This is a genomic window from Oligella ureolytica DSM 18253 (assembly GCF_000373745.1).
Classification (GTDB): Bacteria; Pseudomonadota; Gammaproteobacteria; order Burkholderiales; family Burkholderiaceae_B; genus Oligella; species Oligella ureolytica.
In genome coordinates this window covers 1-50,631 of the sequence record NZ_KB892292.1, presented here as the reverse complement: position 1 = coordinate 50,631, position 50,631 = coordinate 1, and the positions used below count along the sequence as shown (strand labels likewise).

The following is a 50,631-nucleotide window of genomic DNA, read 5'->3' as shown; positions in this document are numbered from 1 at the left end:
GGCGCGATCAATGTGTTAAGGGCGGGACACGCCCGGTTAGCTTGTGCAGAGACTTCGCCTGTAGGTAAGGGCGTCGGGCCAAGAACCCACCGAAGCGAGTCAGGCGATGGTCGCCTGAACGCCGTAGGAATCCCCGTTCTTTAGGGCGGGGAGGATGTCAAAAACTGCTATTTAACTATATATGGCTGATTTTATGGTTAAAATAGCGGGTTATTATTTATATTTTCTCATTAATTTTCAGGATTAATATGGCACTTCAATGTGGTATTGTCGGTTTACCGAACGTTGGCAAATCAACTTTATTTAATGCGCTTACCAAGGCTGGTATTGCCGCTGAAAACTATCCTTTCTGTACGATTGAACCTAATGTAGGTATTGTTGAGGTACCTGATCCGCGTTTGGATAGTTTGTCTGAGATTGTTAAACCACAGCGAGTATTACCGGCGACTGTTGAGTTCGTAGATATTGCCGGACTAGTAGCGGGTGCTTCAAAGGGTGAGGGACTGGGTAACCAGTTTTTAGCTAATATCCGCGAGACGGATGCCATTACCCATGTGGTGCGTTGCTTTGAAGATGATAATGTCGTGCACGTATCAGGTCGTGTCAATCCCATTGAAGATATCGAGGTGATCAATACCGAGTTAGCGTTAGCTGACTTAGCTTCTGCCGAGAGAGCGTTAGACCGTGCCCAGCGCACTGCACGTGCCGGTGACAAGGACGCACAAAAGCTAGCGGCTGTATTAGAGCGCATCGTGCCTGTACTTAATGAGGCTAAAAGCATTCGCAGCATGGGTTTAGACAAAGATGATATGGCATTAATTAAAACCTTTAGTTTTATTACTGCAAAACCTGTACTGTATGTTGCTAACGTACGAGAAGACGGCTTTACTGATAACCCGTATCTTAAAGCAGTGGAGGATTATGCTGCACAGGAAGATTCAGAGGTTGTCGCGGTTTGCGCTGCAGTTGAAGCTGAAATTGCTGACCTTGACGATGAGGACAAACTAGTCTTCTTAGAGGATATGGGTATGGAAGAACCGGGTCTTAATCGAGTTATTCGCGCTGCTTATAAGCTATTAGGCTTACAGACATACTTTACTGCCGGTGTAAAGGAAGTGAGAGCTTGGACTATTCGTGTCGGCGATACGGCACCACAAGCTGCGGGTGTGATTCACACGGACTTTGAGCGTGGTTTCATCCGAGCTCAAACCATTGCTTATGACGATTTTATTGCCCACAAAGGTGAGCAGGGAGCCAAGGAGGCAGGTAAGATGCGCGCTGAGGGCAAGGACTATGTAGTGCATGACGGCGACGTCATCAACTTCCTTTTCAATGTTTAACCGGTTTTAAAAATTTGCAAAATCAACGGCTTTTAAAATGAACAAATGGCTTAAACGCAGTGGTTTAGCGCTCGTTATCCTACTACTGGTAGCAGTTGTAGGCGGAGCGATTTTTGTACTTAATTTTGATCCAAAGGTATATCAGGACCGCTTGGTTAAGGAAATTAAACTGCGATATGAGCGTGATTTAAAAATTAACGGAGATCTTGATTTATCTCTTTTTCCACGTATTGGTTTAAGAGTGACTGATGTTACGTTATCAAATAAAAACTCCGAAGAGGAGTTTAGTTCAATGAAGGAAATCCGTTTTGCTGTTGCCTTGTGGCCTCTGTTGTTCGATCGGTTTTTGGTTGACCATGTCAATGTCAAAGGGTTTAAAACGCATGTTGTCCGCTATCCCGATGGTAGCTTGAATATCGACGACTTCTATGCTTTGCCTTTAGATTTTGATGCGGAGCATATCGCTCATCGCCGTCAACAGGCAGAGGTTGAAGCGGGTCAAGAGGCAGAAAATCGTTTAGCTGCCAATGAGTTTAAAATCGATATTGCCGGCTTAGTGTTAGAAGAAGGCACTGTCTTGATTGAGGATTTGGACAGCAAGCGTCAGCTAGGCCTTGAGAGCATGAGTCTTCGTACCGGGCGGATTACATTTGGTGAGCCTTTTTCTTTAGTACTAAACGCCAATGTTGATACACGCTACCCCGATGATAATGCGGCGCTAAATGTCCGTGGCATGATTCGTTTAGATCCTGACGCTTCTATTTATCAAGCAGAACGTCTCGAAGCTGTGTTGCAGGGGCAGGTTCAGGGATATAAGGTTGATCAGGGTCGCCTTAGTGGCAACTTCAGTCTTGATAATTTTGCCAGTCATGTAAGAAGTACGTCAGTACAGTTTCTGCTTGGCTTGACAGCGCTGAGTCAGGATACCCGCTTAGCAAAAATCAATTATCAAATGCAGGCAGGTGAGATCGGCTTAAATCGTGTTGACACTCAGTTATTGGCACAAAATCTGGAACTTAAGGGCGAGATTGCCGACCTTGAAAAGCGTTCAGTTGCATGGCAGCTAAATAGTCCTAATCTTAATCTTTCCGGGTTTGAAGCAGCAGGAGATCCTTTAACAGGTACTGTGCAGTTCCGCGGTGAAGAAAGCATGGATTTAAATGTATCTTTAGATGGTTTCAGTGGCGTCGCATCTAACCTGAAAGTACGTGAAAATAAAATCAGTGGCCAGTATTTAACGGTAGCTAATCGCACCGTCGACGTTGATTTTTCTTCTCCGCTAGTAGTCAACTTGTTAAATGGCGAGTTTAGCTACACGGCACTAAGCGGACGAGTCAGATTAAGTGATGGTGATATGGTGCAGGAAGCGCCGGTGATTGCTTCTATCAACGGTGATTTGAAAAATGCTCTGATCGATTTTAATGCTGATGCGGTGATGGATTCAGAGCGCATGAGTTTGAGCGGTACGCTTGAGGGATTATCTAAGCCACAAATTAATTTTGATTTGCAGGCTGAGTCGCTGGCGCTGGACCAAATTTTAGGGGTTGATACCAGCTTACCACTCACTTCATTGATGCTTGATGGTGAGAGTGATGTTGTAGGCGTTCAGGCTGAGCAAGCGGCGAGGGACGAAGATGACGGCGCATTAGCGGAAGAAGTGCTCTTGACAGACAATGCTGATGAGGCGTCTGTCGAAGTGGAAACGAAAACTGACGAAGTAAAAGCTACTGAAAAATCGCAGGTCAAATCACGTGATCTGAGTTTAAAGCAAGAGTTGTTATCTCGTTTAAGTGGTGTGGGTACGTTTAATATTGGCTCGATGAGTTATAGAGGAGTAGAGTTTAAGGATTTAGGTACGACACTTATCTTTAACTCGTCTAGTGATATTAAAATCCAATCGCTCCGTGCCGAGTTATTTGGAGGCCAAATTTATGCTAACAGCAACATGTCGCTGGATAGCGGTGCGGTTAATCTTGAGCTGAAATTAAGTGATGTAGACATGCAGGCGTTGATGGAAGCGCTTAAGGCACGTGTCCTATTAAGTGGACGGGCAGATATTGATCTGAACTTAGTTTCTCAGGGACTAAGCGAAAGAGAACTATTGCAAAACCTCAATGGCCAAGTAAGCTTCAATGCGGTCGATGGCCGTTTGCAGGGCTTTGCTGTTGATCGTGTGCTGGGTGATATTGATTACCTCCTTGATACCGGTGGGCAGCAGGTAGAGTTTAATGAGCAAGAATATAGTCCATTTAAACGCTTTGATTTTGCAGCCGAAATAGATGAGGGAATGATCTATTTTAATAGTCTCAGCCTAGAGGGCGAGGATTTTTCTTTCGTTAATAAAGAGCCGAAGAGTCGCTACAATACCTTAAATGGTGACTTTGATTTCAATCTTCAGTTATCTCTAAGAAGACCGATAGATGTGCTACGCCGAGGGGTGAGAGTGGTTGTTAATGGCTTTAGTTTGCCATTGCAGATATGGAATGAAAATGGCTCAATTCAGATTAAGACAGAAATTCAGAGCATGAACTAAAAGCAATGGCTTGATAAATCACCCTTTATCAAGCCATTGTCAACACTTAGGGTTTGACGTATCTTGAAGCTAGATTTAAACTGGTAGTTTGCTGTCACCTGTGAGTTGGCGGAATTTTTCCATGAGCTGCTCTTCTGATTCCTTCCACTCAGGATCCGGATAGATACAGTCAATAGGGCAGATGACTTGGCATTGAGGTTCATCATGGTGACCAATACATTCTGTGCATTTTGCAGGGTCAATCACATAGATCTCCGGGCCCATGAAGATCGCCTCATTAGGACATTGGGGTTCACACACATCACAGTTGATGCATTCGTGATCAATATAGAGAGCCATAATTTACCTTAAAATGATCATTAAAATTAAATGAATCGCTTAAACCATTTAATTTTTCTCTAGCGCTTTATTTAGAATAGCCACCTTTTCTTTGGCTTCTGCTAGAGAGGGTTTAAGTTCTTCGGCCTTTTCTTTGAGCCAACGCTCAACAGAAGGGAAAACCAATTTGCTAACATCACCACCCATAAGAGCTACCTCACGCACAAAGGTACCTGAGATAAACTGATACTGATCAGAAGGTGTCATAAACATAGTTTCTACATCTGGTAGCAGATAGCGGTTCATGCCGGCCATTTGGAATTCATACTCAAAATCCGATACAGCACGTAAACCGCGGATAATTACACGGCCGTTATTTTCGCGAACAAAGTCTTTAAGTAAACCGCTAAATCCTTTTACTGTCACGTTAGGATAGTGGTCAAGCACTTCATGAGCAATTTCCAAGCGCTCCTCTAAGGTAAAACAGGGGTTTTTACCTGCACTGCGAGCTACGCCAACAATGACGTGATCAAAAAGACCGGCGGCACGGCGAACAAGGTCTTCGTGTCCACGAGTCAATGGGTCGAAGGTCCCCGGATAAATGGCAATTTTCATTAGATTTGTCCCTGATTATTATGAACCTGACATTATAAGAGATTTAAACTCTGCTTTCAGAATTATAACAATACAAATAGAAGTGACTGGCGCCGGCTTTATCCTGCCTCAGTAATTCAAACTGCTCCGGCAGCTCGACAGCGGCTGCACTCTCAACATAAACTAATGTACCATGCTTGCAAATACTAGGAAGCGCCGCGCTCGTGGTGCTAAGTAATTGCTCGTCGGCAAACGGCGGATCAATCAGTATCAGATCAAATCGACTATGATCCATGCGCTTTAGGGCAAGTTTGGCATCATGGTCATTAATACGGACCTGGCTTAACTTGTGCTTATCACGAAATTGTCGTAATGCAGCCACAGCTTTTGGGTGCTTTTCAACCATCTGCACATGCTGTGCGCCACGTGAAGCGGCTTCAAATCCTAAGGCGCCACTGCCGGCAAACAAATCCAACACAGACTTATCTGAAAAGTCGCCATCCCAGAAATAAGTTAACCAGTTAAAAAGTGTCTCACGCACTCGGTCTGGCGTAGGACGTAAACCGTCTAAGTCTATAACCGGTAGTATGCTGCGCTTAAGAGAGCCACTAATAATGCGAATTTGCTGTGGTTTCGAGCGCGTTTTAGACAGTGATTTGCTCATTTATCGAATCGTATCCTAATTTCGACTCATAGCGGTCGAATTTATATTAATCTAGTTACTAAGTATAAACCAGTATAATATGAGCTTGAATAAGGTTATTGCAAAGTTCTTTCAATGCGTCCATGACCATTAAGTGAGATAGTATGTTTAGATTTTTTCGACGAAAAAAGTCAAAAGAAGAAAATAAAGTTAATCAGGAGCCTGAATCCACGCTAGTGCCGGAGCAGGTGGAAGAGAGCGAGTCGGAAGTAGCAGGTGTTGAGCCTGAGGAGGCTACACTGACACCTAGCGCGCCGGCAGCGCCTAGTGAACCAGAGACTGTTCCAGCTCCAGCATCAAGTCCTAGTCCAGTCACTGAGTCTGGGTCAGTGGAGCCTAAAGTAACTGATGAAGCAATTGAGTCTGAGCCGATGGTCGAGGCTCGCGTAGAAGAGGTCGGAGCAGTCAGTGAAACTGGCCCAGTGGCAACACCCGAAGCAGCTGAGGAAGCAAAATTAGTCGTTCCTGCTACTGAAGCGGTGCAAGAGCAGCCTGTACAAGAGGCTGAGCCAGCTCCCAAGGCGTCTTGGATGCAGCGCTTACGACAGGGATTGTCTCGAACCGGCTCAAATATTGGATCCTTATTTGTTGGTGTGAAGGTTGATGAGGAGCTTTTTGAGGAGCTAGAGACCGCCTTGTTGATGGCTGATGCCGGTATTGAGGCAACAGAGTCTTTGCTTACTAAGTTACGAGCCAAGGTTAAGCAGCAACGAATTGAAGAGGGTGAGCAGGTTAAAGAGGCGCTGAAAGAGTTGCTAACAGAGCATCTGAAGCCTTTAGAAAAGTCATTTATGTTGCCGTTAGACGGTACGTCTGTGGTCATGATTGCAGGGGTAAACGGCGCCGGTAAAACAACATCAATTGGTAAGTTAGCTCATCATTTTCAAGCGTCCGGTGCCAGCGTCTTATTGGCAGCGGGTGATACCTTCCGGGCCGCTGCACGCGAACAGCTTGTTGAATGGGGCAAGCGGAATAATGTCGCGGTTATTTCTCAAGATGGTGGAGATCCAGCAGCGGTTGCCTTTGATGCAGTAAATGCCGGCAAGGCGCGTCAGGCCAATGTTGTGATGATTGATACGGCTGGTCGCCTACCGACGCAGTTACACCTGATGGAAGAGCTTAAGAAAATTAAGCGAGTGATTAACAAAGCGGATAATGAAGCGCCTCACGAAGTATTACTGGTGGTCGATGGTAATACCGGTCAAAACGTGATTACACAGATTAAAACCTTTGATGCGGCACTTGGATTGACCGGTTTGGTCGTGACCAAGCTTGATGGCACCGCCAAAGGCGGTACCCTTGCCGCCGTTGCTGCCGGTAGTCAGGGAGTCAGGCCTGTGCCTGTCTATTGGATTGGCGTGGGTGAGTCGTTGCATGATCTGCAACCCTTCAGTGCTGCTGAGTTTGCCAGTGCATTGCTTGGTTGATTAATCAATTAATGCTAAGTCACCGCCTATTAATACGCTAGGCTTTGACAATGGTCCAAGTTAATATCTCTAATAAGCAAGCTTGGAAATCAATACTACCTGCTAATTCCTTGGCCTCAGTAGACGAAGCCTGCGAGAATTTGTCGTGGTAGTGTTGGAGTGCGGTTAGTAGAACATTGGACGGTTTGTCGCTCTCGGCGTATAGTTGCCGTAAGCTCTGCAGCGCAGAGCATAGCTGATTAATATGCTGAATGATCCCCAGGCTGAGATCACCTTTTATGTCAACGCGGTCAATGCCGGCAATGATGGCGGCATTTCTGGCAACTTGCTCTAGGTATAACTGCACCGCTTGCTTGATGCTGAGGGCTGAGAGCTCTGCATTATCCATGTCAATGTGCCATGGCTGCCATAGCTTAAAGTCTGTATCGATACGTTTCGAATCTATGGCTGCGGAGGCCAGAGCATCCCCGCGTTCGGCCTTGCTTCGAAAGTCCAGCATAAATTGATGCTGCCGCTGCCACGTATTAGCCATAGTGAAAATAGCGGCGGATGAGCCCTCTTTGAGCTCTAGTTCCAGTTCACACACAGGAATCTCTAGCTGGGCTGAGCGAATATAGCCATTGTCATACGCTAGCTCTATCACTCCATAAGGAGTTTCTTCCAGTCTTAGGGTGCGATAAATATCCGTTTCAAAGCGAGCGACCAGCTCATTTTTTAATTGGCTAAAAGCTTGCTTAGCAGGTGTGCTTTGGTAAACACTCAAGTCGAGCGTAGCATCTGGTCGAGGATGGTTATATTCGATCTTGCTCAGAGCATCATCACCGGGTAATTTGATGGTTTGTATCCAAATGCCATCTTCTTTGCGCAAGCGAAGTGCAATGCCTGCTTGTGCGAGTTCTCGAGTACAGGTGTCAAAGTAAAAGGCGCGTAGATGGATAGTCTTGGCAGTTGCCGTATCAATAATTTCTTTGACTGCTTGACGAGATGCTGCTTGCACATGAAGTTTTAGTTCTTGCTCGACGCTCATATTGGCTATTTGGTTTAACCTCTAATTTTCGTTGTTGGTGAGTAAGGTGGCAGAAACCGCTTGTTTACCCTCGTCAAGGCGTTGGTATAGCTGCTCTTTGGATTGCTTAGATAATTGATTTAGTAACTCTTCAACCCATTGGTTATAGGCCACCTCCATCTTGGCAAAGATCTTTTTGCCCTTGGCAGTCATTTTGATAAAGGTGCTGCGACGATCCTGACGGTTTGTTGCGCGACTGATCAATCCGGCTTTTTCCAGTTGTAAACTAATCGCGGTGATATTGCCATTACTAACCATTAAGCGATCAGAAAGTTCGCCCATTTTAAGTCCTTGGGTTTCAGTCGATAATTGAGCTAATAGTTCATAGCGGGGAGCGGTCATATCAAATTGAAGTCGTAAGCGATTGCGAAGTTCATTTTGAATTAAGTTGTTAAAAGCGGCCAGGCGAAGTACAAGTCGTAAGTCTTCGCTACTGGAATCATTAATCCTGGTCTCTAAGTCGATGTTCATAGGGATTCCTTTGTGGCTAACTTGGTCAAAAAATTAATTGTCCGAGAAATGTTTGTTTTGGGTCGTAATAATAAACTGACCCTTTAGTTGAATTTTTGCATAAAAATAATATTATTGCGATAGCTTAAATGTAAACTATTTTTACATTGCGTCGGAAATTTTTTGAAACTATAAAGCGTAGGAGATAGTTAATATTTGAATGATATATTTAGACTATTTAAAATTTTAAATGTTCCGGGTGATTAAAAATTTTTCTCGGCTTTTCCTTAATGCCTTAAAAATAAATCGCACTTTCACACCAGAGAGGGCGCTTAGGGGTACAATAACAGCATATTTTTTAATTGATGGATAAGTGATTGATTATGAGTTCTGAGCAAGGTCAGACCAGTGAGTTGGTCGAAACTGGCAGCATGGCGACAGCGATTTCTTCAGTGACTGAAATTGTTGAGGAGTTACGTCAAGGTCGCATGGTGATTTTGGTTGATGAAGAGGACCGCGAAAATGAAGGCGATCTTTTGATGGCAGCAGACTTTGTGACACCTGAAGCAATTAATTTTATGGTCACCCATGCTCGCGGATTGGTCTGCTTGACGATTACCGGAGATCGTGCAGAGCAGCTTGGTTTGGATTTAATGACCAGTAACAACCAGAGTGGTTTTGAGACAAACTTTACCATTTCAATTGAAGCCGCCGAGGGCGTAACCACCGGTATTTCTGCTGCAGATCGCGCGACTACAATTAAAGCCGCTGTGGCGGCTGATGCCAACCCTGAAGATATCGTTTCTCCGGGGCATATATTTCCGGTTCGCGCTGTACCGGGTGGGGTATTGATTCGTGCCGGACATACCGAGGCCGGCTGTGACTTAACAGCGATGGCAGGATTGACACCAGCAGCGGTTATTTGCGAAATTCTAAAGCCGGATGGCGAAATGGCGCGTTTACCTGATTTAATTGAGTTTTCGAAGCAGTTCGGCATAAAGATCGGTACGATCACTGACTTGATCCAGTATCGTAGTGAGCACGAATCGATGATTACTCGCTTGGGCAGCAAGCAAATGCTTACGCCGTGGGGCACGTTTGACGCTGTTTCATATCAGGATAAAACGTCTAACGCCACGCACATGGCGCTGGTCTATGGTGAAATGAGTCCAGGGCGTGAGGCTTTGGTCCGTGTGCATGAGCCAGTAACTATGTTGGATATATTAGATTGTGAGGATAAGTCTCACAGTTGGGGAGTGTCTGTGGCGTTAGAGGCTATTAGAGACTCAGGCTGTGGCGTGATGGTAATGCTTAATTGTGATGTCGAGTATAGCAAGGCCGAAGTGGCAAAGCAGATGGCTTCGTGGGGCGTAGAGCCCAAGGTAGATGCACCAAAAGGTCGCAAGCACGATGGCTATAACTTACGAACCTATGGTGTCGGGGCACAGATTTTGAAGGATTTAAATGTCTCTCAAATGCGTTTAATGGCTACACCGGTTAAAATACCGAGCATGGCAGGTTATGGTTTAACTGTCACTGGATTTTATCAAGATCAAAACGATGCTCATGATGCAAAATAGCGCATCGAGTTTAATTAAACTTTTACTCTAATCAAGAGGACTTTACTATGAAACCCTACACTTTAGCGCCCGATTTAAATGGTGAAGATCTGCACATTGGCATTGTTTGTGCTCGATTTACAGAAGAAATTACCTATATGGAGTTAGACGCGTGTTTAGCTCAATTGGGTGAGTTAGGAGTTGATGAAGAAAATATCATGGTAGTGACGGTACCCGGCGCTTTAGAGGCAGGTTTCGCATTGCATGAAATGGCTCAAACCGATGAGTTTGATGCACTCATTGCGTTAGGTGCAGTGATTCGCGGTGAGACTTATCACTTTGAAATTGTTAGTAATGAATCTGCCGCTGCGATTACTCGCGTAAGTTTAGAGACCGGAGTGCCGATTGCTAATGGTATTTTGACCACTGAAAATGAAGAGCAGGCCAAGGAACGAGCCGAAGAGAAAGGCATTGATTGTGCTATCGTGGCGGTTGAAATGGCCAATCTTGTGAGCTATCTGACACCGGAATATGAAATCGGTGATGATGATTTTGATGACGAAGACGACGTTGACGAAGATGATATCGACGAAGACGACGAGAAGTAGAAGGGAATAAGTTGAGTATTAAAAAAAGTGCACGTCGACGTGCCCGCGAATTGGCTTTGCAGGGCCTTTATGGTTGGTTTATTGCTCCGAGTGGTGCTGAGATCGGTTTGATTGAAGCAAATCTAAGAGAGCTTGAAGACTATGATCTAGCAGATCAGAGCCTATTACAAAAAATCTTACATGGCGTACTTCGCGAGCATGCTTCTTTACAAACTGAGATAGAGCCTTATCTTGATCGTCCGGTTAATGAGCTTTCACCGGTAGAGTATAGCGCGCTAATGATCGCTGCTTTTGAACTAAAAAACAGTTTAGATGTACCTTATCGCGTGGTGATTAATGAAGCGGTTGAGATGACCAAGGAGTTTGGCGCTACAGATGGCTTTAAGTTTGTCAATGGCGTGTTAGATAAGTTAGCAGCTGAGTTACGTGCAGTCGAGGTAAAGGGTGGTCGCTAAGTGGATGAGTTTGCCCTAATCCGCCAGTATTTTACAAGCAGTGTCGCCTCTATAACAGAGTCGGCCGGTTTTGTAGGGATTGGAGATGATTGTGCTGTTTTAAATGTGCGGCAGGGCGACTTAGTCATTTGTAAGGACGTACTTATTGAGGGGAGGCATTTTTTTTCGGATGCCGACCCTTTTTTATTGGGGCATAAGGCGCTCGCTGTCAACCTTTCTGATCTCGCTGCAATGGGAGCCAAGCCTGTTGCTTGTTTGCTTGGGGTCGGTTTACCCAAGGTTGATTCGCAGTGGTTAGCATCGTTTAGCAGGGGTTTCAAGGAGCTTGCCGAGCGCTATGATTGTGCTCTTGTAGGTGGTGATACGACACGTAGTGAGCAGGGGATATTTATTAGTGTGACCGCACTTGGTTTGGCGGATCAACCGCACGCCTTGCGCTCAAGTGCTTGTGTCGGTGATGATATTTGGGTGAGCGGCCAATTAGGTGCGCCTAAAATAGCATTGGATTTGTTAATCAAACAAAGGCTGGCTCCGCTAAGTAGTGATGAAGTAAATTTACTTCAAGCGACTCGCCCACGGTTAGAGCAGCCCGAACCTGAGGTTAAGCTGGGTTTATTACTCAAACCCTACGTACATGCCATGATTGACGTCTCTGATGGCTTATTACAAGACCTTTCACACATTCTTAAAGCGAGTGAGGTGGGGGCGGTGGTCCATAGCAATAAGGTGCCATTATATCCGGCACTTAGTGTGCTGACTGCTGAGCAATCTTGGGATGCGATGCTGGCAGGAGGTGATGAGTATGTACTCTGTTTTACTGCACCGGCAAAATACCGTAGCGAGATAGAGCAATGTGCAGTAAACTCAACGGCAAAGGTAAGTCGTATTGGTCAGATAACTGCTGATCGTGAGCTTGTGTTGCTTGACTCAAGGCAGCAAGTTGTAGAAAAATTGCCTCAAGGTTTTAATCATTTTGCCTAGATTAGGTTAGTCGCTGTCATGAAAGAAGATAGTCAAATCATAATAAATCCGCTTCAACTGAGTTTTTCATGGATTCTTAAGAGTCCACATCGTTTTTTAGCCTTTGGCTTCGGTTCAGGGTTGCTGCGTCCTGCTCCGGGCACTTGGGGTACTCTATTAGCCTTGTTGCTGTGGTTTCCTCTTAGCTTTTTATTGCCAAATGACTGGTTAATGGGCGGCTTTTTAATCATATGCTTTTTGTATGGCAGCTATTGTAGTCAAAAGGTGTGTAATGAGCTGGGGGTCAATGATCACGGTGGCATTGTTTGGGATGAGTGGATTGCCTTTTGGCTTGTCTTGTTCGTGACGACACCTGCAGCTTCGGGGCCTTTTTGGTACCTTACTTATTTTGTTTTATTTAGGATTTTTGATATTATTAAACCTTGGCCAATCAAGTATTTTGAAAAGCAATTTCAAAATGGTTTTGGGGTGATGTTTGATGATATTGTCGCTGCCCTTTATGTGCTGTTTACGGTCGCGGTTGCGATTCGATTGATAGAAGTGTTCTTAGTCTGATGAAAGATATTTTTGAAGAGTTTTCCGAGCAATCGGCTGCGTTGGGTAGGCGTTTAGAGCATCACGGTGTTTTGTTAAGTACCGCAGAGTCATGTACCGGTGGCTTAGTGAGTGGCATTATTACTGCGACTCCGGGTTCCAGCCAGTGGTTTGACCGAGGTTTTGTGACCTACAGCAACGATGCCAAGATGGCGATGCTGGATGTCAGTGCCACGACCCTGGAAAAGCACGGTGCGGTGAGCGAAGAGGTGGCCATTCAGATGGCGGAGGGCGTGTTGTTTAAGGTGTCTACCTCAGATATCGCTGTCAGTGTGACGGGTGTGGCAGGACCGGGTGGTGGTACTGAGGCTAAGCCGGTTGGTATGGTTTGTTTTGCTTTAGCCAAAAGAGCGCCTGAAGGTATCGTGACCTTGCCATTTACTCGGTACTTTGAAGGCGATCGTGCAGAGGTGCGCTTACAAAGTTGCTACTTTATTATCGATCAACTGATTCAAGTCCTAGGACCACTAAATGCGGAATAACACTTAGTGGCTTGAGCTTTTCAGTTGTATTTAATTGACCGAAGAGATGTTAGATTTCTTCGGTTTCTTTTTTGGTTGCTAGGAATTTCTCTCTGGCTTCGTTGATGCTGTCACGAGTTTTACGAGCTTCTGCAGCGGCCGCTTCTTGCCAATCTGTACCGGAACTAGCGTATAAAATAGCTCGTGCTGAATTAATCATCAGGCCTTGCCCCTTGCTGTTAGCACCAGCCATGACGGTGGCTTCGATGTCGCCGCCTTGTGCGCCGATACCGGGCACAAGTAGTGCCATGTCGTCGCCAACGCAAGCGCGAACCTTTGCCAGTTCCTCAGGAAATGTTGCGCCAACGACTAATGAGCATTGCTCAGAAAGATTCCATTTTTCAGCGACGGTTTTGGCAACTTCAAGATAAAGTGGAGTGCCATCAGCCGACTCAAAGAATTGAAAGTCTGAGCCACCTTGGTTTGATGTGCGGCATAAAATAATGACGCCTTTATTTTCCCAAGCCAGATAAGGCTCAATCGAATCAAAACCCATATAGGGGTTGACCGTGATGGCATCAGCGCAATAGCGTTCGAAGGCTTCTTTGGCGTAGTGGTCTGCAGTGGTGCCAATATCTCCACGCTTGGAGTCAAGTAAAATAGGCAACTCAGGGTAGGTGTTGCTAATGTAATGGCAGAGCTGTGTCAGTGCCATTTCGGCGCCCTGTGAAGCGAAATAAGCAATTTGGGGCTTAAATGCGCAAGCGTATTCGGCAGTGGCGTCAATGATTCCTTTGCAGAAATCAAAGATGGGTGTTTTGCTTTGTAATATAGACTCAGGCATGCGCTGCTGATCTGGGTCTAGGCCGACAACCAGTAAAGAGTTTTGTTTATCCCAAGCGTTTTGTAGTTTTTCAATAAATTTAGACATACGATTTATATCAGAGTAAAGCAGTGATGATTCAAATCAGCAGACTCTATTGTAGGTCTAACCGCAGCGCTTAATCCTGCTTAACCCATAAAATCAAAATAAAAGAGCAAAAAAAATGGTGCCTCACTATAAGGCACCATTTTGTGTTATAAGCAGCTTTTAACTGCTTATAGCGGTTGATGTGAGCTAGATTAGAAGCCCATGCCACCCATACCGCCCATGCCACCCATATCAGGCATTGCAGGAGCAGGGTTTTCTTCAGGGATGTCAGCAACAGCTGCTTCTGAAGTTAATAGTAAGCTAGCAACTGATGCAGCGTTTTGTAGTGCTGAACGAGTTACTTTAGTTGGGTCTAGTACACCTTGCTCAACTAAGTTACCGTACTCACCGGTTGAAGCATTGTAGCCGTAGTTACCTTCACCTTTAATTACTTCGTTAACAACAACGCTTTCTTCTTCGCCAGCGTTAGAAACGATTGTGCGTAGAGGTGCTTCGATAGCACGGAGAACTAAACGGATACCGGCGTCTTGGTCAGCGTTATCGCCTTTGAGTTCAGCTACAGCAGCTTTAGTGCGGATTAGAGCAACACCACCACCAGGAACAATGCCTTCTTCAACCGCAGCACGAGTAGCGTGTAGAGCATCTTCTACGCGCGCTTTTTTCTCTTTCATCTCTACTTCAGTTGCAGCACCAACACGGATTACAGCAACACCGCCTGCTAATTTAGCAACGCGCTCTTGTAGTTTTTCGCGGTCGTAATCAGAAGTAGACTCTTCGATTTGAGCACGGATTTGCTTAACGCGAGCTTCGATGTTTGCGCTTTCGCCAGCACCGTCAATAACGGTGGTGCTTTCTTTGGCTACTTCAATGCGCTTAGCTTGACCAAGCATTTCGATAGTAGCAGTTTCTAAAGACATACCGGTTTCTTCAGAAATAACGGTACCACCAGTTAGGATAGCGATGTCTTCAAGCATTGCTTTACGACGATCACCAAAACCAGGTGCTTTAACAGCTGTGGTTTTTAGGATGCCGCGGATGTTGTTAACTACTAATGTAGCTAATGCTTCGCCTTCAACGTCTTCAGCGATGATTAGTAGAGGACGGCTGGATTTAGCAACTTGCTCTAGGATAGGTAGTAAGTCACGGATGTTGCTGATTTTTTTGTCATAAATAAGAACAAAAGGATCTTCTAAGGCAGCAACTTGCTTTTCAGGTGCAGTGATGAAGTACGGAGAAAGGTAACCGCGGTCAAACTGCATACCCTCAACAACGTCTAATTCGTTTTCTAAAGACTTGCCGTCTTCAACAGTGATAACGCCTTCTTTACCTACTTTTTCCATTGCGTTAGCAATGATTTCACCGATAGAGCTATCGCTGTTAGCAGAGATAGAACCAACTTGAGCGATTTCTTTAGTGGTAGTGCAAGGCTTAGATAGTTTTCTTAATTCTTCAACAGCAACAACAACTGCTTTGTCGATACCGCGCTTAAGATCCATTGGGTTGATACCGGCAGCAACGTACTTAATACCCTCTTGAACGATTGCTTGGGCTAATACAGTTGCAGTGGTGGTACCGTCACCAGCGCTATCAGAAGTTTTAGAGGCTACTTCTTTAACTAATTGAGCACCGATGTTTTCGAAACGGTCTTTTAATTCGATTTCTTTAGCAACAGAAACACCGTCTTTAGTAACAGTAGGCGCACCGAAAGAGCGCTCTAGTACAACGTTACGGCCTTTAGGGCCTAAGGTAGTTTTAACAGCGTCAGCTAGGACGTTTACACCACGGATAATGCGAGTGCGGGCATCATCACCAAATAATACTTGCTTTGCAGCCATGTTTATTTTCCTTTGATTGATCAAACCTGAGTGAATCAGGATGGATTAAAAATTCTTTATACAAAAATAGTCGCGACGATTAAATGTAGCGAGTTGTCATCTATGGATGAGCGATTACTCAACAACCGCTAAGATGTCGTCTTCGTTGATGACCAATAACTCTTCACCATCAACTTTTACAGCTTGGCCAGCATATTTGCCGAATAGTACTTTATCGCCAACCTTAACTTCTAAAGCAATAAGCGTACCATTGTCAGTTTTTTTGCCCGGACCAACAGCAACTACTTCACCTTGATCTGGCTTCTCAGCAGCGCTTTCAGGGATAACAATACCTGAGGCAGTCGTGCGCTCATTGTCTAAACGCTTAATGATTACGCGGTCTTGTAAAGGACGCAATGCCATAGGAAACTCCTTAAAGAATAAGAAAAATTAAAAACAACTTAGTAAAAACGGGTGTGCTTTAGCACTCTACCCTTATGAGTGCTAATTATATGGGCGATTCTTCAGCTTTCAAGGGGTGGTTACATGTTTGTTACAATTTACTTTGAGCGTGTTTAGAGTGGAATAGGAAAGCCATAAAAGTGATCCCAGAGAGCCAGCACAAGGCTTAAGCTGATAAATGAGGACAATGTCATCACAATCAAGTTGCCTGATGTCGCTGTGCCTTCACCATATTGAATTCCGATTAAGGCATAGAGCGTTGCCGCCGGTGTTGAGGCCAGTAATACGCCTGACATAACGGTTATCGGATCGTCTACACCAAAGAGCGTGAAACCTAGAAACACTAAACTTGGAAAGAGAACGATTTTGCCGAGGGTGATTGGTATGGCGCTCTTAATACTTGAACGGAAATGAATGCCGTTGAGATTTGCACCGATCGCAAAAAGAGCGACGGGCGCTGCAGCAATACTCAGCATGGTGAGCGTTTTGTGAATCGGTTCAGCAACACCAAGGCCAAGGAGAGAGAAAATCAGACCGCTAATGATGGCAACAATTGGTGGGCTGGTAAAGATTTTTTGCAAGGCAGTAAGAAACAGTTTGAAAAGGTTTTTCTTTTTACCTGCAGATAATTCACACAATAAAATAGTGGGTAGTACACCAAGTAAATTCTCAAATAGTAAATTCATACTTAAAAAAATAGCTGCCTTTTCATAACCAATAACTTGCGCAAGTACCGGATAACCCAAAAATGCGGTGTTACAGAAAATAAGCCCAAGTCCGTTAAGTGCAGAGTGCACTGTTTTTTTTCTGAGGACTTTGAGGCTGATTAAAAAGCCGGCCCAATACAGCGCTACGGTGATACCACCATAGATCAACACATACTCATAGATAAACTCACTGCGCATGTCTAATCTGGAAATGGCATTAAACACCAAGGCAGGGAAGGCGAAGTTTAGGACAAAACTGCCAAGACCGCGATTGTGCTCTAAACTTAAAAAGCCTAACTTAGTGGCACTGTAGCCGACACCGATTAAGAGAAAGAGCGGTAAAGTGATGTTGAGAATGGCCAACATGAATTTAGATCCTAGTTATATAAAAAAGAAGTATGTTTTTTAAAGATGCAAATAGCTGTTAGTTATATCTAAAGTAGTAAATATTCGTTTAATGAATGAATTTCATTATGTTAGTATTTGAATATTGAGTCGACTTATTGCATAAGTGGCTAATGCCCTACGCATAGCAATGTACCATGTTGCAGGAAATAATTTTATTTTTTAATTAAAAGTTTAAGGAGAGCTTATGTCGTTACGTATTAATGATATCGCACCGGATTTTACCGCTAACACCACTGAGGGTGAAATTAGTTTCCATGATTGGATTGGTGATGACTACGCCATCATCTTTTCACATCCCAAAGACTTCACGCCGGTGTGTACTACAGAATTCGGCGCAGTAGCTCGCTTATCTCCGGAATTTGAAAAGCGCAACACGAAAGTGATTGGTGTTTCGGTTGATGGGGTTGATGACCACACTAAGTGGAAGGCTGATATCAGCAAGTTTGCAGAGACACCTGCTAATTTCCCGATTATTGATGATACGTCATTGACTGTGGCCAAGCTGTACGACATGTTCCCGGCAGAGGCTTACTTACCTGATGGTAGAACGCCAGCGGATAGCGCGACTGTACGTACTGTATTTATTATTGGTCCTGACAAGAAGATTCGCCTAACACTAACCTATCCAATGTCAGTTGGCCGTAATTTTGCTGAGATTCTACGTGCGCTGGACGCGATTCAATTAACAGATGGTGTTGCTCTGGCGACACCGGCGGATTGGCAGCCTGGCGAGGATGTTATCGTTGCATTGAGCTTAAATGATGAGCAGGCAACAGAGAAATACGGTGAATTGACCAAGGCACTACCTTATTTACGTTTTGCTAAGTGCCCGGAATAATTAATCCGTTCATATACTAGTTCAGTGACTAAAGGCTTAGATTGCATAGGATCTAAGCCTTTTTTATGCAAAAGGAAGAGCATAAAAGGGGGCCACATTCAAACAAGCTGTCTAAATATGTACAAGCAATCGACACATTTTGAAAATATGTCGATTTTTTTCGATTTTTTAAACAGATTGTTTAGTGTGATCAGTTAATCACATATACCGATTTAAAATATAAATAGGTGAATACAAGGCTCTGGATCGCAGAAAAGCGATACGATGAACTTCCTTTATTGGCACCATCACAAGAATTAGAAACTAAAAGTATATTAAAAGCGTGTATTACAGCGCGTGCCGCTTTGGCTGCACTAAACCAGGCGGGGAGGCTGCTGCCTAGTCAGGGATTGTTGATTAATCTACTGCTGGTATTGGAGGCTCAGAGTAGTTCTGAAATAGAAAATATAGTCACCACGACTGATAAATTATTCCAATACGCGCAAGAAGAAGACAATGCCGATCCAATGACTAAAGACGCGCTGAATTATCGTCGAGCGCTTTTTAATGGGTTTGAATCATTAAAGAAATTGCCATTATCGACTCGGACAGCAGTTGATTTAAGTCGTTTTATTGTGATGAATAAAAGTGATTATTATCGCTTGTTGCTAGCAGTAACAACGGAGGGAGATTGGGAATCTTGGATTTTATTTATGCTTAAGGCGATTGAAGAGACTTCTTTATGGACTAAAAATAAAATTGCAGCCATCACCGATCTGATTGAACAAACTACATCGTATGTTAAAGAGCATGAACCTAAAATTTATAGCCATGAGTTGATTGAGTTATTGTTTGAACAGCCATATTGTCGAATTTCAAATTTAGTAGACAAAGGGATTGCTAAGCGCCAATGATGCGTATGACGCGGATAAGGCGCTTGCGGCTTTGCTCTGCCTATGGGTTATGTACTAATCCAGTAAAAATGGTCGGCCCGTGACCGGTGTGCTGGGTGTGGCCATGTCCTGTTTAGGCATGATACCGGCTTCATAAGCTAGGCGGCCGGAGCGAATGGCTAATTTAAAGGCTTCGGCCATTTTGACTGAGTCATGTGCTTTGGCAACCGCAGAGTTTAATAAAACACCATCAAAGCCCATTTGCATTGCTAAGGCAGCATCGGCGGGTGAGCCGATGCCGGCATCTACAATCAGAGGCACATCAGGTAAGCGTGCGCGCAAAATGCGTAAGGCATGAGGGTTTGTAAGGCCTTGGCCTGAACCAATGGGTGCTCCCCATGGCATTAAGACGTTACAACCGACATCCAGTAAGCGTCGGCAAGTAACCAAGTCATCGGTGCAATAAGGGAAGACCTCAAAACCATCTTTTACTAATTGCTCAGCAGCTTCAATCAGATTAATAGGGTCGGGCTGTAGGGTATAGTCATCGCCGATAACCTCTAATTTAATCCAGTTTGTTTCAAAAATTTCACGCGCCATATAGGCAAGGGTGATGGCTTCTTTTGCCGTTTTGCAGCCGGCAGTATTGGGTAATAAATACTTACCACTTTGCTTTAAGATCTGAAAAAACGGATTGTCGACACCCTCTGTCGTGCTTTGAGTAAGAGGGTTAGCGCCGGCTGGTAATTGGCGCTTTAGCCCGACGGTAATGACCTCTGTCTCTGCTGCGTCAATCGCATCTGCCAGTACTTTTGGAGAGGAGTAGAGTGCAGTGCCTAAGAAAAAACGACTGTTGAGAGTGACACCGCCGACATTAAATTTATCTGACATATATGCTTAGCCTCCGGTAATAGGTGAAAAGGTAAAGACCTCATCGTTTTCTTTTAAAAAATACTCTGCGCGCTGTTGGCGAGGTATAAAAACCTCATTAACAGCGGTGGCTAAGAGTGCCGGGTCAGGCTCTTGGCCAGCTTCTTGCAGTAAGATGTCGATGAGCTGGGCTAATTGGGTACCTGTGGGAAGCTGTTTGTCTTCACCATTAACTTTGACAGTAATCATGTTAAATCTCGCTATGGGATTGAGCAAGCATAGGCGCTTTAAATGCTGTCTCAAGTGCTTCTTCGATCATGGCCGGAGCAATCATCCAACCGTGTCTAAAAAGACCGTTGATTCTGCTCAGGCCTTGTTCTGTTTCGATGCGCGGAAAATTATCGACTAAGGCCGGACGCAGATTGGTTTCAGTATGAACAATTCTGCCCTCAGACAGACCGGGTAAGACGCTATGAGCTGCCGCTAAAAGCTCGACAGTTGTGCGCACGCTAACGGGTGACCTGTCTTCACTTTCGATGGAGCTTGCGCCAATCACAAAGAGATTGTTTTGGCGCGGTACGATATAGACATGGTAGCGTGGGTGCAATAAGCGTAACGGTCTGTTTAGAGTAATCTCAGGTGCCTGTACCCAGAAAACCTCACCGCGTACACCACGTACATTTTGACATGAAAGCTCGGTCGGGTGAGGGTGTTTAAGACGACGTGCGCCAACTCCCCGCGTATCGAAAACCCAATCAAATTGACGCTTTTCGTCGCCAATGACTAGCTCGCCGGGAGTTAGCTCCTTAACTGACGTACCCCAGTGCCAAGTGACACCCTTTGCATCGGCGCATAAGGTTTGCATGGCTAAGGTCGTATCAACTTGCCCTTCAAATGGCAAGTACCAAGCATGAGAAGGACCTTGGACTGAGGGCTCTAATTCTTGCAGTTCCCGCATCGAGGTTACTCTGGGTTGGTCGTCGGGGTTGGGTGATTTACGCTGCAGCAGTGAAATCATCTGCTCGGCAGCACCTTCGTCGCCTTTGTGCGCAAGCATAAGACTACCCTTGAGTCTTAAGTCGATCTTGTTGTCGGTGAGCTTAGCGATATCAGCCCATAGCTGAAGTGAGCGTTGTCCAAGCTTATAGACGTAGTCATCGCCCGTGTCCATTTCGGCTAAAGGACATAACATACCGGCTGCGGTCCAGCCTGCTGCGATGCGGGCATGAGCGTCAGGGGCAGGATCAAAAACTTCTACTTGATGGCCGTGAGTAGATAGAGCATAGGCCAATAAACGTCCGGCTAAGCCGGCACCCGCGATTCCTATTTGCATATATAAGTCGATTCAAATTAACGTGTAACTAAACGCTTGATTATATCGTATGGGGTGGGCAATGGTACACTAATACCTTTTATCTTGATGTAGGTTAACGTGTTATCAGCAAAGGAAGTTCTGCGGCATGTTTTTGGCTATGAGGAGTTTCGTAGTGGCCAGGAAGCGATTGTCGAGCATCTGATTAGTGGCGAGGATGCTCTGATTTTGATGCCAACGGGTGCTGGTAAATCACTTTGTTACCAAATTCCCGGTCTGGTCAGATCGGGTGTTGCCGTCGTCGTCTCCCCCTTAGTTGCCCTGATGCATGATCAGGTCGATGCGTTGCGCGCGCTAGGTGTGAGTGCGGTCAGTTTGCACTCAGGCATGGTGTGGGATGAGATTAAAGCGGCTGAACATACTTTATTGCGTGGAGAGATCAAGTTCTTATATGTCTCGCCCGAACGTTTTGAAAATCCTCGCTTTCTACGGTTATTAGATAATCTTCAAATTGGCTTATTTGCGATTGATGAAGCGCATTGTGTTTCACAGTGGGGTCACGACTTCAGACCGGCCTATTTGGATTTGTCTATTTTGCCTGAGCGTTGGCCTGAGGTGCCACGTGTCGCCCTCACTGCGACTGCGACTGAGTTGACACGTGCAGAAATTGTTGAGCGTTTACACCTTGAAGAAGCTCAGCAATTTATCAGCAGCTTTGATCGACCTAATATTCGCTATGAGGTTGTTGAAAAAGACAAAGAAAGGCAGCAACTACTGAGTTTTATTAATAGGCAGCATGCGGGCGATTCCGGTATTGTGTATTGTTTGTCCCGACAAAAAACCGAAGGCGTAGCGGCTTTTTTACAAAAATCAGGTGTTCGTGCCTTGGCTTATCATGCCGGATTGAGTGCAGAAGAGCGCTATGACAATCAACGCATTTTCCAACAAGAAGATGGGGTGGTGATTGTTTCTACAATTGCCTTTGGGATGGGTATTAATAAACCGGATGTGCGTTTTGTTGCGCACATTGATATCCCCCGTTCCATTGAGGCATATTATCAAGAAACCGGTCGTGCCGGACGTGATGGTTTGCCGGCTACCGCTTGGCTGGCTTATGGTTTGCAGGATTTGATGCAGCAGCGTAAGTTGATCGAAGGCTCTAATGGTGATGATGCCTTTAAGGAGCGTTCGGCTGATGCGCTTAATGCCATGCTGGCTTTTTGTGAGGCGTCATCTTGCCGTCGCCAGCGTGTATTGAGGTATTTTGGTGAGCAAAGTGAGCCCTGCGGTAATTGTGATATTTGCGCAGATCCTCCGCGCTTGTGGGATGCCACAGTTGCTGCTCAAAAGCTTTTATCGACCATTTACCGACTCCGAAAGGAATATGGTGAGTTTAGCGGCGCAAAGCATTTAATTGATATTTTGCACGGCAAAAGGACTGAGCGCGTTATTCAGCAAAAGCATCATCAGCTGACGGTCTTTGGAATTGGGCGTGAGTTAGATGAGAGTCAATGGCGCGGTTTAATCCGCCAGCTTTTAGCAGCAGAGTATTTGGAAATGCAGTCAGAGGGGTTTAGAACGACTTATTATCTGGCTAAAAAAAGCCATGATATTTTATTGGGTAAGAAAAAACTCCGGCTAAGACAAATAGAGCCGCTCAGTAAGTTACGATCCAATAATCAAATGCCGTCGCAAAATAGAGCGGTTTTTGAGTTGTCGGCAGAAGACACCTTATTATTTGAAAAGCTGCGAGAATGGCGCCTTGAAGAAGCTAAAGCCAGCAGTGTGCCGGCTTATATTGTCTTTAGAGATATCACCCTATATCAGTTGGCACTCAAGAAGCCGCAAAGTCTCGAGGACTTAGCGCAGGTTGAGGGGATGGGCGATAAGAAAATCGCCACCTACGGTGAAGCTATTTTGAACTTGTTAAAATAAAGTTGGGGCGCTGCTGTCATCATCCGCACTCAACGTACTTGGAGCCCTAAGTCCTAGGTGTTGCCAAGCAATCGCAGTGGCAATGCGGCCACGAGCGGTGCGTTGTAAGTAGCCATTTTGAATCAGATAAGGTTCAATGACATCTTCAATGGTGTCGCGCTCTTCACCAATGGCGGCAGCCAGGTTATCGACTCCGACGGGTCCGCCATTAAACTTATGAATAATCGTTTCTAAAAGCTTTCTGTCCATCAGGTCCAGACCCTCAGGGTCGACTTCCAGCATGCTTAATGCGGCCTTAGCTGTCGCTGCGTCAATGAGGCCGTTATTACGTACATCGGCAAAGTCACGAACTCGTCGCAATAAACGGTTAGCTATTCGTGGTGTGCCGCGAGAACGTTTGGCAATCTCTAAGCTGCCACTTGAGGCAATCTCTACATTGAGTAAATTGGCACTGCGGTTGATGATTTGCTGCAATTCTTCGCTCGTATAAAACTCCAGGCGTTGGATAATCCCAAAACGATCGCGTAGTGGGTTGGTCAGCATGCCGGCGCGTGTGGTTGCACCTACTAGGGTAAATGGCTGTAGATCAATCTTGACACTGCGAGCAGCCGGACCTTCACCAATCAGAATATCAATCTGAAAGTCTTCTAGCGCCGGGTAGAGGATTTCTTCTACGACGGGTGATAAGCGATGAATTTCATCGATAAAAAGGACATCGTTTTTTTCCAGGTTGGTGAGTAAGGCAGCTAAGTCCCCGGCGCGTTCCAGCACGGGGCCGGAGGTTTGGTGCATGTGTGAACCCATTTCATTGGCAATAATATGGGCCAGGGTTGTTTTACCTAATCCCGGTGGGCCAAAAAGCAGCACGTGGTCCAAGGCTTCGCCGCGACGGGTTGTTGCTTCAATGAAAATTTCTAACTGCTCGCGGGCGCGGCTTTGGCCGGTATAGTTAACCAGGCGTTTGGGGCGTAAGGCGCGTTCTACCGATTCTTCAGCGTGAGACGCTGATTGAGCGGAGACGATACGTCCATCAGTCTCAGATTGGGTACTTAAGTTATCAGAGAAAATCGCCATAAAGCCTTCTGGTTTAGTTAATTATTTGGATAAGAGTTTTAATGCTTGTTTAATCCCTTCGGTCACATCGATTGCCGGATCTAATTCTTTGAGAACTCGTTGTAACTCTCGCTCAGAATAACCTAAAGCCATCAATGCGTTAGTAATGTCTTGACGTTGCATTGCAGGGCTTGGGGAGGCTGATGTGGCAGCAGGGACAATAGCACCTAATTTACCACGTAATTCTAAAATAATGCGCTCTGCCGTTTTTTTGCCAATACCCGGTATTTTGCACAGTAAATTCAAATCCTCTTCTTCAACTGCGCTAGCGAGCTGTTCGGCACTGATGCCGGAGAGGATTGCGAGACCGGTGCGCGGACCGATACCGGTGATTTTAATGAGTGTTCTAAAGGTTTGGCGTTCTGTATCATTTAAAAAGCCATAGAGCTGCTGAACATCCTCGCGCACCACAAAATGGGTATATAGCGTGACTTCCTCACCCAGTGCAGGCAAGTCATAAAGATCATTCATTGGTACGTGTACATCGTAGCCAATGCCATTGACGTCAACACAGATGAGAGGGGGGGATTTTTCAATGAGTTTGCCGCGAATACGACCAATCATGTATTGCTCCAAAAAAGAGTATTAACCAATTAGACGCCCACCACGAATACGGTGCTTGACTGTTAAGGTGCTTTTTTGGTGTGCTTGTAATCGTAGGGAAAGGGGAGCGGCATGGGCATGGCAAATGGCACATGCTAAAGCATCGGCCGGGTCCGGGGCGGGTTGGGCATTAAGCTTCAAAATATATTGAACCATCGCTTGTACCTGCTCTTTTTGAGCATGACCACGACCGACAACAGCCTTTTTGATTTGTAATGCAGTGTACTCGGAAACGGCCAGGCCCTTTTGTGCCAAGCTCAGCATGGCAGCGCCACGGGCGTGACCGAGTAACAAGGTAGATTGAGGATTTGTGTTGAGGAAAACTTTTTCGATGACTGCAACGTCCGGTTGGTACGTATCGATGACCTCATAGAGGTGGCTACTGATTTCCTTTAGCCGCAGATAGAGCTCTTGCTCCGGCGGCACCACAATGGTGCCACTAGCGACATAGCTTAGCTTGTTAGTATCCTGATCGATAATACCAAAACCGGTGTTACGAAGTCCGGGGTCGATACCCAAAATCCTCATTAATTCTCACTTATCCTCAGAGGTGCACTTAGTGACGGAAGTGGCGCATTTTAGTGAAGACCATGGCAATGTCATGCTCGTCAGCTGCTGCAATTACTTCATCATCACGGATACTGCCACCTGGCTGTATAACGCAGTTAGCACCGGCTTCTACAACCACATCTAATCCATCGCGGAAGGGGAAGAAGGCATCTGATGCAACGGCTGTGTCTTTTAAGCTTAAGCCATTTGCTTCGGCCTTGATAGAAGCAATGCGTGCCGAGTCTAAACGGCTCATTTGACCTGCACCAACGCCCATCGTCATGCCGTCGGCACAAAATACAATGGCGTTAGACTTCACATAGTGAGCAACTTGCCAAGCAAATAATAAGTCTTTCATTTGCTGCTCTGACGGTTGCTTCTTGGTGACGACTTCAATTTGGGTTGGATCAAGTGGCGTCAAGTCAGGATCCTGAATTAGCCAACCACCGCCAACGCGTTTAGCATCAAAGGCGTTACGACCATCGCCAGAAGGAATGCTTAGGACGCGTACGTTTTTCTTATTGGCTAAGAAGGCTAACGCGTCTTTGCTATAAGAAGGCGCTAATAATACTTCCAGAAACTGCTCACTCACCGCTTGAGCTGTCGCTAAATCTACCTCGCGGTTAAAGGCGATAATACCGCCAAACGCAGAGGTAGGGTCTGTTTTAAATGCTTTTTGATAGGCTTGTAATGGGCCTTCTGCCATAGCGACACCACATGGGTTGGCATGCTTAACAATCACACACGCAGGCACTTTAAATGAGCGAGCACACTCCCAAGCAGCATCTGCATCAGCGATGTTGTTATAAGAAAGTTCTTTGCCCTGTAGTTGCTTGTAGGTGCCTAATAAGCCGACGTCCTGCTTGCTATCCACGTAGAAAGCAGCTCGTTGGTGTGGGTTTTCACCATAGCGCATGGCCTGGTGCTGCTGCATTTGTATCGTGATAATACCCGGCCATTCTTTTTGAGAAGGGGTTTTGTTCTGTGCCGGTTCAGCGTCTTCCAAACTGCTTAGGTAAGAAGCAATGGCACCGTCATAGGCTGAAGTGTGAGCATAGACCTTGGTCGCTAAGCGTAAACGTAAGCCGTAGGAGGTCTGGCCTTTTTCATCCAGCTCTTTTAGGACTTCATCGTAGTCTTTGGGATCGATGATAACCGTGACGCCGCCTTTGTCTGTGCCGTGGTTTTTAGCAGCGGCGCGCAGCATAGCAGGACCGCCGATATCAATGTTTTCTATGGTATCAGCGAAAGAGCAGTCAGGCTTATCAATTGTCTGTTGAAAAGGATAAAGATTAACCACGAGCAAATCAATGGTATCGATGCCGTGTTCGGCAATCGTGCTTAAGTGATTTTCATCGTCGCGTCGAGCCAGCAAACCGCCATGTACTTTGGGGTGAAGGGTTTTAACGCGACCATCTAAAATCTCTGGTGAGCCGGTGTATTCGGCAACTTCGGTTACTTTGAGGCCCTCTTCTTTGAGAAGCTTGGCGGTACCACCAGTAGATAAGATTTTTACACCACGACTGACGAGTGCCTTGGCAAAATCTACAATGCCTGTTTTATCGGATACCGAGAGAAGTGCTGTGATTTGTTTCATAGTTTCTTCTTAGTTAATGATTTGATAGGAAATAAGTTTTTTGCGTAAGGTGTTGCGTGTAATGCCCAACATCTCCGCGGCTTTGGATTGGTTAAACTGGCTTTTTTCCATCACCTTTTCGAGGGTGGCTTTTTCGACGCATTGCATGACCATACTCCAGATCTGACTAGCATCAGCCTCGTCACCTAAAGTGTCGAAATACGCCTCCAAATGAGCTTGCACGCAATCGTGCAATGGTGGGGTCTGTGACTGCTTACTCATGATGAAAATCTTTAATTATCAGCTGATTAATTTGTTATAGGTTGTGTATTGATCGAGAACCTAAGCAAAGGCGCTTAACTCTAGTTCGATTTGTTGGTCAAACCACTCGGCTAAGGCTTGACTTTGCTGTTTGCAGGACTCGATTGTATTTAAGTGTCGACGCAAGGTGTCACTATGTTGGAAACGGCTAAGATACCAGCCAATATGCTTACGTGCCGTGCGTACTCCCGTATGAGTGCCGTAAAATTGATAATGCTCCTCCAAATGCTCTAAAAGTACTTCTTTCATTTCTGAAAGCGTAGGAGGTGCAATCAACTCACCGGTATTGAGGTAGTGATTAATCTCGTTAAAAATCCAAGGGTTACCTTGGGAAGCGCGACCAATCATAATAGCATCTGCACCTGTATAGTCTAGCACCTGCTTGGCTTTTTGAGGGCTATCAATATCGCCATTAGCAATTATAGGTATTTTGACAATTTTTTGCACAGTGGCAATGGTGTCATATTCAGCCTCGCCTTGATAAAAATCACATCGTGTACGTCCATGGATAGTCAGTGCACTGATGCCGGTATCTTCGGCAAGCTTAGCAATTTCTGGTGCATTAATGCTGTCTCTGTCCCAGCCGGTGCGGATTTTAAGTGTCACCGGAGCGTCATAGGGACGACATGCACTAACGACAGCATCTAAAATTCGTGCAACTAATTCTTTGTCACGCAAAAGAGCGGAGCCGGTGGCTACCTTGCAGACTTTTTTGGCTGGGCAGCCCATATTGATATCGATGATTTTGGCACCTTTTTCAATATTAAAAATCGCTGCTTGAGCCATGATGTCAGGGTCAGAACCGACAATCTGCACGGCAATCGGATCGACTTCGCCTTCATGGTTTAGGCGGCGAGCCGTTTTAACGCTATCCCAAAGCTGTGGATTGCTGGCAGCCATTTCCGATACGGCATAGCCTGCACCCAAGCGCTTACACAGACGCCTAAAGGGTCTGTCTGTCACACCGGCCATCGGGGCGACAAAGACATTATTGGGTAACTGCCAAGAGCCAATCTGCATAACTAGTTAATAATATTACGAAATTTTATAATCTGTTGTAAAATTGAGCGAGTATTATAACGCCCATTTGCCTTATAGGTAGTTTAGTAAAAGCTTTTTTCTTAATATGAACTTATCATTTGCCCAATGGTTACGGCCATGGGAGTTTTCTCCAACCCTGATTGTTTGTTTTTTATTGTCAGCCTTTTTGTTTGTTAGGGGGTGTCGCAATAAGCGTATCAATGTGTCCAGACAGCTGTTGTTCTGGTCGGGTTGGTTATTGCTGTATCTTTCCATGCATACGCATGTCGATTACTATGCCGAGCGGGTGTTTTTTATTCATCGTGCGCAGCATTTGGTGCTGCATCATTTGGCACCGTTATTGATTATGTTGTCGTATCCCGGTCAGGTCATGCGAGCGGGTATGACTCGCGGTATGCGCTTAGGGCTTCAGCGGTTTAATCAGACAGCATTTGGTCAGGCCTTGATTTATTGGCTTACGCATAAACTGTTTATTCCGTTTTTATTTGTTTTCCTAGTGATTGTTTGGCTTTTCCCTACGATTCAGTTTTATTCGATGTTAAATGTCAATATCTATCGTTTTATGAACTGGTCAGTCGTGGTGAGCGGTTTGCTTTATTGGAACCTGATTTTAGATAGGCGTCCATATCATCCACCACAGCTTACTGCTAAAACTAATTTGGGTCGTTGGTGGCAAAAGCGCACCCTGTCCGGTGGGGGGGCAGTGATGTCTCCTCTAGAAAGAGTGTTGTCGCCGGTCTTCACCATGGCACCGCAAATTGTTGCCGGCGCGATCATCGCTTTTTCTTCTACTGACTTATACCCGCTTTTTGAAATATGTGGGCGTGCATTGCCGATCACGGCAGCGCAGGATCAGGGTTGGGGCGGGTTAATTATGTGGGTGCCTGCCGGAGCGGTTGAAACCTTTGGTATCTTAGTCGCCGCTATGACGTGGTGGCGCCTTCAGGCACAGGGCAGGATCTACCACAAGCGTGATTTGCAACCTTATCAGTTAGCGCAAGCCAAACTCGTTTAGCTTGGTCTGTGCTGGATCAAAAAACGCCATCTCGATGATGGCGTTTGCGCTTAATTAGTCAATAGAATATTAAGCAGAAGCTTCAGATTCATTGGCTACTGTGGGGGCAGAACCTTCTGTGCCTTCAAGTTGGTAGTGAGCACCACAATAAGGACAGGCTGCTTCGCCGGTTTTGGTCACATCTAAGAAAACACGTGGGTGCATACTCCAGCGTGGTGCTTTGGGACCGGGGCAGTAAATGGGCAGGTCTTTGCTATCTACCTTGATAGTATCCACTTGATTTTTTGCAGGCATGATTTTCTCCATAATTTCTATGTGCAAATATTGTACTCTTAAGGTGGTAAATATGTGCATTTTTACTTTAAATGCAGTGTTTTATATAAATTAATTCAGCTTTTTGCTTATACAGAGCGGTCTGTGTTGCTTGTAGTAAAATAGTCGATTACATCAAAAAAATATAGAGAAATAGGTATTACATATCAATATGCAGAGTCATTTAAGCAATAACAATAATAATTCAACCATTTCCGATGCCGAGCAATCTACGGTCAGCCCGGAATTAACTTTTAATGAATTCGGCTTACACCCTGATCTATTAAAGGCCATTGCTCAGAGTGGCTACACGACACCAACGCCTATTCAGGCACAATCTATTCCTGCTGTATTAGCGGGCCGTGATGTGATGGGGGCGGCCCAAACCGGTACGGGCAAGACAGCAGCTTTTACCCTGCCTGTGTTACACCGTATCATGCCGTTTGCCAGTCACAGTACGTCGCCGGCCCGACATCCGGTGAGGGCGCTAATTCTCACGCCGACTCGCGAGTTGGCAGATCAGGTGGCAGAAAATGTCGAGCGTTATTGCAGTACCTCATCGTTACGCTCAACTGCTGTTTATGGCGGGATTGATATCCGCCCTCAAAAAGAGATGCTCCGTCAGGGTTGCGAGTTATTGATTGCCACACCCGGTCGCTTATTAGATCACTTAGAGCAAAAAAACGTCAATCTCAGTCAGGTAGGCGTGCTGGTGCTTGATGAAGCAGATCGCATGCTTGATATGGGCTTTATGCCGGATTTAGAGCGTATCGTAAATTATTTGCCAAAGCAGCGTCAAAACTTGCTCTTCTCGGCAACTTTCAGTCCGGAAATTCGTAAATTAGCGCGTACCATTTTGGTTAATCCGGTAGAAATTACGGTGGCCAGTAATAACCAAACGGCGGATACGGTCACCCAGTTGGTGTATCAGGTAGGCGAAAGAGATAAAAAAGCCGCCTTACTTTATCTTCTAATGACGCAGTACACCAAGCAGGTCATTGTGTTTGCTAATACGAAATTAGAAGTCAATCGCTTAAGTCGCTTTCTAACACAAGAGGGGGTGTCAGCGGAAGCAATTCACGGCGATCGTTCTCAGTATGAGCGTACGCGTACGCTTGAGGACTTTAAAGCGGGTAAGGTGCAGGTGCTGGTCGCCACCGATGTGGCAGCGCGCGGCCTGGATGTCGCCGGCTTACCTTGTGTCATTAACTATGACTTGCCATTTAACCCCGAGGATTATGTGCACCGTATTGGGCGGACCGGTCGTGCAGGGGCCAAGGGTAAGGCCATTGCCTTTTATAACAAAGAAGAGGATGAGCAGCTATTAGCTAATGTCCAGCAGCTCATTAACATCGACTTCAAAGTAGAGCGCCTAGACATTCCTGAGCTCTTTAAAAATAGAGCAGTAGAGCAGCCTCGACGCTCATATTATCAGCAAAGTAAGCGTGAGACGATCGATGCTTTTTTCTATAAACCTTATGAACCTGATGCGAGTGACTCGGTTGCTGAGTCAGTTCCTAAAACTCCGCAGAGAGTTCATGAGAGACAGGAAGAACCCATGTTAGCCGTGTTGCTCGGCGGTGGTCGTAAAACCAAAACGTCAGATAAATAGAAAAATAAACCGGCGATTGCTGTTAGAGATTGTCAGAGACTTTCAGAGGCTTGCTCTAATAATTCAGTGATAGGGCTAGGTCCCTCATCACTGCCGACCACGTGGCCATCTTGCGTGTTTAGTATCATGCGATCGAGGTGACCGATATAAGGCAGCATGGTACCGAAGAAAAGGTTTTTTCCTGCTTCCTGGATTAGGATAGTGGGGAAGTTTTCTACATCGAGGTCATCCAGTAAGTACTCTTCGTCCTCGATATCTACCCATAAAAATACCTGCTCAGGAAACTTTTCGCTCAAATCCTTAAAGGCGTCTAAGTAGCTGTCGCAGGTACGGCACCAAGCGGCACAATAGCAGACAACAGTGCGTTGATTGTTGGCTGCTAATGCCAATAGTATTTCTTTGCGGTGCTCAAAAGGTTTTATAAAAAAAGACATAGATAAACCCGTAGGATAGAGGCGATTTGATAAACTTCTATTAATATTTTGCCATTGAAGTTATACATCAATAAGCAGGTGCAGTCTATTATTAAGTACAAATAATAAGCGCCATTTTAATTGAAATCAAAAACTCATGAGGAAGCCTTTATGCTTAAGTCCAGAAAATTCGGTTTGATTATTGTAGGTGATGAGATTTTATCAGGTCGTCGGCAGGATAAGCATTTGAGCAAAGTCATTGAATTACTTAATGACCGAGGCATGGAGCTGTCGTGGGCCCGTCTGGTGGGTGACGACCTCGATGAGTTGGTGCGCATTTACAAAGAGAGTTTTGCCAGTGGCGATATCGTTTTCTCAACCGGTGGTATTGGTGCTACGCCGGATGACAAAACCAGAGAAGCCGCAGCGAAAGCCTTGGGCGTGCCGATGGTTTTACATCCTGAGGCCGAGGCGTTAATCCTCGAGTACGTAATTAATCGAGCGGCGATTGGCAAAATTGATCAAGATATCGGTGCACCGGAAAATCAACGTCGCTTAGCGATGGGGGTCTTTCCGGAAGGGGCAGAGATTGTGCCCAATGCCTTTAATCGTATTCCGGGCTTTTTTATTCGTGATCATACCTTTGTGCCGGGTTTCCCGGAGATGGCTTGGTCTATGTTTGAATGGGTGCTTGATAATAAGTATCTGGCGTTACAAAATAATCCAACCAAAACATTGGCGGTAAATGTCTATCATTTACCGGAGTCTCGTATTACGCCGTCACTAGAAGAAATTGAAAGTCGTTGGTCTGATGTCACCACCTTTAGCTTACCTAAGATGGCAACGGCTGATGCACCGGGATTTATTGATCTTGGTGTGCGCGGTAAAAACGAGGAATCTGTCAAGGCGGCCTATGATTTTCTGCGTGGGGAGGTTTTGCGCGTAGGTGGTCGTTTTAATTATTAATATAAATCGCTGAGCGGGTAGCTTCGCTGCGATGGTTAAATCTATGTCTGACGAATCTCCTAATTATTCAGTTCAAGTCCTCGAAAGAACCGTCTTATTGATGGATATACTGGCTCAGTCTTCCGGTCCCTTGAGTTTAAAGGACCTGACGGCGAGAAGTAAGTTAAATATTTCTACATGTCATCGGATTTTAAATGACCTAGTGATTGCACAATTCGTGGAGCATTTGCCCGGAGGTCGCTATCAATTAGGCTTACGCTTATTGGAATTAGGCAATTTAGTTAAAAATCGCCTAAATATCCAAGAATTAGCCTATCCGCAAATGCAAGAGCTGCACCGAAAAACGGGTGAAACCATTAACTTATCGATTAAGCAGGGCAATGACATTGTTTATATTGAACGATGTTGGAGCGGTCAGTCGGGGGTGCATGTTGTGCGTCCTATTGGCGGTCGCGCGCCTTTACACCTAACGGCTGTCGGCAAGTTGTTTTTAGCTGATTTAGACGCGGTTGAGCTATTAGAGTATGTGAATAAGACAGGTATCCCGGCCAGTACATCGAAAAGCGTGAGTGAATTTGAACGACTCAAAAATGAATTGGCTGCCATACATCAGCAAGGTTTTGCGATTGATAATGAGGAATTAGAAGAAGGGGTACGCTGTTTAGCCGCGGCAATCTTCAATGAGCAGGGTAGAGTGGTGGCAGGGATTTCTCTTTCTGCCCCTGCGCAACGCATTCAATATGCTTGGAGCCAGGACTTGAAGCGAGCGGCCAAAGACATCTCGCGTGAACTGGGTTGTTTCCTATAGATTAATCTAAATGACTGATATTTAAGACGTTTCTTTTGTGCAACTGGTTTTGTGCATCGCAACAAAAGTGTTGACATAGTGAAGAATATTTGGAATAATAACAATTGTTGCGTTGCAACATAACGTGTAAACGTTGTGCTGCAACAGCCATTGAAGATGTTAAATTCAAGTTTTATTATCTCTGTTACGTACACTTAAGGAAAATGTCATGAATACCCAAGTTCAACAGCAATTATTAGAGCGTCAAAAAGAAGCTATCGATACCTTTATCTCTGTTCAAGGTTCTTTATTCAGCGGTTTCGAAAAATTAGTTGATTTAAACCTAAAAGCGATCAAAAGCACAATCGCTGAAGCTGCAGATCAAACTCAACAAGTTGCTGAGTTAAAAGATCCACAAGAAGCAACTAGTTTTGTTGCTGCTATCGCTCAGCCTAATGCTGAAAAAGCTGTTGCTTACTCTCAAGACGTTTACGCTATCATGAATGACGTAAGCAAAGAGTTAATCAAATTAACTGAAGAGCAAGTTGCTGAGTCTCAAAAGAAAATGGAAGAAGCATTAGAGCAATTCGCTAAAAATGCACCTACCGGTTCTGAAAGTGCTATCGCATTATTAAAATCTAGCTTCGCTACTGCTAGCAACGCTTATGATTCTATTAACAAAGCTGCTAAGCAAGCTGCTGAAGTTGCCCAAAATAACTTAGCTGCTGCGACTAACGCTACGTTAAAAGCAACTGAAAATGCGACTAAAGTTGCTAAAACTGCTGCTAAAACTGCTACTACCGCTGCTGCTAAGTAATTAGTTGCTTCGTCTGACTTAAAGTGTGTCTTTAAGTCGTAGCTAAAAGATAAAATGCCGTTGGTATATTTGATGTTATCAACGGCATTTTTGCGTTTGCCAGTGTCGATAGAGCGATAGGTGTGAGCTTTGTTTAAAGGTTGTGTGCCTTGATCGCATTAACACAGTCTTTTACTAAGTGCGGTCCTTGATAAATCAGCCCGGTGTAAATTTGCACTAAGTCGGCTCCCGCTTTAATCTTCTCCACCGCATGGCGACCTTGGTTAATGCCGCCAACACCGATAATGGCGATGTCAGGTCCTAAATGGCGACGCAATGTTTTGATGATTTCCAACGACATCGCATGAACAGGAGGGCCGGATAAACCACCGGCTTCATCCGCATGCTCAAGCCCTCTGACATAGTCTCTGCTGAGAGTGGTATTAGTGGCAATGACGCCGTCTAGTTGATGTTCACGAATAATATTGGCGATTGCAACGCATTGCTCTTCACTGATATCCGGCGCAATTTTTAAGAGGATAGGTACCTTAGTAGGCTGTGCTTGTGCCAATATTTCGCGCTCTTGAACTAATGCGCTCAGTAGGCGATTAAGCTCGTCCTCACCTTGCAGAGAGCGCAGATTTTCAGTATTGGGCGAGGAGATATTGATCGTAATGTAATCAGCATGTGCATAGACACCACGTAAGCCAATCAGGTAGTCATCGACTGCATTTTCAATGGGGGTTGTTGCATTTTTACCGATGTTTAAGCCTAAGATACCACCACGTTCTCTGTAGCGATGCTTTTGTACATTGGCTAAAAAAGTGTCAAGGCCTTGATTATTGAAACCCATACGATTGATAATGCACTGTTTTTCGGGAATACGGAAAAGGCGTGGCTTGGGGTTGCCGTCTTGCGCTTTGGGTGTGACGGTGCCCACTTCAATAAAGCCAAAGCCAAACGAGCCTAAAGCGTCAATATACTCACCATTTTTATCTAATCCCGCTGCTAAGCCGACAGGATTTAAGAAGGTCAATCCCATGACTTTTTTAGGCGTTTGCGGTACATCCATGGCGATACAGTTTTTTAACAAACTGCTTTTGGACACTTTACTTAAACCGTCCAGTGTTTTGTGGTGGGCATCTTCTGCGTCTAAGCGAAATAGCAGGGGACGGACTAAGGGAAAAAGGTTGATTTTTGAAAGCATAAAAATGCACCCTAATAATGATTAAAATTTAATCTTGATGACAAGGAATCCATTGGTCGCGGTGGAAGACTTCAGCCGGTTGATAGTCCATTTTATAATTAAGTTTATGGCAGCCTTCAACCCAATAGCCCAGATATAACCATGGTTTGGAAAGTGCATGGCAGAGCTTGATTTGACATAAGATACCATAATGGCCCAAGCTATTTTTATTATCTGTGTCATAAAAGGTATAAACCGCAGAAATACCATCGTCACTGATATCGATTAAAGAGACCATCACGACCAGATTATTACTATCACGGTACTCAAGTAATCTGCTGTTAACATTAGAATTCAGCACAAATTCTTTATAGTCAGCGCGTGTATGGTCTTCATCTTGCTTTTCTTGATGGCGCTGTGCTTGGTAGCGCATATAGAGTTGAAAATGCTCTTCTTCCCAGCCTAATGGCAACTCTCGGCATGTCAGGTTTTTGTTTTTATTAAGGACACGCCGAAAGCGCTTAGATGGTACAAACTTAGCAACATCAACGCGCAGTGACATACAGGCTTGACAGTGCTGACAATGCGGCCGATAAACAAAAATACCACTGCGTCTAAAGCCCTGTCGTAGCATATCTGCATAATCAACTGCCGTAATATCCTCGGGTGGCACGACCACTTGTGAGCTTGAGCGATTGGATTCCAAGTAGCTGCACTGGTTGGACGCTGACAGGTGAAGATAAAAGGACTTTGTCATGGCTAAGGACGCTTAAATATAGTGGCCGTGATAGGCAATGCGCCCAGCGAGCCAAGGTGTGGCAGTGGTTGCTCTATCGCTTAACGTGTGTATGTAAAATTCATACTCACCCCGAGGAATCAGTGTCGCACCTAAGCTTCTCAAATAGTCCGAATCCTGCTGGCAGTCGATTAACATAATACCTTGGTTGGCTAAAAAATTAACCGCATGGCTAAAAGCAATCCGAGAGGCTTGTGATTGCTTACTGAACATTGACTCACCGCAAAAAATACGACCGATCCTGACTCCGTAAAGACCGCCTATGAGTTCGCCATCTTGCCATGCTTCAAAACTATGTGCCCGACCTTGTCGATGTAATGCGGTGTATGCTGCAATGACATCTTCTGAGATCCAGTTGCCATCAAATGCTTGATTGCGCTGCACGGTGGCGCAGGATCGAATGACTTCCTCAAAGCAATAATTGGTGGTGACTCGTAAGCGGGCATCGGGGTTACTTTCGTCAGCGATAATTCGCTTTAGAAGTTTTTTAAAGTTCTTTGAAATATGCAGGTTCTGTGGAAATAAGACCATGCGTTCTGAGGGTGCCCACCACAGAGTAAACTCTTCATCTACCGGGCTACAAGGGTAGTAGCCGTGATGATAAGCGCGCCAAACCAGATTGGCAGTCACCGTATTACTGACAGCGATTAAACCGTCGGGTTCCTCCAATGCGTGATGACTTGGGGGTAATGCGCTTTCATCGTCAATTAGATAAAGTGGTGTCATTATTACTCGATGATGTAATTAAATGGTCCAAAGTCGCCCGTTTTTAGGGCACGCACATAATGCTCCAATGTGGTGCTGATACTTCTAAAGGCTAGGTTGTCCCAAGGAATGTCCTCTATATCAAAATAGGCCGCTTCAAGACTCTCGATGCCGGGGTCGAGGTGATCGTCAGCTGCTTTGGCTAAATAATAAATATGCACTTGGTTAGTCTGCGGCAGATCAATTACGGTAAATAAATCACCAACTTCAACGATGGCTCCGGCCTCCTCAAGAGTTTCTCGTTTGGCGCCTTCGACAGTACTTTCTGATAGCTCCATAAAGCCCGAAGGGAAAGTCCAGGTATTGCTGCGAGGCTCAATCGCGCGTTTACAAAGCAGGATTTTATTCTCATAAACCGGAATAGTACCCACCACAATCAAGGGGTTGCGATAATGCACGGCACCACATGCTAAGCAGGTATCGCGCAGTTGGTTGTCTTCAGGTGGCACAATTTGGCTGAGCTCTGTGCCGCATTGGGTGCAAAACTTTTGTTGGGTGGGGGCAGGGAAGAAAAAGGGTAGGTCGTGTTTATTCATGGGTTTATCTTTATCGATTTTTTGTAAGTGATAGCCTAATCATACTTTCTGCAGCCATTTAGTTCAATTTTAAGGTCGTTGCTTCCTGGTTGAGGACTTGCGAGGCTTTGTACATTTGCTTGATAGGAAAGCGCATACTTACGTATTCCTGACCTGACTCAATGGGCGGCGGATTATCCTGGCCTTCAAAAGGCTTTAAAGTGAGCATGTTATAGACGTAGTCAATGTTTTTCTCTAAGCCCTCCGGAATGTCATCAAACTGAATCATTAAAGGCACCATTGAGTTAATTTGACTAGCCAGTGCATCAGCTTCCAGCAAAATACGGTTTAAGCGAATAATATCTAATTGCCGCTTATCCGGCTCGCTCATCATGCGGTTTAAGCTATCTGCAAAAAGGGCATAGGCATCTTGCATTTTCTTATGAGATAGCTGCATTTGTAATAGCGCGGGTTCTGTGTGAATGATTCTACGATCTTCTTTTGGCTGTTCTTGCAATACCCGTACATAGGCGATGGTGTCGTGCAGGTAATGATAGAGCGCGTCAATGGTGTTGCTAACATGCATCGGTAGTCGATCTTTTTCCCATTGGGGAAGTAAGAAACTAAACACAAAGGTAATTGCCGATGCAATTAAGGTGTCTAATGCACGCTCACCAACCAGCCAGTAGAAGCCGGGCGTTAGGAAGTGGAAACCGATTAAAATATAAACCGTAATAAAGATTGAACCGACGCGGAAGTTTTCTTTAATGTAGGTATTGCCCAAAATCATTGCAATAAACATTGCCGTCATAATGACAACGTTGTTTTTGGTGATGGCAAACAGAGCAATGGTGATGAGGCAGCCCACGAGGGTGCCAATGAGTCGCCAGCTGGTTCTTTGTTGGGTTAGCGTAAATCCGGGACGCATAATTAGGAGGACCGTCACTAAAATCCAGTTGGTGTGGTTGCTCAGGTTTTGATAGACATTGCTTTCAAGCGGTAATAAAAACAGTAACGCCGTCCCTAGCTGCACAAAGAGTACAGCCGCCGTTACGCGTGTGGCATAGCGTACGATCGCTGACTTCAGTCCGGCCCTTAATTGATTGATGAGCCTTGAGAGAGAGTAGTCATTACTCGAACGAAATTGCAGCAATGAGGGACTGATTTTGATCGCCTCATTGGCGCTGGCAGGCACTTCCTGTCCAATCTGTTTGGGATCGGGCGGACCTTGGAAGTTTTTGACGTAGCGAAGGTTATTGCTGATTTCTTCAACATTAAAGTACGTGTTTCTGAGGCGACGATAAATTTGAATAATTAAGCCGTAGATTTCCGGATCTTCTTGCGGCATGTTTTGCTGACGAAACTTTTCGATTTCAAACTCTAAAGCGCGTAGCTCTGCTTTGACGCTGCTGCGATAGGAAAGTGGCTCGTGACGAATAAGATCGGTGGCGGCGTGATTAAGTGTTGTACTTAAAATCACGAGGGTGTCACGCATAAAGAGAAGTACATCATGATTGCCCATTTTCTCTCGTAGGTACTGATAATCGGTGTGCGTGGCAACCATGTTGTCCATAATGGCAGCCATACGATTGAAAATATTCCATAGCCGAGAGCGCTGTTCGTAGGTTTTAGGATCATTGCTATCTGGCAAATGGCGCAGAATCATGTCGCGAGCCATTTGCTGTGTTTCGATCATTGTCGATGCTTGATTGATCAGCTGATAAAAGCTTTTGTCCAAATCCCTTTCTACGTCGTATAACCTTGCTCTTGCTAAAACGTAGTTGGACGTCGCATACAAAGCCGTGGCAATAATGAGGCGCTGCTCATACTTTCTGAAAAGATAGCTGATACTGACGCTAAAAAACCAATAGGACGCACACCCTAAAAAAGTGAGGGCACTATGTACCATGGCCTCGTCAAATGGTTTGATAAAGTTATAGTTCATCAAAATGGCGAGTAACGCCGAAAACCCGATAAGAGTCGCTGATTTGCCGTAAAAAGCTAGTAGCGTATAGAAAAACACTAAGATGGTGAGGACCAACCACGCAATCTGGGGGTAGGGACCGACGAGATTAATCAAAAAGGTACCTACGCTGCATAGAGCCAAAGTGGCGATAAGCTCATTGCTACGCACTCGTAAGCTATAGGCCGATGCCGGATCGACAATTGACATGCATAGCACACCGCTGACAAAGGCGACCCCGTATTCATAATTTCCTAAAAAGCCGAAGAACACTAAAATAGCGATAAATAAGCCTAAGGCCTTACGCACACCAAAATATAGCTCGGGACTATGGAAAAACTTATGGATGGAGTCGGTTCCAATTTGCACGTTATGAACACCTAAAAAGTAGCACTTTCAAAGAAGTTATTATTATAAACTTTTGTATGTTGCTCTATAGAGTTTGAGCATGTGACTTAGCTTGTTCCTTAGTTTCTCGTATTGATGTCTAATACAAATGCATTTTGTGGTGTTTTGTCTAATAAAAAAGTGATTTTGTCCTGCTGCATTGATTTTTTGTTTGCAATGGGCTAATGTCTTGTATTGTGTCTTTTTTATCGTAAAAGGCATTGATTCTATAGGCAGTAAGTAGTCAGTTATCCACTGGTGATTGATGGCAAGTTACACGCTATGCCATTGCGCTATATATAGGTCTAAGTTTAGAAAAGCTCTGTCGGATATCGCCACAAGCGGATTCGCAGACTCCGTTTCTGACTTTTATGCATGTTTTATGCGGTGTACAAGCCACTGGTGGCCTTGTTCAGTGCGGTTTAGTTGTTGTGGGTGGCAATCCTCTGTGAGGGTTAAAGCGCTACGATGGCTTAGCAGTACGATGAGTGCCAGTTAATCAGTTGTGTCCTGTACTAGTTATGAAAGGATTAAAAATGGAACAATTAACAGGCGCAGAGATTACTGTGCGCTGCCTAGCTGAGCAGGGTGTTGAGCATATTTTCGGCTACCCCGGCGGTGCAGTGTTATATATCTATGACGCTATTTACAAGCAAGAAAAATTCGAGCACATTCTAGTGCGTCACGAGCAGGCGGCGATTCATGCTGCTGATGCTTATTCCCGATCGTCTAACAAGGTAGGAGTTGCTTTAGTAACAAGTGGCCCCGGCCTAACTAATGCAGTCACCGGTCTTGCTACAGCCTATATGGATTCTATTCCGATGGTTGTGATTAGTGGGCAGGTCGGTACCTCAATGATTGGTGAGGATGCTTTCCAAGAGTGTGATGCCGTGGGTATTACACGACCTTGCGTTAAGCATAACTTCCTCGTACGTGATGTCAAGGATCTTGCCGACACGATGCGCAAGGCTTTCCACATCGCGACAACCGGTCGCCCCGGACCGGTCTTAATTGATATCCCCAAAGATATTACTGTTAGTACCGCACGCTACGCACCTGCGAAGGGCGAGGTTAAGATGCGTTCGTACAATCCGGTGCTTAAGGGACATCAGGGTCAAATTAAAAAAGCGGTGATGGCGCTACGATCAGCTTCCCGTCCAATGGTTTATGCCGGCGGGGGCGTGATTTTATCTGATGCTGCAGAGGAATTACGTGAGTTAGTTGATTTGCTGGGAGCACCATGTACTACCACGTTGATGGCCTTAGGCGGCCTCAATGCGAGTCATCCTAATTATGTAGGTATGCCGGGTATGCACGGGACGTACGAAGCGAATATGTCCATGCAAAACAGCGATGTGTTGATTTGTGTGGGTGCACGGTTTGATGACCGAGTGATCGCTAATCCTAAGCACTTTAGTCAGGTGCAGCGCAAAATCATTCACATTGATGTGGATCCCTCGTCTATTTCTAAGCGTGTCAGAGCGGATTTGCCTATTGTCGGCAATGTCAAAGACGTACTGCAGGAGATGAATGCTCAGTTACGAGAGCTCAAGGCCGACACACAAAAACCGGTTAAAAATATTGATGCATGGTGGGATCAAATCAATCAGTGGCGTGGGCGTAACTGCTTGGCTTATACGCAAAATGATGTGATCAAGCCTCAGTTCGTCGTAGAAAAGCTTTGGGAAGTGACTGAAGGCAAGGCATTTGTCAGTTCTGACGTCGGTCAGCACCAGATGTTTGCTGCGCAATACTATGGTTTTGAAGAGCCGCGTCGTTGGTTGAATTCCGGCGGTTTAGGGACGATGGGCGTAGGCTTGCCTTATGCTATGGGTGCCCAGATGGCCAATCCAGATCCGGATGCTATGTTTGCCTGTATTACGGGCGAGGGCTCTATCCAGATGAATATTCAGGAATTAGCCACCTGCAAGCAGTACGGATTTACTCCCAAAATTATTTGTTTAAATAACGGCTACCTCGGTATGGTCAGACAGTGGCAGGAGCTAGATTATGAGTCTCGTTACTCCGAGTCCTATATGAGCTCAATTCCTGACTTTGTGAAGTTGGCTGAGAGCTATGGTCATGTGGGTATCCAAGTCAGTAAAGTGGCTGATGTAGAGCCGGCGTTACGTGAGGCTTTCCTTGGTGAGCACAAGAAGCGCTTAGTCTTCCTTGATTTCCTAACAGACCGCGAAACCAATGTTTGGCCGATGGTTAAGGCGGGCAAGGGATTGACCGAGATGTTAATCGACGGCGCTGACGCATAGGGGGAGCAGATGAAACACGTTATTTCGATTCTATTAGAAAACGAACCGGGTGCTTTATCCCGTGTTGTCGGGTTGTTTTCTGCTCGAGGCTACAATATTGAAACTCTGACGGTAGCACCGACAGAGGATCCGAGCTTATCTCGTTTGACCATTATGACCAATGGTTCAGAAGAGGTCATTGAGCAAATTACCAAGCATTTAAACCGTCTGGTCGACGTGGTTAAGGTGGTTGATTTGACCGAAGCCCCTATGGTTGAGCGTGAGCTGATGCTGATCAAGGTGCGTGCAGTGGGTAAGGAGCGCGAAGAGGTGACTCGCCTCAATGATATTTTCCGTGGTCGTATTGTCGATGTCACTGACAAAACCTTTACCATCGAGCTAACTGGTGTTCAGGAAAAAATCGATGCCTTTATCGAGGCGATCGAGCCTGGCGCAATTTTAGAAACCGTCCGCAGTGGCGTGACCGGTATCGGTCGCGGTAATCGTATATTAAAAGTTTAGTTTTTTATTTTTTACATAGTAAGCAGTACTACGAATTTATTTTTCAGAGGAAGTTATGAAAGTTTTTTACGATAAAGATTGTGATTTAAGTTTAATCAAAGGCAAGCAAGTAGCGATTATCGGTTACGGTTCTCAAGGTCATGCCCACGCTTTAAACCTGCATGAGTCAGGTGTTAACGTAACTGTTGGTTTACGTAAGGATGGCGCTTCTTGGTCAAAAGCTGAAAATGCCGGTTTAAAAGTTGCTGAGGTAGCTGAAGCCGTTAAAAATGCAGATGTGGTCATGATTCTTTTACCGGACGAGAGCATCGCAGAAGTTTATAAAAACCAAGTTGAGCCTAATATCAAAGCGGGTGCTGCATTAGCTTTTGCACATGGTTTTAACGTTCACTACGGTCAAGTTGTGCCTCGTAAAGATGTTGACGTGATCATGGTGGCTCCTAAGGCACCGGGTCATACTGTTCGTGGTACCTATCAGCAAGGTGGCGGTGTGCCTCACCTAGTGGCTGTTTATCAAGACGTGTCAGGTGCTGCACGTGATGTTGCGCTTTCTTACGCAAGCGCCAATGGCGGCGGCCGTGCCGGTATTATTGAAACTAATTTCCGTGAAGAAACTGAGACCGACTTATTCGGTGAGCAGGCTGTTCTTTGCGGTGGTGCAGTTGAATTAATTAAAGCAGGTTTCGAGACCTTGGTTGAAGCTGGCTACGCGCCGGAAATGGCTTATTTCGAGTGCTTACATGAGTTAAAGCTAATCGTAGATCTAATCTACGAGGGCGGTATCGCTAACATGAACTACTCGATTTCTAACAACGCCGAGTACGGTGAGTACGTTACAGGTCCTCGCATCGTAACTGAAGAAACAAAACAGGCAATGCGCGAGTGCTTACACGATATTCAAACCGGTGAATACGCGAAGAGCTTCATTCTTGAGAACCAAGCCGGTGCGCCTACCTTGATTTCTCGTCGTCGTATCAATGCAGAGTCTCAAATTGAGCAAGTTGGTGCGCAATTACGTGCGATGATGCCTTGGATCGCTGCTAATAAATTAGTGGATCAAAGCAAAAACTAATTATCACGAGAGCGCTGTCAGTGCTCGACTTGTGAACGAGTACTGATACGTAATTGTGAATTAATTAAAGCAATTAAAACGTCCCACCAGAGCATTGCGCAAACTGGTGGGACGTCTATTTATTTGTCTTAACTGAGTCTTTGGTGCTGATATAGCAGTTTATGCACTAAACACACGATAGCGAGTTTCTTCGTCAAGGTAGTTTTTCTCGCTGGCAGGGCTTTCGATACTGCCAAAAGGCATTTGTGCACGTAGTACCCAATTGCTCGGAATATCCCAACGCGTAGCAACATCAGCATCAATGATTGGGTTGTAATGCTGTAAAGACGCACCGATATCTACTTCGGCAAGAGCCAACCAAACTGCGTATTGAGTTAGGCCGGTGGAGTGCTCAGACCAAATAGGGAAGTTGTCGGCGTAGAGTGGGAATTGCTTTTGTAAGCCGCTCACAACGTCTTTGTCTTCGTAAAACAATACGGTACCTTTTGCGGCTTTAAAGCTGTTGATTTTCTGGTCAGTGCCTTCAAAATTTTCTTCACCAACAATGGCGCGCAGCTTCTCGCGAGTAATTTCCCATAGTGCATCATGCTCTTCGCCAAGCAAGATAACAACGCGAGATGTTTGAGAGTGGAAAGAAGATGGCGTTTGATCAACGATGTCTTTGATTAACTTTACAAGTTTATCGTTTGAAAGCTCAATGTTTTTGCCTAAGTGATAAATAGAACGGCGCTTTTTTGCTAATTCATAAAAACTCATGGTATCTCCAAATAAAAAGGTGCTGATTGATGACAAGCAGTTTAGAATAAGTGTCTTGTGTCGCGCGCTTTTGCTGTGTCTTGTCAGCAGGTAGGCAGGGCTCGTCAATTCTCTCAATGTATGTATTTTAAGGTGTCGTTGTATCTTTTTAAAGTATCAAACAGTTAATACTATATTGCCAAATTGGAAATAATAAATATAAAAGATGTTATTTAATAAATAAATCCCGAACAATTGACGGTTAGCGAGTCATTGATTCGGGACGGTGTGTTGAGCTTTAGCTGTACGCTTGTCTGAATAGCGCACGAGCTCACGGAATTTTAAGTGCTCAGCATATTGTATAAGGTATGGTGATGGGTGCGTGCATGTTACCATTAAAGCTTCTATTTTTAATAAGAAATATATCAATTTAATAGGTACATTAAGTGAGTAATCAATTATCAAATAGTAATCAAAAGCGGCCTATCTTGGCAAAAGAGGGCTGGCCATTTATAGCGCTTGCCGTTGTTGTGGCATTGGTGACAGGTGCGATCAGCTTTTGGTTGGGCTTGGTTTTTTGGCTAGTGGCCATTTTTGTCATTCAGTTTTTCCGTGATCCGACTCGTCAAGCGCCACAAGGTGAAGCGCTGGTATTGTCCCCGGCGGATGGTCGCATCGTGGCAGTTGAGGAGGTTGACGATCCCTATGCCGGCAGACGAGCTCTCAAAATTAGTGTCTTTATGAATGTTTTTAATGTACATTCAAATCAAATGCCGGTTAGCGGTCGCATTACTAAGGTTGAGTATTTTAAGGGTAAGTTTGTCAATGCTGATTTAGACAAGGCATCAATAGAAAATGAGCGTAACGCCATTGTTATTGAGCGCGCTGACGGTCAGATAGTGACCTCTGTGCAAGTGGCGGGGTTAGTCGCTCGACGAATTTTATGCTATGCCAAGGTGGGTCAAGAGTTGGGTGCGGCGCAGCGCTATGGCTTTATTCGCTTTGGTTCACGTGTTGATGTTTATTTACCATTAAATGCAAAACCGCTGGTGGCGATTGGTGACAAGGTTTCTCATACACTGACCGTATTAGCGGAATTGGAGTAATTAAATGAGCCCAGATGAGCAAAAAGAAGTTGGCAACGAGGTAGAGCATCCTTCTGCCAATGAAAGTAAGGATGCACAAAGTCATGCTGTCGATAATATCCTTAAAGAGCCCGTCATGGTGCACACTTCTAATGTGCCCAAGCGTGGTATTTATCTTTTACCTAATGCGATTACGACAGCCAACTTATTTGCCGGTTTTTTTGCCATCATGCAGGCTATGAACCATCGTTTCGAATGGGCAGCGTTAGCGATTTTTGCAGCGATGGTCATGGATGGTATGGATGGTCGTATTGCGCGCCTGACAAATACTCAATCCTCCTTCGGTGAGCAGTATGACTCAATGGCTGATATGGTGTCTTTCGGTATTGCGCCGGCCTTGGTTATGTATACCTACACGCTCAATGACTTAGGTCGTTGGGGGTGGTTGGCGGCTTTTGTTTATGTGGCGGGTGCGGCACTCCGCCTCGCGCGATTTAACAGCAATATCAATATTGTAGATAGTCGCTTTTTTCAGGGCTTACCAAGTCCTGCAGCCGCTGCGTTAACGGCAGGTTTTGTCTGGCTATCAGTGGATAATCGTTTGCCTATTTCTGATCCGCACGCTTGGGTGGCGTTTACAATTACTGTGTATGCAGGCCTGACGATGATTTCAAATGCGCCATTTTTTAGCGGAAAATCGGGGTTTATTCAAGAAAAGAGATCGCCGGCTTTGATAATGACCGCCTTGGTTCTGCTCTTTGCGTTGCTAATGTTAAATGCGCCTTTAGTTATTACCTTGGTGTTTTTATCTTATACCGTCTCAGGTTGGGTAGTGATGTTTTTACGTTGGCGTAAGATCAAGCGTTTAAAAAACAAAAGGCAACAGCAGTCATTCTGATGTTACCTTTTTAGTGCGGCATATTTAAATATACCCGCAAGGCTTAGCAGGCCCAAAAGAAGCAGTTATCTTCATATAGAGGGTCAGGGCCCGTATGCCAGCGAGTGACTTGCTGGCCGTCTCTTCCCAAGTAAATATGTAGCAAGCGGTGCCAGTGGTTATTTTGTTTGAAGCGGTAACTCCAAGTCTCTTCGCGCTTCTCGCCGAGACCCAGGGTTTCTGTTTCGGCAGGCACGCCAAACTCACACAAGACATCTTGGCGACTCCAAACGCCGGTATCTAAGCGCTTAAAGTTTTGCTCGGTCATGGCCGAGTAAACTGAACCGATAAGGCGGCCATCTGCACCGACATCGGCACCGTAGATGTACTGTCCCATTGGTTGGTAGCTCCAGACTAAGTGCTTGCCTCCGTCGGCCCGGTCACAGCTGTAGTTTGGCTGCCCCATGATGCGGGTAGCTTCAGCAAGCGGTGCGTTAGGCGCTACGTCTCGGTATGTTGCGCAAGCAGTGAGGCTTGTAATTAGTCCGGCTAAAATAATGGCTCGAGAAAAGCCCTTGGACGAGTTGCTTGATTTGGAATTTGGCATTTTAATCACAGATTTCATTATTATCTCCTCAGAAGAGGAATAAAATAGGGCATAAGCAATAAAAACAGCGTATAATGATTGACTCATCTAGTTACTCACAAATAAAAGTAATGTGGGTTAGTGTGATTTAAGCACTACTTAAGCACTACTTAAGCACTGTGAGTTTTTTGCTGTTACTGTAGTGTAGCAGAACTTCCCCGGTTTTTATGTGGCTTTTTATCTAGTTTATTAGTGTCAAAGTGATGTAAAAGCTAGTGGCAAGCAGTGACTAGAGTTTAAGTTGTTATTGTAAAATTATTTTTAGTAAAAGTATTTTTACGTTTTCATGTTTATTTCACGTTGACGGCCTGTCCGTGTCAACGCTTGTATATAAGGATATTATTATGTCAACTATTGATAAAGCAAAAATTGTTTCTGAATTCGCTCGCCAAGAGGGTGATACCGGTTCTCCAGAAGTTCAGATCGCTTTACTTACTTCTCGTATTAACGAGTTAGGCGCTCACTTTAAAGAGCACGCTAAAGATCACCACTCACGTCGTGGTTTATTGCGTATGGTGAGCCGTCGTCGTAAGCTATTAGATTACTTAAAAAGAACTAACCCTAACACTTACCGTGATTTAATTGGTAAATTAGGCTTACGTAAGTAATTGACTAGGTCTTTAGAGAATTAGATTCAAAGCCGTGCACATGATATGAACTGTGCACGGCTTTTTATTGTTAGTCCGACAAGCGATATAGAACCGTGATATGGCTTGAGGTTTCGGATAATTTTGTAGATTAAGGAATCCACATGTTTAATAAATTTACACAATCCTTTCAGTATGGTGATCATACTGTCACCTTAGAAACGGGTGAAATTGCTCGTCAAGCGACAGGTGCAGTTGTTGCTTCCATGGGTGATACAGTTGTTTTAGCGACCGTTGTTGCTGCTAAAGAGGCTAAACCCGGTCAGGATTTCTTTCCACTGACTGTGGATTATATTGAAAAGGCATATGCCGCCGGTAAGATCCCGGGTGGCTTTTTTAAGCGCGAAGCTAAACCTTCCGAAAAAGAAACGCTGACTTCTCGTTTAATTGACCGTCCTTTACGTCCTTTATTCCCTGAGGGTTTCTACAACGAAGTACAAGTTGTTGTTCATGTTTTATCCGTCGATCCGGAAATCGATCCTGATATCGTTGCGATGATTGGTAGCTCTGCTGCGATGGCAATTTCAGGCGTGCCTTTTGATGGTCCTATCGGTGCTGCTCGCGTTGGTTATTTAAATGGTAACTACGTCTTAAACCCTAGCGCCAGTCAGTTAGTCGACTCTCAAATGGATTTAGTCGTTGCGGGTACTGAGAGCGCCGTTTTAATGGTTGAATCTGAAGCGAAGCAATTAACTGAAGATGTGATGTTGGGTGGTGTGGTTTTTGGTCACGAGCAAATGCAAGTAGCGATCAATGCCATTAACGAATTAGTTGAAAAAGCCGGTAAACCAGCTTGGCATTGGGAAGCTGCTCCTAAAAATGAAGAGTTGGTTGCTTTAGTCAAAGAAAATGCGATTGAGGGTTTACAAGCCGCATATAAAATTCGTGAAAAACAAGCTCGTAGTAGCCAAATCAAGCAGGTGTATGCTGCAGTACAAGAGAAATTAGAAGCTATCGCTGAAGGAAAAGAGCAAGCCATCAACTCTGTTGAAGTAGAAGATATTTTATTTTCTTTAGAGTCTGATATTGTTCGCAGCCAGATTTTAAATGGCGAGCCACGTATTGACGGTCGTGATACCCGTACGGTGCGCCCCATTGCTATTCGTTTAGGTGTTTTACCACGCACACACGGTAGCGTGTTATTTACTCGCGGTGAAACTCAAGCGATTGTGGTGGCTACCTTAGGCACTAAGCAAGACGAGCAAATTATTGATTCTGTGATGGGTGATGCACGTGATCACTTCATGTTGCACTATAACTTCCCGCCATTTTCTACCGGTGAAACAGGTCGTGTAGGTAGCCCTAAGCGTCGTGAAATCGGTCACGGTCGTTTAGCAAAGCGTGCGCTAGTTGCAACCTTACCTAATCACGATGATTTCCAGTACACCATTCGCTTAGTGTCTGAAATTACCGAGTCTAATGGTTCATCTTCAATGGCTTCTGTGTGTGGTGGCAGCTTGGCCTTGATGGACGCCGGTGTGCCGGTTCAGGATCACGTTGCCGGTGTGGCGATGGGTCTTATCAAGGATGGTAATAAGTTTGCCGTACTCACTGACATTCTTGGGGATGAGGATCACTTAGGTGATATGGACTTTAAAGTGGCCGGTACCAAAGATGGTATTACCGCTTTACAGATGGATATTAAAATCCAAGGGATTACCAAAGAAATTATGCAGGCTGCTTTGGCTCAAGCTAAAGAGGGTCGTTTGCATATTCTTGGCAAGATGGAAGAGGCAATCACAGGTTCTCGTCAGGAACTATCAAGCTTTGCCCCTCGTATGCTGACAGTTAAAATCAATCCTGAGAAAATCCGTGATGTAATTGGTAAGGGCGGTGCGACTATCCGTGCGCTTACTGAGGAAACCGGTAGCCAGATTGATATTAGCGACGAAGGTCTAGTCACGATCTCAAGTGCTGACTTAGACAAGGCCAAAGAGGCTGAGCGTCGTATCCTTGAAATCACGGCAGAAGTAGAAGTTAATCAAGTCTATGAGGGTACTGTTCAGCGCATGTTAGATTTTGGTGCGATTGTTCAGATTTTACCCGGCAAAGATGGCTTATTGCATATTTCTGAGATTGCTAATTACCGCATTAATGACATCAATGATGTCTTGTCTGTTGGCCAGAAGCTACGCGTTAAAGTCATCGAAGCTGATGACCGCGGTCGTATTCGCTTATCAGTTAAGGCCTTAGGCGGAATCGAAAATGAAGAAAATCTTTTGAGTCCTGCAAATACGCCAAATACAGATTCAGCAGAATAAGCATCTAAGCTAATTGTGAGTGTGATTAAAACCCCACACTTTTCATAGAAATGTGGGGTTTTGTGCAAAAAGAGATATTTGACTAGTAATCTGCTTGCATTAATTCATAACTTCTGTATAATTAATAGCTTAACAAGTCGGGGCATAGCGCAGCCTGGTAGCGCATCTGGTTTGGGACCAGAGGGTCGTAGGTTCGAATCCTACTGTCCCGACCACTATCTCTTATTGAGTTAGTGATACAAATTTAGCCGTAATCATTTTTTGATTAGCGGCTATTTTTTTGCCTATATTTTTTGTCTTTTACCGCCTGTCAATCTTGGGTAGGATCAAAATGAGCTTTAAGCAAGCATTACGCCTTTTACCAAAATGCGCGGAAAGCCTCGTTGTTTAGGGCGAGGATGAATAGCGCGGACGGCAACGCCGTCCTTTGAGTCTATGGTGGCGTTTGCTGTTGCTCGATATACTGTCGAATGATTTCAATCGGCGCGCCGCCACAGCTTCCAGCAAAATAACTTGGCGACCATAAAGCCCCTTTCCACAGTTTCTTTTTAATGTTGGGGTAGTTCTTTTTTCGGATAAGAAGACT

General features: G+C 45.1%; 51 protein-coding genes, 1 tRNA gene and 1 pseudogene. 25 read left to right on the top strand and 28 right to left on the bottom strand.

Features of this window, described 5'->3' with window-relative positions:
- The first annotated feature begins 248 nt into the window (after positions 1-248).
- On the top strand, positions 249-1,340 hold the full coding sequence (gene ychF, locus B092_RS0105030; RefSeq protein ID WP_018574158.1) for a redox-regulated ATPase YchF: 1,092 nt from the start codon (positions 249-251) through the stop codon (positions 1,338-1,340).
- Between the two features lie 34 nt (positions 1,341-1,374).
- Positions 1,375-3,873: pseudogene (locus tag B092_RS0105025) on the top strand (AsmA family protein); the annotation flags it as partial.
- Positions 3,874-3,948: 75 nt separating this feature from the next.
- On the opposite strand, the gene B092_RS0105020 reads toward B092_RS0105025, so the two are convergent.
- Genes B092_RS0105020 through rsmD form a run of 3 tightly spaced genes read right to left on the bottom strand, consistent with a single transcriptional unit; the run spans position 3,949 to position 5,449 of the window.
- A complete protein-coding gene (locus B092_RS0105020) occupies positions 3,949-4,212 on the bottom strand; it encodes a YfhL family 4Fe-4S dicluster ferredoxin (RefSeq protein ID WP_026253612.1) in 264 nt (87 codons plus the stop codon).
- Positions 4,213-4,260: 48 nt separating this feature from the next.
- Entirely contained in the window at positions 4,261-4,806 is a 546-nt protein-coding gene (gene coaD / locus B092_RS0105015) for a pantetheine-phosphate adenylyltransferase (RefSeq protein WP_018574155.1), read from the bottom strand.
- Positions 4,807-4,849: 43 nt separating this feature from the next.
- Positions 4,850-5,449 (bottom strand): 16S rRNA (guanine(966)-N(2))-methyltransferase RsmD, encoded by a 600-nt coding sequence (rsmD, locus tag B092_RS0105010; protein ID WP_018574154.1) that lies wholly within the window; start codon positions 5,447-5,449, stop codon positions 4,850-4,852.
- Between the two features lie 143 nt (positions 5,450-5,592).
- Here rsmD and ftsY point away from each other — a divergent pair, with 143 nt between their 5' ends.
- Positions 5,593-6,915 carry a signal recognition particle-docking protein FtsY gene (gene ftsY / locus B092_RS0105005; protein WP_018574153.1) on the top strand — a complete coding sequence of 441 codons (1,323 nt, stop codon included), beginning with the start codon at positions 5,593-5,595 and terminating at the stop codon, positions 6,913-6,915.
- A gap of 37 nt (positions 6,916-6,952) precedes the next feature.
- Here the strand turns inward: ftsY and B092_RS13740 are convergent, their stop codons facing one another.
- On the bottom strand, positions 6,953-7,942 hold the full coding sequence (locus B092_RS13740; protein ID WP_018574152.1) for a CYTH domain-containing protein: 990 nt from the start codon (positions 7,940-7,942) through the stop codon (positions 6,953-6,955).
- 21 nt (positions 7,943-7,963) lie between these two features.
- Positions 7,964-8,452 carry a MarR family winged helix-turn-helix transcriptional regulator gene (locus tag B092_RS13735; protein ID WP_018574151.1) on the bottom strand — a complete coding sequence of 163 codons (489 nt, stop codon included), beginning with the start codon at positions 8,450-8,452 and terminating at the stop codon, positions 7,964-7,966.
- Between the two features lie 362 nt (positions 8,453-8,814).
- Between B092_RS13735 and ribBA the strand changes: the two genes are divergently transcribed.
- The 6 genes from ribBA to B092_RS0104965 are packed head-to-tail and all read left to right on the top strand — an operon-like array spanning position 8,815 to position 13,110.
- Entirely contained in the window at positions 8,815-10,011 is a 1,197-nt protein-coding gene (ribBA, locus tag B092_RS0104990) for a bifunctional 3,4-dihydroxy-2-butanone-4-phosphate synthase/GTP cyclohydrolase II (RefSeq protein WP_018574150.1), read from the top strand.
- 47 nt (positions 10,012-10,058) lie between these two features.
- Positions 10,059-10,598 carry a 6,7-dimethyl-8-ribityllumazine synthase gene (gene ribH, locus B092_RS0104985; RefSeq protein WP_018574149.1) on the top strand — a complete coding sequence of 180 codons (540 nt, stop codon included), beginning with the start codon at positions 10,059-10,061 and terminating at the stop codon, positions 10,596-10,598.
- A gap of 17 nt (positions 10,599-10,615) precedes the next feature.
- Entirely contained in the window at positions 10,616-11,053 is a 438-nt protein-coding gene (nusB, locus tag B092_RS0104980; RefSeq protein WP_026253609.1) for a transcription antitermination factor NusB, read from the top strand.
- On the top strand, positions 11,054-12,034 hold the full coding sequence (gene thiL, locus B092_RS0104975; protein ID WP_018574147.1) for a thiamine-phosphate kinase: 981 nt from the start codon (positions 11,054-11,056) through the stop codon (positions 12,032-12,034).
- 18 nt (positions 12,035-12,052) lie between these two features.
- Positions 12,053-12,589: a phosphatidylglycerophosphatase A family protein gene (locus B092_RS0104970; RefSeq protein WP_018574146.1), complete on the top strand. Its 537-nt coding sequence runs from the start codon at positions 12,053-12,055 to the stop codon at positions 12,587-12,589.
- Positions 12,589-13,110, top strand: a complete 522-nt coding sequence (locus B092_RS0104965) for a CinA family protein (protein ID WP_018574145.1) — start codon at positions 12,589-12,591, stop codon at positions 13,108-13,110. The genes B092_RS0104970 and B092_RS0104965 overlap by 1 nt, the downstream gene beginning before the upstream one ends.
- A 49-nt stretch (positions 13,111-13,159) precedes the next feature.
- Here B092_RS0104965 and pyrF read toward each other — a convergent pair whose 3' ends face one another.
- The 4 genes from pyrF to B092_RS0104945 form a co-directional block, all read right to left on the bottom strand.
- A complete protein-coding gene (gene pyrF / locus B092_RS0104960) occupies positions 13,160-14,020 on the bottom strand; it encodes an orotidine-5'-phosphate decarboxylase (protein WP_018574144.1) in 861 nt (286 codons plus the stop codon).
- A gap of 191 nt (positions 14,021-14,211) precedes the next feature.
- Complete coding sequence (gene groL, locus B092_RS0104955) at positions 14,212-15,855, bottom strand: chaperonin GroEL (RefSeq protein WP_018574143.1); 1,644 nt, start codon at positions 15,853-15,855, stop codon at positions 14,212-14,214.
- Positions 15,856-15,969: 114 nt separating this feature from the next.
- Positions 15,970-16,257, bottom strand: a complete 288-nt coding sequence (gene groES, locus B092_RS0104950) for a co-chaperone GroES (protein WP_018574142.1) — start codon at positions 16,255-16,257, stop codon at positions 15,970-15,972.
- Between the two features lie 152 nt (positions 16,258-16,409).
- Entirely contained in the window at positions 16,410-17,369 is a 960-nt protein-coding gene (locus B092_RS0104945) for an AEC family transporter (protein ID WP_018574141.1), read from the bottom strand.
- A gap of 226 nt (positions 17,370-17,595) precedes the next feature.
- Here B092_RS0104945 and B092_RS0104940 point away from each other — a divergent pair, with 226 nt between their 5' ends.
- Both B092_RS0104940 and B092_RS13730 read left to right on the top strand, forming a co-directional pair.
- Complete coding sequence (locus B092_RS0104940; protein WP_018574140.1) at positions 17,596-18,249, top strand: peroxiredoxin; 654 nt, start codon at positions 17,596-17,598, stop codon at positions 18,247-18,249.
- Positions 18,250-18,476: 227 nt separating this feature from the next.
- Entirely contained in the window at positions 18,477-19,142 is a 666-nt protein-coding gene (locus B092_RS13730) for a Fic family protein (protein ID WP_040608173.1), read from the top strand.
- A gap of 54 nt (positions 19,143-19,196) precedes the next feature.
- On the opposite strand, the gene B092_RS0104930 is transcribed toward B092_RS13730, so the two are convergent.
- The 3 genes from B092_RS0104930 to B092_RS0104920 are packed head-to-tail and all read right to left on the bottom strand — an operon-like array spanning position 19,197 to position 21,324.
- A complete protein-coding gene (locus B092_RS0104930) occupies positions 19,197-20,012 on the bottom strand; it encodes a thiazole synthase (RefSeq protein ID WP_018574138.1) in 816 nt (271 codons plus the stop codon).
- Between the two features lie 6 nt (positions 20,013-20,018).
- Positions 20,019-20,240, bottom strand: coding sequence for a sulfur carrier protein ThiS (thiS, locus tag B092_RS0104925; RefSeq protein WP_018574137.1), 222 nt, complete (start codon positions 20,238-20,240; stop codon positions 20,019-20,021).
- A gap of 1 nt (position 20,241) precedes the next feature.
- Positions 20,242-21,324, bottom strand: coding sequence for an FAD-dependent oxidoreductase (locus B092_RS0104920; RefSeq protein WP_018574136.1), 1,083 nt, complete (start codon positions 21,322-21,324; stop codon positions 20,242-20,244).
- Positions 21,325-21,423: 99 nt separating this feature from the next.
- Here B092_RS0104920 and recQ point away from each other — a divergent pair, with 99 nt between their 5' ends.
- The gene (gene recQ / locus B092_RS0104915; protein WP_018574135.1) at positions 21,424-23,238 is read left to right on the top strand and encodes a DNA helicase RecQ; all 1,815 of its coding nucleotides are present in this window, start codon (positions 21,424-21,426) and stop codon (positions 23,236-23,238) included.
- On the opposite strand, the gene ruvB is transcribed toward recQ, so the two are convergent.
- From ruvB to dusB, 6 genes are read right to left on the bottom strand one after another with little or no spacing between them, the layout of a single operon-like run.
- Positions 23,230-24,312 carry a Holliday junction branch migration DNA helicase RuvB gene (ruvB, locus tag B092_RS0104910; RefSeq protein WP_018574134.1) on the bottom strand — a complete coding sequence of 361 codons (1,083 nt, stop codon included), beginning with the start codon at positions 24,310-24,312 and terminating at the stop codon, positions 23,230-23,232. The two genes, recQ and ruvB, sit on opposite strands and share 9 nt — an antisense overlap.
- Before the next feature lie 21 nt (positions 24,313-24,333).
- Positions 24,334-24,915: a Holliday junction branch migration protein RuvA gene (ruvA, locus tag B092_RS0104905; protein WP_018574133.1), complete on the bottom strand. Its 582-nt coding sequence runs from the start codon at positions 24,913-24,915 to the stop codon at positions 24,334-24,336.
- Between the two features lie 21 nt (positions 24,916-24,936).
- Positions 24,937-25,482: a crossover junction endodeoxyribonuclease RuvC gene (gene ruvC, locus B092_RS0104900; RefSeq protein WP_018574132.1), complete on the bottom strand. Its 546-nt coding sequence runs from the start codon at positions 25,480-25,482 to the stop codon at positions 24,937-24,939.
- Between the two features lie 28 nt (positions 25,483-25,510).
- Positions 25,511-27,100, bottom strand: coding sequence for a bifunctional phosphoribosylaminoimidazolecarboxamide formyltransferase/IMP cyclohydrolase (gene purH, locus B092_RS0104895; RefSeq protein WP_018574131.1), 1,590 nt, complete (start codon positions 27,098-27,100; stop codon positions 25,511-25,513).
- A 9-nt stretch (positions 27,101-27,109) separates the two neighbouring features.
- On the bottom strand, positions 27,110-27,361 hold the full coding sequence (locus B092_RS0104890) for a helix-turn-helix domain-containing protein (RefSeq protein ID WP_018574130.1): 252 nt from the start codon (positions 27,359-27,361) through the stop codon (positions 27,110-27,112).
- Between the two features lie 60 nt (positions 27,362-27,421).
- Positions 27,422-28,420 carry a tRNA dihydrouridine synthase DusB gene (gene dusB, locus B092_RS13725; protein ID WP_018574129.1) on the bottom strand — a complete coding sequence of 333 codons (999 nt, stop codon included), beginning with the start codon at positions 28,418-28,420 and terminating at the stop codon, positions 27,422-27,424.
- 106 nt (positions 28,421-28,526) lie between these two features.
- On the opposite strand from dusB, the gene B092_RS0104880 reads away from it, so the two are divergent.
- Positions 28,527-29,456 carry a cytochrome c oxidase assembly protein gene (locus tag B092_RS0104880; RefSeq protein WP_018574128.1) on the top strand — a complete coding sequence of 310 codons (930 nt, stop codon included), beginning with the start codon at positions 28,527-28,529 and terminating at the stop codon, positions 29,454-29,456.
- 69 nt (positions 29,457-29,525) lie between these two features.
- Here B092_RS0104880 and B092_RS13720 read toward each other — a convergent pair whose 3' ends face one another.
- Positions 29,526-29,750: a zinc-finger domain-containing protein gene (locus B092_RS13720; RefSeq protein ID WP_018574127.1), complete on the bottom strand. Its 225-nt coding sequence runs from the start codon at positions 29,748-29,750 to the stop codon at positions 29,526-29,528.
- Between the two features lie 190 nt (positions 29,751-29,940).
- Here B092_RS13720 and B092_RS0104870 point away from each other — a divergent pair, with 190 nt between their 5' ends.
- Positions 29,941-31,380 carry a DEAD/DEAH box helicase gene (locus B092_RS0104870; protein WP_018574126.1) on the top strand — a complete coding sequence of 480 codons (1,440 nt, stop codon included), beginning with the start codon at positions 29,941-29,943 and terminating at the stop codon, positions 31,378-31,380.
- Between the two features lie 32 nt (positions 31,381-31,412).
- On the opposite strand, the gene B092_RS0104865 is transcribed toward B092_RS0104870, so the two are convergent.
- Complete coding sequence (locus tag B092_RS0104865) at positions 31,413-31,814, bottom strand: thioredoxin family protein (RefSeq protein ID WP_018574125.1); 402 nt, start codon at positions 31,812-31,814, stop codon at positions 31,413-31,415.
- A 150-nt stretch (positions 31,815-31,964) separates the two neighbouring features.
- On the opposite strand from B092_RS0104865, the gene B092_RS0104860 reads away from it, so the two are divergent.
- The 3 genes from B092_RS0104860 to phaP all read left to right on the top strand — a co-directional run bounded on the left by B092_RS0104860 (position 31,965) and on the right by phaP (position 34,363).
- On the top strand, positions 31,965-32,759 hold the full coding sequence (locus B092_RS0104860; protein WP_018574124.1) for a competence/damage-inducible protein A: 795 nt from the start codon (positions 31,965-31,967) through the stop codon (positions 32,757-32,759).
- Positions 32,760-32,802: 43 nt separating this feature from the next.
- Complete coding sequence (locus B092_RS0104855; RefSeq protein ID WP_018574123.1) at positions 32,803-33,567, top strand: IclR family transcriptional regulator; 765 nt, start codon at positions 32,803-32,805, stop codon at positions 33,565-33,567.
- A gap of 208 nt (positions 33,568-33,775) precedes the next feature.
- Entirely contained in the window at positions 33,776-34,363 is a 588-nt protein-coding gene (gene phaP, locus B092_RS0104850; RefSeq protein ID WP_018574122.1) for a TIGR01841 family phasin, read from the top strand.
- Positions 34,364-34,496: 133 nt separating this feature from the next.
- Here phaP and B092_RS0104845 read toward each other — a convergent pair whose 3' ends face one another.
- From B092_RS0104845 to B092_RS0104825, 5 genes are read right to left on the bottom strand one after another with little or no spacing between them, the layout of a single operon-like run.
- On the bottom strand, positions 34,497-35,549 hold the full coding sequence (locus tag B092_RS0104845; RefSeq protein WP_018574121.1) for a quinone-dependent dihydroorotate dehydrogenase: 1,053 nt from the start codon (positions 35,547-35,549) through the stop codon (positions 34,497-34,499).
- A 28-nt stretch (positions 35,550-35,577) separates the two neighbouring features.
- The gene (locus B092_RS0104840; protein WP_018574120.1) at positions 35,578-36,285 is read right to left on the bottom strand and encodes an arginyltransferase; all 708 of its coding nucleotides are present in this window, start codon (positions 36,283-36,285) and stop codon (positions 35,578-35,580) included.
- 12 nt (positions 36,286-36,297) lie between these two features.
- A complete protein-coding gene (aat, locus tag B092_RS13715; RefSeq protein ID WP_018574119.1) occupies positions 36,298-37,050 on the bottom strand; it encodes a leucyl/phenylalanyl-tRNA--protein transferase in 753 nt (250 codons plus the stop codon).
- A 2-nt stretch (positions 37,051-37,052) separates the two neighbouring features.
- The gene (locus B092_RS0104830; RefSeq protein WP_018574118.1) at positions 37,053-37,625 is read right to left on the bottom strand and encodes an NUDIX hydrolase; all 573 of its coding nucleotides are present in this window, start codon (positions 37,623-37,625) and stop codon (positions 37,053-37,055) included.
- Positions 37,626-37,683: 58 nt separating this feature from the next.
- Positions 37,684-39,936: an FUSC family protein gene (locus B092_RS0104825; RefSeq protein WP_018574117.1), complete on the bottom strand. Its 2,253-nt coding sequence runs from the start codon at positions 39,934-39,936 to the stop codon at positions 37,684-37,686.
- A gap of 554 nt (positions 39,937-40,490) precedes the next feature.
- Between B092_RS0104825 and ilvB the strand changes: the two genes are divergently transcribed.
- From ilvB to ilvC, 3 genes are read left to right on the top strand one after another with little or no spacing between them, the layout of a single operon-like run.
- Positions 40,491-42,221, top strand: a complete 1,731-nt coding sequence (gene ilvB / locus B092_RS0104820; protein ID WP_018574116.1) for a biosynthetic-type acetolactate synthase large subunit — start codon at positions 40,491-40,493, stop codon at positions 42,219-42,221.
- A 9-nt stretch (positions 42,222-42,230) separates the two neighbouring features.
- Entirely contained in the window at positions 42,231-42,722 is a 492-nt protein-coding gene (ilvN, locus tag B092_RS0104815) for an acetolactate synthase small subunit (protein ID WP_018574115.1), read from the top strand.
- A 55-nt stretch (positions 42,723-42,777) separates the two neighbouring features.
- Entirely contained in the window at positions 42,778-43,794 is a 1,017-nt protein-coding gene (gene ilvC, locus B092_RS0104810; protein ID WP_018574114.1) for a ketol-acid reductoisomerase, read from the top strand.
- 159 nt (positions 43,795-43,953) lie between these two features.
- Here ilvC and B092_RS0104805 read toward each other — a convergent pair whose 3' ends face one another.
- Positions 43,954-44,550, bottom strand: coding sequence for a nitroreductase family protein (locus B092_RS0104805; RefSeq protein WP_018574113.1), 597 nt, complete (start codon positions 44,548-44,550; stop codon positions 43,954-43,956).
- A gap of 425 nt (positions 44,551-44,975) precedes the next feature.
- Between B092_RS0104805 and B092_RS0104800 the strand changes: the two genes are divergently transcribed.
- The gene (locus tag B092_RS0104800; RefSeq protein ID WP_018574112.1) at positions 44,976-45,635 is read left to right on the top strand and encodes a phosphatidylserine decarboxylase; all 660 of its coding nucleotides are present in this window, start codon (positions 44,976-44,978) and stop codon (positions 45,633-45,635) included.
- Between the two features lie 115 nt (positions 45,636-45,750).
- A complete protein-coding gene (gene pssA / locus B092_RS0104795) occupies positions 45,751-46,512 on the top strand; it encodes a CDP-diacylglycerol--serine O-phosphatidyltransferase (protein WP_026253604.1) in 762 nt (253 codons plus the stop codon).
- Between the two features lie 43 nt (positions 46,513-46,555).
- Here the strand turns inward: pssA and B092_RS0104790 are convergent, their stop codons facing one another.
- On the bottom strand, positions 46,556-47,116 hold the full coding sequence (locus B092_RS0104790) for a hypothetical protein (RefSeq protein WP_018574110.1): 561 nt from the start codon (positions 47,114-47,116) through the stop codon (positions 46,556-46,558).
- Between the two features lie 365 nt (positions 47,117-47,481).
- Here B092_RS0104790 and rpsO point away from each other — a divergent pair, with 365 nt between their 5' ends.
- The 3 genes from rpsO (at position 47,482) to B092_RS0104775 (ending at position 50,260) form a co-directional block, all read left to right on the top strand.
- Complete coding sequence (gene rpsO / locus B092_RS0104785) at positions 47,482-47,745, top strand: 30S ribosomal protein S15 (RefSeq protein ID WP_018574109.1); 264 nt, start codon at positions 47,482-47,484, stop codon at positions 47,743-47,745.
- A 143-nt stretch (positions 47,746-47,888) separates the two neighbouring features.
- A complete protein-coding gene (gene pnp, locus B092_RS0104780; protein ID WP_018574108.1) occupies positions 47,889-50,045 on the top strand; it encodes a polyribonucleotide nucleotidyltransferase in 2,157 nt (718 codons plus the stop codon).
- Between the two features lie 138 nt (positions 50,046-50,183).
- Positions 50,184-50,260 (top strand) — tRNA-Pro (locus B092_RS0104775).
- A gap of 218 nt (positions 50,261-50,478) precedes the next feature.
- Here B092_RS0104775 and B092_RS0104770 read toward each other — a convergent pair.
- The coding region (locus B092_RS0104770; RefSeq protein ID WP_018574107.1) for a transposase at positions 50,479-50,631 on the bottom strand (153 nt) is incomplete at its 5' end.

Excerpts from the sequence above, each read along its gene's own strand:
- ilvC (WP_018574114.1), top strand. The coding sequence starts at position 42,778 with ATGAAAGTTTTTTACGATAAAGATTGTGATTTAAGTTTAATCAAAGGC.
- B092_RS0104920 (WP_018574136.1), bottom strand. The coding sequence starts at position 21,324 with ATGCAAATAGGAATCGCGGGTGCCGGCTTAGCCGGACGTTTATTGGCC.
- thiS (WP_018574137.1), bottom strand. The coding sequence starts at position 20,240 with ATGATTACTGTCAAAGTTAATGGTGAAGACAAACAGCTTCCCACAGGT.
- B092_RS0105020 (WP_026253612.1), bottom strand. The coding sequence starts at position 4,212 with ATGGCTCTCTATATTGATCACGAATGCATCAACTGTGATGTGTGTGAA.
- ribH (WP_018574149.1), top strand. The coding sequence starts at position 10,059 with ATGAAACCCTACACTTTAGCGCCCGATTTAAATGGTGAAGATCTGCAC.
- coaD (WP_018574155.1), bottom strand. The coding sequence starts at position 4,806 with ATGAAAATTGCCATTTATCCGGGGACCTTCGACCCATTGACTCGTGGA.
- B092_RS0104870 (WP_018574126.1), top strand. The coding sequence starts at position 29,941 with ATGCAGAGTCATTTAAGCAATAACAATAATAATTCAACCATTTCCGAT.
- rpsO (WP_018574109.1), top strand. The coding sequence starts at position 47,482 with ATGTCAACTATTGATAAAGCAAAAATTGTTTCTGAATTCGCTCGCCAA.
- groES (WP_018574142.1), bottom strand. The coding sequence starts at position 16,257 with ATGGCATTGCGTCCTTTACAAGACCGCGTAATCATTAAGCGTTTAGAC.
- ftsY (WP_018574153.1), top strand. The coding sequence starts at position 5,593 with ATGTTTAGATTTTTTCGACGAAAAAAGTCAAAAGAAGAAAATAAAGTT.
- ruvA (WP_018574133.1), bottom strand. The coding sequence starts at position 24,915 with ATGATTGGTCGTATTCGCGGCAAACTCATTGAAAAATCCCCCCCTCTC.
- pnp (WP_018574108.1), top strand. The coding sequence starts at position 47,889 with ATGTTTAATAAATTTACACAATCCTTTCAGTATGGTGATCATACTGTC.
- purH (WP_018574131.1), bottom strand. The coding sequence starts at position 27,100 with ATGAAACAAATCACAGCACTTCTCTCGGTATCCGATAAAACAGGCATT.
- ruvB (WP_018574134.1), bottom strand. The coding sequence starts at position 24,312 with ATGGCGATTTTCTCTGATAACTTAAGTACCCAATCTGAGACTGATGGA.
- B092_RS0104930 (WP_018574138.1), bottom strand. The coding sequence starts at position 20,012 with ATGTCAGATAAATTTAATGTCGGCGGTGTCACTCTCAACAGTCGTTTT.
- B092_RS0104970 (WP_018574146.1), top strand. The coding sequence starts at position 12,053 with ATGAAAGAAGATAGTCAAATCATAATAAATCCGCTTCAACTGAGTTTT.
- B092_RS13735 (WP_018574151.1), bottom strand. The coding sequence starts at position 8,452 with ATGAACATCGACTTAGAGACCAGGATTAATGATTCCAGTAGCGAAGAC.
- pssA (WP_026253604.1), top strand. The coding sequence starts at position 45,751 with ATGGTGCACACTTCTAATGTGCCCAAGCGTGGTATTTATCTTTTACCT.
- B092_RS13720 (WP_018574127.1), bottom strand. The coding sequence starts at position 29,750 with ATGCCTGCAAAAAATCAAGTGGATACTATCAAGGTAGATAGCAAAGAC.
- B092_RS0104965 (WP_018574145.1), top strand. The coding sequence starts at position 12,589 with ATGAAAGATATTTTTGAAGAGTTTTCCGAGCAATCGGCTGCGTTGGGT.
- ribBA (WP_018574150.1), top strand. The coding sequence starts at position 8,815 with ATGAGTTCTGAGCAAGGTCAGACCAGTGAGTTGGTCGAAACTGGCAGC.
- B092_RS0104790 (WP_018574110.1), bottom strand. The coding sequence starts at position 47,116 with ATGAAATCTGTGATTAAAATGCCAAATTCCAAATCAAGCAACTCGTCC.
- B092_RS0104865 (WP_018574125.1), bottom strand. The coding sequence starts at position 31,814 with ATGTCTTTTTTTATAAAACCTTTTGAGCACCGCAAAGAAATACTATTG.
- B092_RS0104855 (WP_018574123.1), top strand. The coding sequence starts at position 32,803 with ATGTCTGACGAATCTCCTAATTATTCAGTTCAAGTCCTCGAAAGAACC.
- B092_RS0104940 (WP_018574140.1), top strand. The coding sequence starts at position 17,596 with ATGTCGTTACGTATTAATGATATCGCACCGGATTTTACCGCTAACACC.
- B092_RS0104860 (WP_018574124.1), top strand. The coding sequence starts at position 31,965 with ATGCTTAAGTCCAGAAAATTCGGTTTGATTATTGTAGGTGATGAGATT.
- phaP (WP_018574122.1), top strand. The coding sequence starts at position 33,776 with ATGAATACCCAAGTTCAACAGCAATTATTAGAGCGTCAAAAAGAAGCT.
- ilvN (WP_018574115.1), top strand. The coding sequence starts at position 42,231 with ATGAAACACGTTATTTCGATTCTATTAGAAAACGAACCGGGTGCTTTA.
- pyrF (WP_018574144.1), bottom strand. The coding sequence starts at position 14,020 with ATGTCTAAATTTATTGAAAAACTACAAAACGCTTGGGATAAACAAAAC.
- B092_RS0104840 (WP_018574120.1), bottom strand. The coding sequence starts at position 36,285 with ATGACAAAGTCCTTTTATCTTCACCTGTCAGCGTCCAACCAGTGCAGC.
- dusB (WP_018574129.1), bottom strand. The coding sequence starts at position 28,420 with ATGCAGATTGGCTCTTGGCAGTTACCCAATAATGTCTTTGTCGCCCCG.
- ilvB (WP_018574116.1), top strand. The coding sequence starts at position 40,491 with ATGGAACAATTAACAGGCGCAGAGATTACTGTGCGCTGCCTAGCTGAG.
- B092_RS13740 (WP_018574152.1), bottom strand. The coding sequence starts at position 7,942 with ATGAGCGTCGAGCAAGAACTAAAACTTCATGTGCAAGCAGCATCTCGT.
- groL (WP_018574143.1), bottom strand. The coding sequence starts at position 15,855 with ATGGCTGCAAAGCAAGTATTATTTGGTGATGATGCCCGCACTCGCATT.
- B092_RS0104945 (WP_018574141.1), bottom strand. The coding sequence starts at position 17,369 with ATGTTGGCCATTCTCAACATCACTTTACCGCTCTTTCTCTTAATCGGT.
- ruvC (WP_018574132.1), bottom strand. The coding sequence starts at position 25,482 with ATGAGGATTTTGGGTATCGACCCCGGACTTCGTAACACCGGTTTTGGT.
- B092_RS0104880 (WP_018574128.1), top strand. The coding sequence starts at position 28,527 with ATGAACTTATCATTTGCCCAATGGTTACGGCCATGGGAGTTTTCTCCA.
- B092_RS0104805 (WP_018574113.1), bottom strand. The coding sequence starts at position 44,550 with ATGAGTTTTTATGAATTAGCAAAAAAGCGCCGTTCTATTTATCACTTA.
- B092_RS0104830 (WP_018574118.1), bottom strand. The coding sequence starts at position 37,625 with ATGAATAAACACGACCTACCCTTTTTCTTCCCTGCCCCCACCCAACAA.
- rsmD (WP_018574154.1), bottom strand. The coding sequence starts at position 5,449 with ATGAGCAAATCACTGTCTAAAACGCGCTCGAAACCACAGCAAATTCGC.
- B092_RS0104845 (WP_018574121.1), bottom strand. The coding sequence starts at position 35,549 with ATGCTTTCAAAAATCAACCTTTTTCCCTTAGTCCGTCCCCTGCTATTT.
- ychF (WP_018574158.1), top strand. The coding sequence starts at position 249 with ATGGCACTTCAATGTGGTATTGTCGGTTTACCGAACGTTGGCAAATCA.
- aat (WP_018574119.1), bottom strand. The coding sequence starts at position 37,050 with ATGACACCACTTTATCTAATTGACGATGAAAGCGCATTACCCCCAAGT.
- B092_RS0104890 (WP_018574130.1), bottom strand. The coding sequence starts at position 27,361 with ATGAGTAAGCAGTCACAGACCCCACCATTGCACGATTGCGTGCAAGCT.